We start from the raw sequence: 57,671 nt of genomic DNA, 5'->3' as shown, positions 1-57,671 counted from the left end.
AGATCGACGATCCGTTCGAGATTCACGTGATCTCGATGGACGCCTACACGGTCGATGGATGTAAGCGCTTGGAGGACAAGGGGATCACCGATGTGATCGTCGGGTTCCGCCTGCCCTACGTGATGGGTGAGGACACCGAACCGCTGCAGACCAAGATCGACCATCTGAACTGGTACGCCGACAACGTGATTGCGAAGGTCAACGACTGATTCGGTTGTGCAGCGGTCTCCGTGACAGTCCCCGACGTTGCGGCCGGCCCTCGACCAGCTGTCAGGCAGGCACCTTGTCGAGGAAGCCGCGAACGTCACGGATGCGCTGGTCCGCGTCGACCACCACCACGTCGAAACCGACGACGACCGGCTCCTCGCCGTCCGGGCCCAGACCCCATTGGAAACGAACCTGCTGATGGTGGGCATCGACCTCGCCCACGGAGGTGAACACGAAGCCCGGGAACTGGGCATGCACGGCCTGGATGGTCATTCCGACGGCTTCGCGGCCCTGCACCTCGGCAAGCGGGTCGACGTACGCGCAATCCTCGGACCAGTGATCGGCGAGAAGTTCGGCGCGTGCCGCCTCGTCGGTGGCGTTCCAGGTGTCGAGGTAACGGGTGACAATTTCTTTCATGGTGTCTTCCTTGTCTTTTCTCGAATGAGCTGCACCCGAAGTCTCACCGCTGGTCGACCGGCGGTCGATTACCCGCGAGGTCATGGTCGTCCTGATCCGGACTGCCTACGCTCGGGGCATGACTTCGACGGCGACAACTCCATCGGTCGGCAATGAATTGCGCCGCTGGCGCGAGCTGCGATCCCTCAGCCAGCTCGCCCTCGCCACGCAGGCGGAGGTGAGCACCCGGCATCTGAGCTTCGTCGAGAACGGACGGTCCCGGCCGACACCGGAGATGATTGTCCGTCTGGCAGAGGTGATGCGGGTACCCATGGGCGAGCAGAATCGACTTCTGCTCGCCGGAGGCTACGCTCCTCGCTATCCGCACCGTGCCACCGACGACGAGGCGCTCGCGCCGGTGATGGCCGGACTGCGGCGCTTGTTGGACGCCCACGCGCCGTACCCCGCTTTGCTCCTCGATGACCATTGGGACGTCGTCGATGCCAACGAGCCCGTCGATGCGCTGGTCACCGGTTGTGATCCCGGTCTGATCGAGCCGCCGCTGAACGTGATCCGGCTCTGCTTGCACCCGCGAGGACTCGCGCCGCGCATCCGCAACCTGCCCGCTTGGCGAACACACCTGATTCACCAACTCGAGCAGCGCATCGCCCACACCGGCGGTGACCCCGACCTGGTCTCACTCCTGGAGGACGTCACCGCCTACCCCTCCGACGGAACTCCACCCGCCCGATCGCTGGTCGACCCTGTCATCCCGATGGAGATCGAGGTAGGCGACGATGTACTCCGGCTCTTCAGCGTGACCAGCCAGATCGAGAGTGCATCAGACGTCACCCTCCGTGGGCTCCATCTCGAGACTTTCGTACCCGCGGACGACACCACGCGGCAGCTGCTGAGTCGGTGACAGGAAACTGAGCGGCCTCCGCACGCGCTGAGCACCCGGCCCAAGCCAGGCCGGCGAGTCTCGCCTCGCATCCGCGGAAAGACGGCGAGGCCCATGCTGTCCGACATCATGCGACTTCGCGATCACCTCCGAGGTCATGATTGTCCTTCTGAGAGTGCCGCTTTCGGATCAGGCGACTGGTGTCGCCCAGCAACTGCGCTTCGATGCTGCCACTGGGGGGCACCGGTCGGCGCTGTTGCACGGCACCTCCCCCTGGGGCAGACTGCAGACACGGACAATGCAGACCCCAGGTGTGAGCAATCACCGGGTGGGAGGACAGCGATGACCGATTCACCCGGTGGGTCGGCCTCGTGGTCGACGCAGGGTGCCGGTCGGGTGAACGGTTCGTCTCGCCTGAACAGGCGTACCTTCTTCAAGGCCGCGGGGGTCACCGGTACCGCGCTTCTCGGCGCCTCGGCACTCGCCGCATGCGGCGGGTCGTCCGTCTCGCCGAATACCTTGCGGGTCGCCATAGCAGGCGAACCCGATCAGCTCGATCCGCAGAAATCCAGCTCGTACTTCACCTTCGAGGTACTCGAGAACGTCTTCGACACCCTCGTCGAACCCGACGAGAACCTGCAGATGCAACCATCTCTCGCCGAGAGCTGGGAGGTGAGCCCCGACGCCAGGCAGTGGACTTTCCTCCTGCGCCCGGGGGTCACGTTCCACAACGGCGATCCGCTGACCGCAGCCGACGTCGAGTACTCCTTCCGCCGCATCCTCGACGAAGAACTCTCGAACGCCTGGAAACTCGAGGCCATCGAGACGATCACCGCACTCGACGACCGACGCGTGCAGTTCACGGTCCGGGAACCCACCCCGAACCTGCTGACCAACATCGGCGGCTTCAAAGGACTCGCGATCGTCAACCGCCGCAACGTCGAATCAGGCGCGATCGCGACGAAACCCGTGGGTACGGGCCCGTTCTCGTTCGTGTCCCGGTCCCCCGGCGCGTCGATCGTGCTGAAATCCAACCCCGACTACTGGGGTGGCCCACCCGCGATCGACGGCGTGAACTACAGCTTCATCTCGCAAGGTACGACGGCCGTCTCGGCACTCCGATCCGGTGAGATCGACTGGACGGACGCGATTCCCGCGCAGCAGCTGAGCATCCTGTCGCGCGACGACACGCTCGAGGTCGGCACGGTGGTCGCGAACGACTACTGGTACATCACGATGAACTTCGACGCCAAGCCGTTCGAGGACACCCGCGTCCGCCAGGCCGTCGCCTACGCCATCGACCGACCATCGATCGCGCAGGTCGTCGGATACGGCACCGCCACACCCAACGAACTCGCGATCCCCTCGACCAGCCCCTGGTTTGCCCCCTACGACCGCTACACCGCGGGCCTCGACCGCGCCCAAGCCGTCGACAAGGCGAAAGACCTGTTGCGCCAGGCCGGTATCCGGTCGATGGACATGCGGCTCATGGTGACCACCGAGTACCCCGAGACCGTGACCGCGGCGCAGGTCATCGCGTCGAACCTGTCCGACGTCGGCATCGCCGTCAAGATCGAGCAACTCGACTTCGGCGCGTGGCTCGACCGGCAGGCCGCCGGCGACTTCGACGCCCTGCTGCTCGGCTGGCTCGGCAACATCGACCCCGACGACTTCTACTACGCCCAGCATCATTCGGCGGGAACGTCGAACGCGCAGCAGTACTCGAACCCGCAGGTGGACGCCTTACTCGACCGGGGACGCACCGAACTCGACGTCGAAACCCGCAAGGGCATCTACGCCGACGCGGCCGGCCGGATCGCCGACGACGTGAGTTACCTGTACCTCTACAACCCGTCTGCCACGCAGGCGTTTTCGAAGGAGCTCCACGGATACACGGTCCGGTCCGACAAAGCCGTCCGGTTCCGGTCCGCCCGGCTGGAGAGGAGTTGATGTGACCGCGCTGCATTCCCCGCTGGTGCGATTCATCCTCATCCGGCTCGCCTACACCGTCGCCGTCTTGCTGGGGGTGATCGTCGCGGTGTTCTTCCTGATCCAGATCGTGCCCGGCGACCCGGTGCGCATCGCACTCGGCACGCGCTACACGCCGGAATCGTATGAGGCGCTTCGCAGTGCATCCGGCCTGGATCAGCCGCTCGCCAACCAACTGTTCGCCTACGTCGGCAATGCCTTCACCGGCGGTCTCGGGGTGAGCTTTCGCAACAGCGAACCCGTCACGACCATGCTGTTCGACCGGTTGCCCGCCACCATCACGCTCGCCCTCGCCGCCATCGTGGTGGCACTGCTCATCGCGATCCCGCTGGGGTCGTGGGCGGCTCTCCGCGAAGGCCGACTGGCCGACAACGTCATTCGCGTCATCAGCCAGTTCGGCATCTCGGTCCCGGACTTCTGGATGGGCATCCTGCTGATCGGTCTCTTCTCGACCGCGCTCGGCTGGCTGCCGTCGGCGGGATACCAGCCGTTCGCCGACGGGCCGCTCGGTTGGTTCGAGCATCTCGTCCTGCCCGCGGTGACGGTCGGGGTCGTGACGGGCGCGATCATGACGCGGTACGTCCGATCGTCGGTGCTCGAGGTCGTGAACACGCCGTTCGTCACCACCGCCGAGTCAAAGGGTCTGAGCAACAGACGGATCCTTCTCGACCACGTGGGTCGCAACGCGCTGGTGCCCGTCCTCACCATCTCCGGTATCCAGTTCGCCGGGCTCCTCGGTGGCGTCATCGTCGTCGAGGTCGTGTTCGCCTGGCCGGGCCTGGGACTGCTGGTCTACGACTCGGTCGCGGCCCGCGACTACCCGGTGCTGCAGGGAGCCATCCTGCTGATCGCGGTGATCTTCCTGCTCGTGAACCTCGTCGTGGACATCCTCTACGCCGTCATCGATCCGAGGATCCGGTTGTCATGACACCCACCGCACCCGACCCTCCCGCCGCCACAGATTCGGCCTGGCGCCTGCTGCTCCGCAATCGCGCATCGGTCGCGGGCCTGGTCATCATCGCGGTCGTCGTCGTCGCCGCGATCTTCGGTCCGCTGATCGCCCCGTACGGCGCCAACGCGATCGACGTGCCGAACGCGCTGCAGGCACCGAGTTGGTCGCATCTGTTCGGCACCGACGACCTCGGTCGCGACGTCTTTTCCCGGGTCGTGCTCGCGGCGTCGGTGAGCTTGCGGGTCGCGGTGATCGCCGTGGCGATCTCCCTCACGGTCGGCGTGATCCTCGGGATGGTCGCGGGTTTCGCCGGCGGGGTGCTCGACACGGCGCTCATGCGCATCGTCGACGTGGTGTTCTCGTTCCCCGTGCTCCTCCTGGCACTGGCGATCGTCGCGGTCCTGGGGCCCGGGGTCACATCGGCGATGATCGCCATCGGCGTCGTCTACATCCCGATCTTCGCTCGGGTCGCCCGCGCGGACACGTTGCGGGTGCGGCAGACCCAGTACGTGCAGTCGGCCCGGACGATGGGGGTGCGTACGTCCCGCATCCTGTTCAGCCATGTGCTGCCGAACATCTCGGGGCCGGTCATCGTGCAGACCTCGATCTCTCTCGCGTTCGCCATCCTGTCGGAGGCCGCACTGTCCTTCCTGGGCCTCGGTGTCCAGCCGCCCGATCCGTCATGGGGCCGCATGCTTTTCGATGCGCAGGGTTTCATCACCACCGCATGGTGGATGGGCGTCTTCCCCGGTCTCGCGATCCTGTTCACCGTGTTCGCGTTCAACCTGGTCGGCGACGGGGTGCGCGACGTGCTCGACCCACGGCAGCGCACGCTGCTGCGCAACCGGGGATACGACCGCACGTCCGTCACCGTCGCGACGGCGACGCCGAAGCCGGCACGCGCAGTCGCCGAGGATTCGGTGCTGGACGTGGAAGACCTCATCGTCGGGGTCGGACCGCGGGAGATCGTGCACGGCATCAGCTTCACGGTCGCACGCGGCGAGACTCTCGGCATCGTCGGCGAGAGCGGTTCGGGAAAGTCGTTGAGCGTGCTCGCCGCAACGGGTCTGTTCGACGCCCCGAGCGCCTACGTGCGCGGATCGGCTCGACTCGGCACCACCGAGATCGTCGGCGCCACCCCGTCGACGCTGCGTGCCCTTCACGGAATACGAGTGGGCTTCGTCTTCCAGGACCCGTCGTCGAGCCTCAATCCGCTTCTCACCGTCGAGCAGCAGCTCACCGAGGGACCACGCCGGCACCTCGGCCTCGGTCGCGCCGAGGCACATGACCGCGCACTCCAGTTGCTGCGCGACGTCAATCTGCCCGACCCCGAAAGCCGTTTGCGCGCATACCCGCACCAACTGTCGGGCGGCCAGCGCCAGCGCGTGATGATCGCGATCGCCCTTGCCTGCGACCCCGACCTGCTCATCGCCGACGAGGCGACCACGGCCCTCGACGTGACCACCCAGGCGCAGATCATCGATCTCGTCGCCGACCTCCAGCGCAAACGCGGCATGGCGGTGGTGTGGATCAGCCACGACCTCGGGGTGATCGGTCGGATCGCCGACCGTGTCATGGTCATGCGTTCGGGTCGCATCGTCCAAAGCCGCGACGTGGCAGCACTCTTCGACGACCCGCGGGACGAGTACAGCAAGAAGCTCCTCGACTCGCGGCCGTTGCTGAGCAAGGTCGAGGAACGCGACGCCGACCGGGGGCTGACGAAGGAAGTCGCCGAGAAACCCGTCCTGCAGGTGAGCGGGCTCGGCGTCGAGTACGTGGTGCGCGGACCGACGGGCCGGAGCATTGTGCACGCGATCGACGGGGTGGACCTCGAGGTGGCGCGCGGTCGGACTCTCGGCATCGTCGGCGAATCGGGTTCGGGGAAGTCCACGGTCGCAGGCGTTGTCACCGGCCTGATCGAGTCCGGTCAGGGGACGACGGTGACCGGAAGCGTGACGGTGTCGGTCGACGGACGCGAGGTCGAGGCGGTGGGCGTCCGGGGCGCGGACGAAGCACTTCTCCGGCGCCGGGTCGCAATGGTCTTCCAGGATCCGACCGCGCCGCTGGACCCGCGGATGACGGTCGCCGCGTCGATCGCCGAACCGCTCCGCGCCCACGGCCTGGCTTCGGGCCGCAACGAGATGCGGAGCCGTGCGGAGCAACTTCTGAACGACGTCAGCCTCGACTCCTCGTTCCTCGGCCGGTACCCGCACGAGATGTCCGGCGGCCAGCGTCAACGCGTCTGCATCGCGCGAGCTCTGGCGTCCGAGCCGGAGATCCTCATCCTCGACGAGTCGACCGCGTCGCTCGACGTCTCGGTGCAGGCGGGGGTTCTCGAACTGCTACGCGGCCTGCAGCGCGAGAAGGATCTGACCTTCCTGTTCATCGCGCACGACCTCGCCGTCGTGGAACAGATCAGCGACACCGTCGCGGTGATGCAGAAGGGCAAGGTCGTCGAGACCGGCCCGGCATCGCAGATCATGCACGACCCCGAAACCGACTACACACGAAGTCTTCTCGCCGCCGTCCCGCCGGAGGTTCCGCAGCGCGCGTGATCTACCCGCGCAACGCCGCCTCCGCGGCGCGGTATCCGCACATGCCGTGCACTCCCCCGCCCGGAGGAGTCGAGGACGAACACAGGTACACGCCGTCCACGCCGGTGGCGTACGGGTTGGGGGACAACCGGGGCCGGGCGACGAGGTGCCACAGATCATTCCGTCCGCCGCCGATGTCGCCGCCGACGTAGTTCGGGTTCTCGACCTCGAGCTCGGCTGGACCGATGCTCCGGGAGGCGCGGATGCGCGAGGAGAATCCCGGTGCGAAGCGCTCGATCTGCGCGGTGACCGCCTCGGTCGCGTCGCCGGTGTACCCGCGCGGCACATGGGCGTAGGCCCACAACGGTTTCCGATCACCCTTCGCCCGGGAGGGGTCGGCAAGCCACTGCTGGCCGATGAGGACGAACGGATCGTCGGGCATCCGGCCGTCGAGGACCGTGTTCTCCGCTCTCACCACCTGTTCCATGGTGCCGCCGAGATGGATGACGCCGGCACGGTCGCATCCCGGGGCGGTCCACCCGACCTCGCCCTCGACGACATAGTCCACCTTGAACGCCCCCGGTCCGCCCCGATGCCCACGATAGCTCCGGGCGGTACGCGACGGCTGTTCGGTGCCGAGGATGCGTTGCGCCGCTGTGGGGTCGGTGTCGAGCAGGACGATGTCGGCATCGAGGTCGGCGCGGCTGGTCACGGTGGTGCCGGTCTCGATCCGGCCGCCGAGATCGGCCAGCTTCGCGGCGAGCGCCCGGGTGATCGCGGCAGAGCCGCCCTCGGCCACCGGCCAGCCCTCGACGTGGCCGGCCGCGGTGAGCATCACGCCGCCCGCAGCGGTCCCGATCCGGTTCAGCCGCACGAACGGATGCGCGGCGATACCGATGAACAACGCGCGTGCCTGCGGGGTGGAGAAGGCTCGGGCCAGCAGGGTCGCCGGGAGTCCCGAACGGACTGCGAAGCCGGCGAAATCCAGCGGATGCCGCGGGATTCGCAGCATGGGACCGAGCGCGTCGTCGGCGATGGTGGAGAAGCGTTTCGCCACGGGCCCGAAGATCGCGCGCCACCGTCGACCGTCGGCGCCGAGCCCGGCGGCGGTCTTCTCGACCGACTGGTAGAACAGGCCGGCGGTGCCGTCGTCGAGGGGATGCGCGGCGTCGATCTCCGGCCGGAGGAAGCGCAAGCCGTACTGCTCGAGCCCGAGGGTTCGCAGATATGGAGACGCCGCACCGAGCGGGTGGAAGGCCGAACAGATGTCGTGCACGATGCCGGGCTCGAGCAGCTCCGCGCTGCGTGTGCCGCCACCGATCTCGTCGGCGGCCTCCAGCACGGTCACCTCCAGACCCGCCTGGGCGAGCCGGACCGCGCCCGCGAGTCCGTTGGGTCCTGCTCCGACTACGACGGCTCTTCGCATGCCGCCACGGTAGCCGCGATCAGCGGATCTTGAAGATGACCGCCCGCTGGACCACGAAGTTGATCACCGTCGCGGTGCCCTGCGCGATGACGAAGGCGATCGCCGAGTAGAGGGCCGTCTTGTCCCACAGCGACGACAACCAGCTGTACAGACCGACGTTGACCGCGAAGGTGACCAGGTAGAGGAGCACGACCGCGGTGAAGCGGGCGGCGCTCGGCTCGGCGCGGAACGTCCAGCGCCGGTTGATCAGGTACGCGACGGTGGTGCCGAGGATGAAGCCGAATGCCTTGGCGACCCAGTCCGGGGTCCCGACGATGTACTGCAGGAACAGCGTCAGCCCGAAGTCGAGAACCGCCGACCCGGCGCCGGTGACGACGAAGCGGATCAGCTGCGTCTTCAGGTCGACATCGGTCGACGCCTCTTCGTCGTCGAAGGGCAGTTCGATCGGCATCGGCGCATGCCGCGTCGTGAAGTCCTCGTGGTGATCGTGAGGGACGTCACCTGCGGGTTCGTCGTTGCCGGAGTCGGGTCGAGACACGCTGACACCCTAGCGGACGAGCTAGAACTCCTCGTCGACGTCCGAGTCCCGGGCGGCGCGTTCGCCGCGGTCCAGCGAGGCGAGGTCGGCGAGGTCCGCGTCGTCGAGGGCGAAATCGAAGAGGTCCGCGTTCTCGAGCTGACGGCCCGCGTGCGACGACTTCGGCACGACGCTGATGCCGTGCTGCACCGCCCACCGCAGCGCGATCTGAGTCGGCGACTTGCCGTACTTGCGGGCGATCCGCAGGATTGCCGGGTCGCCCAGGACACCTTCCTTACGGCCGGTCGGATGCCACGCCTGTGCGTGAATCCCCTTCTCCGCCATGAATTCACGGAGCTCGGTCCGTGGCAGTGCCGGTGAGCACTGGATCTGGTTGAGCACCGGCCAGCGCCCCGTCTCGTCGAACAGCGCCTGGAGCTGATGAGGTTTGAAGTTCGAGACACCGGGCGTGCGGACGTAACCCTCGTCGGCCAGGGTGAGCAGCGCCTTCCACGACTCGACCGTGCGTCCGAGACTCGGGCACGGCCAATGGATCAGATAGACGTCGATGTAGCCGACACCGAGCCGACGCGCGCTTTCCTTGGCGGCGTTGATCGCCTCGTCGAAACCCTGGTCACCGCCGCTGAGCTTGGTCTGGACGATGACCTCGTCACGAGCGATGCCCGAACCGTGCGCGCCCATGCCGACACTGAGCTCGTTGCTGTAGCGGGGAGCGGTGTCGAGGAGTCGGTATCCAGCCTTGAGTGCGGCGCTGACCGCGCCGATGCACGGCCGGCCGAGCATGTTGTAGGTGCCGAGTCCCACGAGAGGAATCGACCGACCGTTGCTGAGCTCGACCGAGGGGATGTCCACCCGACAAGGATAGGTCGGCCGCGACCCCCGTTCGCTCCGCCGAGACCAAACTGGAAACCGAGGGGGGCACGGAAACCGCTCCGGTACGGCACGAATACTCACCGTCCTGAGGTGTACGCGGCACATGAGTACCTTTACTGTTCTGAACATGTCTGCCCTCACGTCCAGATCACCGGTGTCGCGCACCACGCGAACACTCGTCTCCGTCATCACCGGCCTCGGCATGGTCCTGCTCGCGTTCGGATCGACCGCCCCGGCACACGCGGATGACGCGGTTTCCGTCGGCATCCCGAACTGGTCGGGCCTGGACGTCACCGAGTACTCGGGCCCCATCCCGGCCAAGGCGGGCACCCTCATCTCCCGGGTCCCGCTCGCCGCGGAGCTCAACCTCCCCGCGGCCGGTGACGCCTACCGCATCCAGTACTCGTCGCTGAACCAGCACGGCAAGATGGCGACGGGCACCGGCGCGGTCTTCCTGCCCAAGGGCAAGGCACCCGCCGGTGGCTGGCCGATCATCTCCTGGGCGCACGGCACCGTCGGCATGAACGACGACTGCACGCCGTCGGCGTTCCCGCGCAGCGAGCGCGACCAGAAGTACCTGGGCCACTGGCTCCAGCAGGGTTACGCCGTCGTCGCCGCCGACTATGTCGGTCTCGGCACCCCGGGCCTGATGGCCTACCTGAACGGCGTCACCGCGGCGCACGCGATCGTCGACATCGTCGTCGCGTCGCATCAGATGGATCTGCCGTTCGCCAAGCGCTGGGCCATCATCGGACAGTCACAGGGTGCGGCCGCCGCACTGAACGGCGCCCGCTACGCCACCGAGTTCAGCCGTGGCTCGGGTCTGGACTACCGCGGCGTCGTCGCCACCGGCATCCCGGCCAACCTCGAGTACCTGTACCAGAACCTGGGACCGGCCGTCCCGCCGGTGAACCTGCCCGGCGGCCTGAACGCCTACACCGCCTACATCCTGGCCGGGTTCAACGACACCCGTCCCGACATGAACATCACCAAGGTCATGACGCCCAAGGGCATCGCACGCCTGGCCGAGGGTCGCACCACCTGCTACCCGATCCTCAAGCAGGCACTCGCCGGTGACGACGTGCGGACCTGGTTCCGCGCACCGCTCATGTCGATCCCGGGTCTGAGCCCGGCACTGCACGAGTACATGGCGACTCCGTACAAGGGTTACGACCGCCCGATCTTCCTCGGACAGGGCCTGCGTGACGTCGATGTGCCGGCACCGTCGGCGCTGTCGCTCTACGCACAGATGAAGGCCAACAACCAGCCCGTCGAGCTGTTCGTCTACCCCGAGGACGACCACTCCAGCGCGGTTCTGGCCTCGATGAAGGACTCGACCCCGTTCGTGGCCCGCATCCTGCGCTGACCCGAAATCACCGCTGCGGTGTCCATCGATCTGAGACCCTTTGAACGATGGGCACAGGACCGATGGGCACCGCAGTTGCTTTCTATGACGACGTCATCATCGGCGCTGGGCACAACGGTCTGACCGCCGCCGCCTATCTCGCGCGCGCCGGTCGTCGGGTCCTCGTCCTGGACAAGGCCGATCATGTCGGCGGGGCGACCGTCTCGGCGATGCCCTTCCCCGGTCTCGCGGCCCAACTGTCGCGGTTCTCGTATCTGGTCTCGCTGATGCCGCGCGAGATCATCACCGACCTCGACCTCGACATCTCGCTGATCCGACGCCGCTACTCCTCGTACACGCCGCTCCCGTCGGACCCGACGCGCGGCATCCTCATCGACACCCAGGACGACGACGCGACCGCGGAATCGTTCCGGCGGGTGTTGCGCGCCGACCGCGTCGGCGCCGACGCCGTGGGATTCTCCAACGCCGGTTTCGTGGCGTGGCAGTCCTTCTACCGCCGTGTCGGGACCATCGCGCAGCGCGTCTTCCCCACCCTGATCGAACCGCTGCGCACCGCCGCCGACATGCACGAACTCGCCGTCGGCACCGACACCTCCGACGCCGAGCTGTGGGAGGCGCTCACCACCCTGCCGCTCGGCACCCTGCTCGGCCAGTACTTCGACGACGACCTGCTGCGCGGCATCGCCGCCACCGACGGCCTGATCGGCACGTTCGCCGATCTCGACGACCCGTCGCTGCGGCAGAACATCTGCTTCCTCTACCACGTGATCGGCGGTGGGACCGGCGACTGGGACGTCCCGGTCGGGGGCATGGGTGCGGTCTCGGGTGCGCTGTACCAGGCCGCGACGTCGGCGGGCGCCGAGATCCGCACCGGGGTCGCGGTGTCGGGCGTCGATCCGGCTGACGGGACCGTCGAGTTCACCGATTCGGGCGGCACGCCGCACAACGCACGCGGCTCGATGCTCTACGCCGCCTACGCACCGCAGGTCCTCAACACACTGCTCGACGATCCGATCGTCTGCGAGGCCCATCCCCGCGGCTCGCAGCTGAAGATCAACCTCCTCCTCGACCGTCTCCCCCGCCTCCGCGACGAGTCAGTGACACCCGAGGCCGCGTTCGCCGGCACCTTCCACATCAACGAGACCGCGAGTCAGCTCCACGACGCCTGGCGGCAGGCCACCCGGGGCGAGGTCCCTGAGCTGCCGCCTTGCGAGATCTACTGCCACACCCTCTCCGACCGGTCCATCCTCGGACCCGAACTCGACGGCAAGCACACGCTCACGCTGTTCGGTCTGCATATGCCACCGGACGTGTTCGACGAACCGGGCGCCGTCGAGCACGCGGTGGGCGCGACCTTCGCCTCGCTCAACATGCTGCTCGCCGAGCCGATCCAGAACGTCATCGCCCACGACCTCGACGGCCGCCCGTGCATCGAGACGAAGACCCCGCAGGACCTCGAGGACATGCTCGGGCTGCCCGGCGGCAATATCTTCCATCAGTCGCTGCGGTGGCCGTGGGCGGAAACGGCGTCGGAGGTCGGCACCTGGGGCGTCGAGACCCGCCATCCGCGGTTGCTGCTGTGCGGCGCCGGCGCACGACGCGGCGGGGGTGTGAGCGGCATCCCCGGCCGGAACGCGGCGGCCGCCGTGCTGGGACGGGCCGAACTCGGCGTGCTGCGGTAGCCCGACGCCACAGCCTCGCGAAAGTGCGACACCTGTCGCACGTCGTCTCTCATCGGCGGCCCACCGCGGCCGAGTACTCTCTTCAGCGATGTCTACTGAAGAGTTGCTGCCGATCACGACCCGCAAGCTGGTGGGTTGGTCTCGCACCACCCCGATCGAGGGCCACGTCCTGTCCACGCCGTATCCCGAGGTCATCGCCGAGGCGGTCGCCCGCGTCGCCGACGACAACGCGGACAAGCCGGACTACCTCAAGCGCGGTGTCATCGCCCGCGGGCTCGGCCGTTCCTACAACGAGTCGGGCCAGAACAGCGGCGGTCTCACGATCGACATGACCCCGCTGACCAGGATCTACGCCATCGATGAGGAGACCGCGACGGTCGACCTCGACGCCGGCGTCTCCCTCGACACCCTCATGCAGGCCGCGCTCCCGTACGGCCTCTGGGTGCCCGTGCTCCCGGGCACCCGTCAGGTCACCGTGGGTGGTGCGATCGCGCACGACATCCACGGCAAGAACCACCACAGCCAGGGCAGCTTCGGCAACCACGTCGTCGAGATGCAGCTCCTCGTGGCCGACGGTCGCATCCTGACGCTCACCCCGGACGGCTCCGGCGACGACCCGAGCGGCGAACTGTTCTGGGCGACGGTCGGCGGCATCGGCCTCACCGGCATCGTGCTGCGCGCGAAGATCCAGATGAAGCGCACCGAGAGTGCCTACTTCATCGCCGACACCGCGCGCACCGGGTCGCTGCAGGAGACTCTCGACCTGCACCTGCAGGACGGTTTCGAGGACGGGTACGAGTACGCCTCGGGCTGGTTCGACACCATCAGCGCACCCCCGAAGCTCGGCCGCGGCACCTTCTCGCGCGGCAACCTCGCGCGCGTCGACGAGCTGCCGGAAAAGTACCGCGACAACCCGTTGTCGTTCAACAACAAGCCGCTCGTGCGGTTCCCCGACGTCTTCCCCCGCGGGCTGGCGAACAAGCTCAGTTTCGCCGCGGTCGGCGAGGCGTATTACCGGATCGGCCCGCCCAGCGAGGGCAAGGTCAAGAATCTGGCGCAGTTCTATCACATGCTCGACGTGTTCGGTGACTGGAACAACGCCTACGGTCGCGGCGGCGGATTCTGCCAGTACCAGTTCATCGTGCCCACCGGCAACGAGGCCGAGTTCACCAACCTCATCGAACACATCCAGGCGTCGGGACACGTCAGCTTCCTCAACGTGATCAAGCTCTTCGGCGAGGGCAACAAGGCGCCGCTCAGCTTCCCGTTCAAGGGCTGGAACGTCTGCCTGGACTTCCCGGTCAAGGCCGGACTCGCCGAGTTCCTCAACGATCTCGATCGCCGCGTGATGAGCATGGGCGGACGCCTCTACACCGCGAAGGACTCGCGGACGTCGGCGGCGGCCTTCCACTCGATGTACCCGCGCATCGACGAGTGGATCGCCACGCGTCGGCGGATCGACCCCAACCGCGTGTTCATGTCCGACATGGGCCGCCGACTCGAACTCGCCTGACCCACAACCGGTTCCGACCTCCATACCACCTCTGCGGCCCGACCGGCCGCAGACCACCGAAAGCGAGAAGACCGAAGATGATGAACGCCGTCGGCGTCCCACAGTCCATCCTGGTCCTGGGCGGGAGCTCGGAGATCGGGCTCGCCATCACCGCCGAGTACCTGAGCAAGGGACCGGCGCGGGTCATCCTCGCCGCCCTGCCGGGCGATCCGGCCGTCGAGGCGGCAGTGGAGAAGGCCAAGGAGGCCGGCGCCACCGAGGTCAGCGTCATCGACTTCGACGCCCGCGCCACCGACACCCACCGCGACGTGATCGACAAGGCCTTCGCCGACGGTGACGTCGACGTCGCCATCGTCGCCTTCGGCATCCAGGGTGACGACGAGCAGGCGTGGCAGGACCACGGCCTCGCGGTCGCCGAAGCCCAGATCAACTACACCGCAGCGGTTTCCGTCGGCGTCCTGCTCGGCGAGAAGATGCGCGCCCAAGGCCACGGCCAGATCATCGCGATGAGCTCGGTCGCCGGTGAGCGCGTGCGTCGCAGCAACTTCGTCTACGGCTCCACCAAGGCCGGCCTCGACGGCTTCTACCTCGGACTCGGTGAGGCGTTGCGTCCCTACGGCCCTCGCGTCCTCGTGATCCGTCCGGGTCAGGTCCGCACGCGACTGTCGGCGCACGTCAAGGAGGCGCCGCTGACCGTCGAGAAGGAAGACGTGGGACGCCTCGCGGTGGCCGCGGCCACCAAGGGCAAGGAGATCGTCTGGGTCCCCGGACCTTTCCGCTACATCATGATGGTCCTGCGCCACATCCCGCGCCCGATCTTCCGCAAGCTGCCCGTCTAGCAGCCCCCGACTGCGATTGCGAGCGATGACGACTTCTGTGAGCGCTGACCGCCAGGACCCCACGACCGCGCCTCAGGAAACGGACTCCGGTCCCACCACGGCATCACGCCTGGGCCGGACGGCGCTGCTCCTGCTGACGGCTGTGGTGGTCGGTGCGGTGGTGTCGATCGTCGGCCTCAAGGCGATCGAGACCGTCAACTGGCCGGCCTTCAACTCGTCGAACGTGACCCGGTCGCTGACGACCGCCGGCCAGGTCCTCGCGATCGCGGTGCTCGTCGTCGTCGCATTGCTGTACCGCTACGGCAAGGGACGGGTGTTCATCCCGTTCCTGTCGGCGGCGGCCATGTCGGCGTTCGTGACGGTCACCATCGGGATGCCCTTGGGGGCGACGCGTCTCTACCTCTTCGGCCTGTCCGTCGACCAGGAGTTCCGCACCGAGTACCTGACGCGGATGACGTCGAGTCCGCACCTGGCGGACATGACCTATCCGGATCTGCCGCCGTATTACCCGGCCGGGTGGTTCTGGTGGGGCGGCCGGTTCGCGAATCTGCTCGGCCAGCCCGGGTGGGAGGCGTACAAGCCGTGGGCCATCGTGTCGATGGCAGTGGCCGCGGCGGTCGGCATCATCCTGTTCAACCGCATGTTCGGTGCGGATCGTGGTGTGGCACTGGGACTCGCGGTGACCACGATGGCCCTGCTGTACGCCTCACCCGAGCCGTACGCCGCGATCCTCGTGATCATCGGTGTACCGATGATGATCGTCCTCACCTACGCGCTGAGGGGTCGCACGCGTGCCGCCGATGGTCCGGCCGGACCACTGCGGGGTGCGACCAGTTGGCCTGCGGTGGTCGGTGCTGGTGTCTTCCTCGGCATCTCGGCCGCGACCTACACGCTCTACACCGGCCTGTTCGCACTCACCGCGATCCTGCTTGCCTGCTACTTCCTCGCCCAGGGCTGGATCGCGGCGACCAACAAGGCGACACCGACCCGGACCGTCAAGGCGCACCGCCGCGAGATCATGGTCGCCGTCGCCGGCCGACTCGTCTCGGTGGGCGTCATCGCCGGAGGAATCGCCCTGCTGGTCTGGGCGCCTTATCTGCTGAAGCGGCTGTCCAGCGCCCCGGCCAGCGGCGGAACCGCCGAGCACTACCTCCCGGAGCGCGGTGCGGTGTTCCCGCTGCCGATGTTCGGGGTCAACCTCGTCGGCGCGATCACCATGATCGGCCTGCTGTGGATTCTCCTGCGTTTCCGGACACGAACCGTCGCGGTTGCCATGGGCGCCACCGTGATCACGGTGTACCTCTTCTGTCTCCTGTCGATGCTCATGACCGCGATGGGCACCACCCTGCTGTCCTTCCGGCTCGAGCCGATCCTGGTGTGTGCGCTCGCCGCGGCCGGCGTCTTCGGTGTCGTCGACATCGGCCGCTGGGCCGTGGGCAGGTTCGGTGACGTACGCGTCGTCGTCGGCGCGGTGGCCGTGCTCGCCGCAATCGCAGCGGCACAGAGCATCCCCGGTCATCTCGGTACGGAGATCACCACCGCCTACACCGACACCGACGGTTACGGCAAGCGCGCCGATGCACGTCCGGCCGGCACCGAGTCGTACTTCGCCGAGATCGACAAACTGATCGGGGAGCAGACCGGCCGGCCGCCGACCGACAACGTCGTCCTCACCGCCGATTTCGGGTTCCTGTCGATCTATCCGTACTGGGGTTTCCAGGGACTGACCTCGCACTACGCCAACCCGCTGGCCGAGTTCGACAAGCGCGCCGCGGCCATCGCACGGTGGGCGAAGTCGGAGGACGCCGATCAGCTGGTCGGACATCTCGACGAGTCGCCGTGGAAGGCGCCGAACGTCTTCCTGTTCCGATACAGCTCGGACGGGTACTCGCTCCGCCTCGCCGAGGACGTCTACCCGAACGACCCGAACGTGAAGCGTTACACCGTCACCTTCGATCCTTCGGTCTTCGATGACCCGCGGTTCGAGGTCACCGAGGTGGGCCCGTTCGTCCTCGTCGTCCGGAAGTGAGCGATGCGTCCCTCCTTCCGCACCGCCCGGCCGATGGAGATCACGCGCCTCGACGCTGACTCGGCGACAACGTATTTCGTCCACACCGACGTCGTGAACTGGGTGCTGCTGGAGCAGAACGGCGAGCTCACCCTCATCGACGGCGGTTACCCCGGACAGGCCGGGCAGGTGATCGAATCGATCAATCGGATCGGTCGCCGCCCTGAGGACATCCGTGGCGCGCTGCTGACACACGCGCACGTCGACCATCTCGGCGGACTCGCGAAACTGCAGGCGCGGTACGGATTCCCGGTCTACATGGATCCCGTCGAGGTCGACCACGCCCTGCGGCACCATCTCCAGCAGGCGAACGCACTCGATCTCGCACCACTCGTCGGCACCCGACGCCTGTGGTCCTGGCTCGCGAAGACCACACCTCTCGGGGTGCTGAGTCGAGCCGGACTGTCTGCCGCAGAGTCTTTTCCGGGGAAACTCGACCTGCCGGGGTCACCGGTGCCGGTGGCCAGCCACGGCCACACCGACGGCCACAGCTCCTACCTGGTCGGCGACGGACGCGCCCTGGTCTCCGGCGATGCGCTGGTCAGCGGCCATGAGGTGTCGGCGATCGTCGGGCCACAGTGCATTCCGTCCCTCTTCCAGCACGACGAGGCCACGGCGCGTCGGAGCGTCGAACGGTTCACCGAACTCGACGCCGAGCTGCTGCTGGCCGGACACGGACCGCTGTATCGAGGCAGCGTCGCCGACGCGGCCCACCGAGCGCTGGCGCTCTGAACTAGTCTCCGAACCCCACGAACGTGGTGGCTTCCTCGACCGTCTTGCGTTCGGAGATCACGGCATTGGCGGGGAACGTCTCATCCGGCCAGCCCAGCGCGATGCTCTTCATGATCACCTGGTCATCCGGGATTCCGGCATGTTCCCGAACGACGGGTGACTGCATGATGCCCTGGCTGTTGATCACCGCACCGAGACCCCGGGACCAGGCGGCGTTCACCAACGCGGTGGAGACCGCACCGCAGTCGAAGGGTGTGTCGTCGCTGCCGTCGAGGATGCGGTCGTAAGTCACGATCACGCAGACCGGGGCGTCGAACTGGCGGAATCCCCGTAGGACCCAGTCCTGCCGCATCTCCATGTCCTCGCGAGCGATGCCCATCGCGGTGAACAGCTGCTTGGCCACGCCGACCTGGCGATCACGATGGACACCGGTGAACTTCTCCGCCCCGGTCCGGAACTCACGAGAGTGCGGTACACCGGCCAGGTTGCGCTCGGTGTTGCCCGCACGGATGCGATCGAGTGGTTCACCGGTGATCACGTAGAAGTTCCAGGGCTGGGTGTTCATCGAGGACGGAGCACGCATGGCGAGCGCGAGGATCTCCTCGATCAGTTCTCGGGGCACGGGCTCCGGTGTGAAACCGCGGATGCTGCGCCGGCCCAGGATCACGTCGTCGTACTGCATCGTTCCCTCTCGTCGGGCCATCGGGCCTACCGATCTGTCTTCACCCTACTGTTACCCGCGCCACGTTCTCGCCGTCCAACACTGCCGATGAGCCGAACAAAGGGTAGCTTTACCTGAGTAGTTTGCGGGGCCGGAGGAGGGGCCGCGTCCCGCACGGAACGGCGTCGTCCGGGTCGAGAGCCGCGGCCCGCCCGCAACCGTGGTCCCCCCGCCACCTGGGGAGTTCGAGGACATGACCGGCGCCAGATACCTGGATCACAGTCCGTTTGCCACGGCCGGATCATCCGAGTCCGCCGAGACGACCGTCGCGGCCCGATGGCGAGCCATCGCCCGCAGCGGTGGCGACTCGGCCGCGATCCGCACTCCGGAGCAGTCGATCACTTTCGCGCAGGCGGCCGCGCGCGTGGACAACCTCGCCCGCGCAATCCTCGACACGACCCCGACGGACAACCCGGTGGCCGTCGAGATCGAGTCCGACGTCGACTCGGTGCTCTCGATGCTCGCGGTCTGGTGCGCCGGACGTCCGCTCGTACTGGTCGATCCGTTCCTGCCCGAGGACCGCCGCGCGAACATCCTGGAACTGTCCGGGGCGCACCTCCTCACCCCGGCGGCCGTCGGACAGCTCGCGCCGCGCGACCAGGCCGCGACGCCCGACGCCGAACCCGCACCCGACGACCCAGCAGTTCTCCTGTTCACCTCCGGCTCCACCGGCACCCCCAAGGGGGTCGTACTCGCCCAGCGCACACCCGTCAACCACGCGCGTGACGGCCGACGGTTCATGGAGCTCGGTCCCGACGATCGCGCTGCGGTGCTGCTGCCGCTGAGCTTCGGCGGCGGGCTCGACGCGCTCGCGATGAGTCTCCTGAACGGCGCGACGATGCTGCTGTGGGATGTCCGGCGCCGCACGACCACCGGGCTACGCGACTGGCTGTCCGCCGAAAGTGCCACCACCGCGCACTGCACTCCGTCACTGCTCCGGTCGTGGCTGGGCGAGCTCGACGCCGAGGACGCCGTCGACTCCCTGCGCCTGCTCTCGACCTGCGGTGAGCCTGCGCATCGCGCAGATGTCGAACTCGCACGGAACACGATCCTCTCCCGCGGCGTGTTCTGTTGCTGGGCAGGCGCATCCGAGGTCGGCAACCTGGCCTTCAATCTCTTCCCACCGGAACGCGCGGTCACCGACGGCGCGATACCGGTCGGCCTCCCGGCATCGGACAAGGTCGTCCGCATCGTCGACGAGGACGGTCACGATCTGCCGCCGGGGACCACCGGTGAGGTCATCGTCGAATCCGCACACATCGCCTCCGGGTACCACGCGGATCCGGAGCTGACCGCGGCCCGCTTCACCTCGCTGCCCGACGGCCGCAGACGCTACCGCACCGGCGATCTCGGCCGTCTCGACGAGAACGGTGAACTAGCACTGCTCGGTCGTGGCGACGACGCGATCAAGATCCGCGGCTATCTCGTCGAACCCCTCGAGGTCGAGTCCGCGCTGCGGTCGCTGCCCTGGACCACCGACGCCGTCGTCACCGCCGATCGGGACGAGGGCCGGCTCACCGCGCACGTGGCCGTCGACCCGTTGAAGTGGTCGCCGTCGCCCGCGGAGATCCGGCACGAACTCGGAAAGACGCTGACCCCGTGGATGATCCCGCGCGACATCGTCGTGGTCTCGGAGATCCCGCGCAACGAGCGCGGCAAGGTCGACCGCGGAGCCCTGCCTCCTCCCCCACCGCGCCCGACGCCCGAGCGTCCGCGCGGGCTGACCGAGATGGCGCTGCACCGCTTCTGGAGCGAGATCCTCGGTCTCGAACCCCAGTCCTTCGGTCGTCACGACGACTTCGTGGAGCTCGGCGGTGACTCCCTCGCCGCAGCCAAGATGCTCTCCGAGGTCCAGCACCACCTCCAGTTGGAGGTGAACACCGCCATGCTCGCCGAGGCACCGACGATCGCGCAGTTCGCGCAGCGGATCGAGGCGGCCGCGAAGGAGCGCTCCAAGAACGCCACCGGTGCCACGCTGATCCCGTTGCGGAAGGGCGCCGGCGACCCGGTCTTCCTCATCGCCGGGGCGGGCAGTCTCGCGACGAGCCTGACGCCGGTCGTCCGTGCACTCTCCGGCGACCGTCCGGTGTACGCCATCCAGTCCCGTGGCGTCGAAAAGCGCGGCCGTGCAGATCATTCTGTGCGCGCCGCGGCACGTCGGGCGATCGCCGACATCCGGTCGGTGCAGCCCCACGGCCCGTATCAGATCGGCGGTTACTCGCTGGGCGGGTTCATCGCCGTCGAGGTCGCCGCGCGCCTCACCCGGGCCGGCGAGACCTGCCATCCGGTCGCCGTGCTCGATTCGGTCATCGACCCGATTCTGACACAACGCCTTTCCGGGAGCGGACCGAACGTCGTGCAGCGCATCGGCAACTCGCTGCGCTCGCTGACGATGACGAGCGAGACACTGCCGGACCGTACCGGAACCGACGAGAAGAAGCCCACCGGCTCACCGGTCCAGCGCGTCGTGCAGGAAATCGCCCTCAAGGCACTGGTTCTCACCGCGGGACTCGTCCCGTTGTCGACGCCGGTGCAGTGGGTCGTCTTCTTCCGCCTCGGCACCAAGATGATCCGACGGCACCGGCCCAGCCCCTACTCGGGTCCGATCACGGTCATCAGGGCACGCACCAACACCGACGATCCCGCCCTCTGGGGCCACTTCACGTCGGGGAAGATCGAGTTCCTCGACATCGACGGCGACCACATCTCGATGATCCGCGCTCCGCACGCCACCGAGACCGCAAGGGCGATAGAGGAGATCCTGGAGCGCGCGGCAGGTTAGAACTTGTCTGCCAGACTTCATTCCGATCAAACCGTCTGCCCCACAACGTTTCTATTTCCCGACCTTGTGGAGGAGGATCCGCGTTTGTCGGTGGGTTGATCTAGATTGGTTGGTAACAGATTCAGCCACCCAGGTTGGGCTGTAGACGTTGTGGGGGCAGCGTGAGCAAGTGGACCGATCTTCCGAGCGAGTTTCTCGCCGGGGTCGATGCTGTCCACCCCGAATTGTCTGACACCGCAACCCATATGGAACGGTTCGGTTCGATCCGCCATGGTGAGGCTTATCTGGCGTGGTGCCGGTATGAGTCGATCGTCACCGTCTACGACCAGCTCGTGGTCAACACTCAGGGCGGGTTCTTCATCGACCGCTACACCGAGATGGTGACCCGGGTCTGCCGCGAAGCCGCCATCACCCGCTACCAGGCTGATCAGTGGGTCGGTGAAGCGCTCGCCCTGCGGGACCGGTTACCGAAAGTGCTGACCACCCTGCGCGACGGCATCCTGTCGCGCCAGTTGATCCAGACGGTCATCTCCCGCACCGACCTCATCTCCGACGCCGCGGCCATCGCGGACCTCGATACCGAGATCGAAACCATCCTGCGCACCAGGAAGGGCGCCTGGACCACACCGAAGCTGCGTGACATGGTCGACCGCCTCGTCTTCCGTCACGATCCTGATGCAGTGCGGGAGCGGCGTCGTGAAGCGTTGGACAAGCGCGGTATGTGGACCGAGAACTTCACCGACGGCACCGGTGAGATCACCGGCGTGATGGCCGCGGAGAACATTCGCATCGCCGCGAAAGCGGTGAAAGCGTTGGCCGACACCGTGTGTGCGCACGACGGCCGCAACCGTAACCAGCGCAACTCCGATGCCATGTTCGCTCTGCTGACCGGCACCATCTTCGACTGCCAATGCCAGCGAGAGGACTGTGACGCCGAGATCCCCGACCCCGCCGAGGTCGTCCGGTCGGTGAGCACCGAGGTCGTCATCCACGTCGTCACCGACGCCGCCACTCTCGCCGGGGCACCAGGGATCGGTTGGGTCGACGGCCACGGGATCGTCTCCGACGAGCATGTGCGTGATCTCGCCGAACGGGTCGACGCGACCATCACACCCGTCACCCCGGTGCGCACACCCCCGGCCCGCATCGTCGTCGAGGACGTCCCGTCGAAAGACGTCGTGATCGTCTATCCCGGTGCGCAAGCCGCCGACCCGTACCGGCCCACCACCGCGTGTGCTGACTTCGTGCGGGTGCGTGATGGATATTGCACCGAACCCGGCTGCGCCCAGTCCGCTTTCGGTAGCGATCTGGACCACGTCGCCGAGTACGACCACACCAACCCCGCCCAGGGTGGGGCCACATCGAGTGAGAACTTGAACGCCAAGTGCCGGTTCGGGCATCTGCACAAGACGTTCGGCGACTGGATAGACGTCCAGTACCGCGACGACGACGGCCACCTGGTCACCGAATACCGCACGTCCGAAGGGTTCGTCATCCCTGGTGACGCCGAGAACCTCGAGGACTCCTTCCCCAACCTGCGTCGTATCCGCTACGAACAGCCACCCCAAGCCCCACCGTCCCCACGGGTCATCACCGGGGACGACACCCCGCCCACCAGCAACTGGCTCGCGCACAAGCACGCACGCCGGCGGGCCGAACGTGCCCGCAACCAGCGAGAACGTGAACGACGTGAACAGGCCGACGGTCCACCGCCGTTCTGAGAGGTCTCTCCACGAGCAACCTCTCGCGGATCAGTCGCGTTCGGCGGCCTTCTTGATACCGGCCAGACGGCGATCCCATCCGCGCGCGATCGTGTCCAGATGTCGTGCGAGGCGCGAGAGCTCCGAACCGGCTGCCTCGTAACGTATTTCGCGGCCGGCGCGGGACGCGGCGACCAGGCCCGCATCGGTCAGTATCTTGAGATGTTTGGCGATCGCCTGACGGCTGATCGGCAACTCGGTGGCGAGGGTCGACGCCGACGCCGGTTCGGTTCCCAATCTGACGAGGATCTGCCAGCGACTCTCGTCGGCGAGAGCGCCGAAGATCTCGACGGGAGCAACCTCAGGCATCGGATCTGCTCGTCAGGTGGGTGCGTGCCAGTTCGAGCTCGATCCTCCACCCTTCGGCGTTGCCGTCGAACCGGGCGCGTCGCTCCGCCTCCGAACCGGACAGCGAGGCGAATCCCGACTCGACGACCTTGAGGATCACCCCGGACTCGGAGTCGGCGATCCAGAACTCGACGAGCGTCGACTCCGAGTCGGGATCGGATGCGTCGGCGAGCCAACGGAAGGCGGCGTAGCGCGGCTCGTCGAGTTTCACGGTGCGAAAGACGAAGGCGCCGTGGACCGGATCGTGCACCGTCGACAGATCTCCGTCGCGGTCGATCCGGTGCTCGGTGATCACGCTGTCGTTGATGTACCAGCCGGGTTCGCTGACGAGCTGCCACACGCGCTCGGCGGTCGCCTCGATGAGGATCTCGCGTTCGATGCGATCGAGGTCGTCATAGATTGCCGTAGTTGTCGTTTCGGGATCGGTCGCACTCATGACGCCTCCTGGGTCACTTCGAATGATGCAACCCAATGGTTGCACCATTACCGGCAACTTGCAACCCCTGGGTTGCAGCAATCGGGCTCAGTCCACGATCTCCGCGAGTCGTCGGATCGCGAACTCGTAACCGCGGATGCCGTAACCCGCGATGACTCCGGCCGCGAGTGGTGAGACATAGGAGTGGTGCCGGAACGCCTCGCGCTTGTGCACATTGCTGATGTGCACCTCGAAGATCGGCACGCCGGGCACCACCAGGGCGTCGGCGAGGGCCACCGACGTGTGGGTCCACCCGCCGGGGTTGATGACGATGCCGCTGATCTTCCCGACCGACTCGTGAATCCAGTCGATCATCTGTCCCTCGTGATTGGTCTGCGCCGCACGCAGGCCGAAACCGAGTTCCGACGCGGTCCGCTCGGCGAGGTCGACGACATCGTCGAGCGTCTCGGAGCCGTAGATCGCCGGCTCACGGGTACCCAGGGTGTTCAGGTTCGGCCCGTTGAGCAGCAGGATCGGCAGCGGTTGCGCACCGGCCGTATCGGACGTGGAGTCGGACATGGGTTCACCATAGTCTCAGCCGCCTCGCCGACCGGGGCGAGACACCTCAGCGGCTACCATCTCTCTTTGTGCCAGCGCAGACCGTCCGACGAGCGAGGATCGTCGCCATCGTCACCGGCCTGCTCGGCTTTCTGCTCGCGCTCGCCACCCCGCTGATGCCGGTCGAGCAGAAGACCGCGGAGATCAACTGGCCCCAGAACGGACAGATCGGTTCCGTCGCCTCCCCGCTCATCGGCTACACCCCCGTCGACCTTGACGTCACCATCCCGTGCGCCGCGGTCGACGACCTGCCTCCCGGTGGTTCGGTGCTGCTGTCGACCACACCGAAGCAGGCGGAGAAGTCCGCCGAACGCGGCCTGTTCATCCGCAAGACGGGCGCCGCCGACGCCCCCGCCGACCGCCAGGGCGTCGAGGTGGTCATCCGCAACGTCCCGCTGATCTCCGCGAGCCTCCAGGACATGCGCACGCAGGACTGCCGCGAGATCGTCGTCCACGCCGATTCCGACGCGGTGACCGCCGAGTTCGTCGGCATGACCAACGACGCCGGCGACCCGCTCGAGGGCACCACCGAGGACAAAGAGGCCTTCAAGAACTCGCCTGACCAGCGACCGCAGGTCACCGGCCTCTTCACCGACCTGTCCGGACCCGCGGCCGCCATCGAGGGTCTCGACGCGCACGTCACGGTCGACTCCCGGTACAACACGGCCCCGACGATCTCGAAGTGGCTCGTCGTCATCGTCGGTGTCGCCTCGACGTTGCTCTCGCTGGCCGCACTCGCCGCTCTCGACGCGACCGACGGCCGCCGTCATCGACGCATCTTCCCGGCCCGCTGGTGGCGCCTCAACGCGCGCGACTATGTGGTGATCGGTGCGCTGATCCTCTGGCACATGATCGGCCCGAACACCTCCGACGACGGTTACCTGCTGACGATGTCGCGGGTCGCGCAGGACAGCGACTACACCGCCAACTACTTCCGCTGGTACGGCGCGCCGGAAGCGCCGTTCGGCTGGTACTACCAGGTCTTCGGACTGCTCAGCCATGTCTCGGTGGCCAGTCCGTGGATGCGGCTACCCGCGCTCGCCTGCGGGATCCTGGTGTGGCTCATCGTGAGTCACGAGGTGATCCCGCGGCTCGGCCGCGCCGCGATCGCCCGCCCGTATGTCGCGTGGACCGCGGCCTTCACCTTCCTCGCCTGCTGGTTCCCGTTCAACAACGGCCTGCGTCCCGAGCCGATCATCTGCCTCGGCGCCCTGCTCACCTGGTGTTCGGTGGAGCGCGCCATCGCGACCGGCCGACTGTTACCCGCCGCGGTGGCCTGCCTGGTCGGTGCCTTCAGCATCGCCGCCGGCCCCACCGGCCTGCTCGCAGTCGCGGCACTGATCGCCGGCGCACGTCCGATGATCATGGCGCTGATCAAACGTGCCCGGGTGATCACCGGTGACTCGACCTCGCCCCGCGCGCTGCGATGGTCGTTCGTCGCGCTGATCGCACCGATCCTGGCCGCCGGCAGCTTCGTCGTCTTCGTGGTGTTCTCGAACCTGACCCTGCGCTCGTTCTCCGAGGCGTCGAGCATGAAGACCGCGCTCGGACCGTCGATGAACTGGTACAACGAGCTCGGTCGCTATTCGGCGCTGTTCGCCTTCTCCGCCGACGGCTCGGTCGCTCGACGCTTCGCGGTCCTCGCGATGATCCTCGGTCTCGTGGTGTCCGCAGCGGTCCTGATCCGCAAGAACCGCATCCCCGGCACGGCCATCGGACCCACCCGGCGCATCGTCGCGATCACCTTCGCCTCGCTGGTGTTCCTCATGTTCACGCCGACCAAGTGGACCCACCACTTCGGCGTCTTCGCCGGTATCGCCGCCGCACTGGCAGCCATCGCCGCGATCGCCGCGAGCCAGCAGTCGATGCACTCACGACGCAACCGCACCCTGTTCTGCGCGCTCGTCCTGTTCATCGGCGGTCTGGCGTTCACCGCGCCGAACTCCTATTACTACTACTCCTCCTGGGGTATGCCCTGGGGCATCCAGCAGGTGACGATCGGCGGCGTGATGCTGGGCAGCGTCCTGCTGTACGCGTCGCTCGCGCTGCTGCTCGTCGCACTGTGGTTCCACTTCCGCGAACCGTTCACCGGCACCGATCCGCATCCCGCGGAACCCGTCGACACCTCCGACCAGCGGTGGTATCGGCGACTGTTCGCCTCGGTGGCGGCCGCCCCCCTCGCCTACCTCGCGATGGCGGTCGTCGTCTTCCAGCTCATCACCGCGATCTTCGCCGGCATCCACCAGAGCTCGTCCTTCTCGGTACCGCGGTCCAACCTGGCCGCGGTCGCCGGAAAGCCGTGCGCGATGGCCGACAAGGTGTGGGTCGAGGCGGACCCGAACCGCGACATGCTGCGCCCGGTCGACTCCTCGCTCACCAATCCGCTCGCCGGGCCGCCGCCCGCCCCCGGCGCGTCGGCCACCACGTCCGGCTTCTCACCGAACGGGGTTCCGCTGGACCTGGCGTCGACCGCCAGCGAGGGCTCGCTTGGCGTGCTGTCCGGCAACGTCTGGGCCGACCCCAAGATCCTGAACTCCAACCCCGGCGGCACCGGCGGCGGCGAACTGCCCGAACCCGGCGTCAACGGCAGCACCGCGGCCCTGCCGTTCTTCCTCGACCCCGCCACGACGCCGGTCATGGGCAGCTACTCCAAGCTCGACCAGGTTCCGGCGCGCCTGACCTCCGGCTGGTACGCGCTCCCGAAGGACTGGCGTGACCGTCCGCTGCTGACGATGTCGGTGGCCGGTGAGTACGACAACCCGAACGTGATGCTCGAATACACCGCCGACCCGATCGGACCGGACACCGAGGACGCCGACCTGACCGCCGCCGGTGAGACCGAACTCATCGACCCCGGACCGCGGCCGGCCTGGCGCAACCTGCGGTACAACACCGATGAGCTGCCCGCCGACACCACTGCGGTCCGCATCGTGGCCACCGACGACAATCTCAACGAGGACCGCTTCATCGTGCTGACCCCGCCACGGGTTCCGCAGATGGACACCCTGCAGGACGTCGTCGGCAGCACCGACCCGGTACACGTCGACTGGACGTCGGGGCTCGGCTTCCCGTGCCAGCGACCGTTCACCCACGACGCGGGTATCGCCGAAATCCCGAAGTGGCGCATCAAGCCGGGAGCCGACCTCGCCGCAGCGGTGTCGGCGTGGCAGAACAGCTTCGGCGGTGGACCGCTCGGCTGGATCGAGGTCTCCCAGCAGGCCACCGCGCTGCCGACATACCTGATGGCCGACATCGGTCGCGACTGGGGCGCGCTGGAGCGCTACGAGCCGTACGGCGGCGTGGACACCCTCGCCGACATCGACACCGGCACCCAGACCCGCAGCGGCCTGTGGAGCCCGGCGCCGATCCGACACTGAGGAGCGGCGCAGCTCAGGGTGGGCGCTAGGTGGGCGGGTGCCGGTCGCATACGATCAAGCACCGTGCCTGTGACAGCCCCGACGTCCCGTGTTTCCGCACGTACCGCCCGTCTGATCGCGATCGTCGCGGGTGTTCTCGGCGTCGTGCTGTGCGCTCTCACCCCGCTCCTGCCGGTGAAGGCCACCGACGCCGACATCACCTGGCCCGCAGGTCAGGAGCTCGCGGCGGAGACGTCATCGGTGATGGCGCCGCTCATCGCGCAGACCCCGCAGACGCTCGAGGCGCGCATCCCGTGTTCGATGCTGGCCGGCGCTCGCAACGGCGTCGTCCTCTCGACCATGCCGGTGAGCGCGCCGAAGTCGAAGGGCTCGTCGCTGTGGGTGACGAAGTCCGATCAGGCCGTCACCGTCACGTTCCGCAACAGCGTCGCGGCCACCGCGGCCCGCGCCGAACTCGACCGTTGCCGCGAGCTGCACATCTTCTCCGCCCCGAGCGGACCCGGCGCCCGGTTCGTCGGCCTCGGTGACTCGACGGTCCTGCCGCCGGAGAAGCGACCGCAGGTCGCCGGCATCTTCAGCGAACTGAGTGCCGAGCAGGCCCGCGCCGCGGCCGACGCCGGGATGTCGGTCTCGATCGACATCGACAACCGCTACGAGTCCTCGCCGACGGTCCTGAAGATCATCGTGATGGTCCTCGCCGTGATCTCGGTGATCGTGGCCCTGGTCGCGCTGGCCCTTCTCGACCGCATCCAGGGCTACCACCGGCGGATCGGGGTCCGCACCCGCGCCTGGTGGCACTCACTGAAGCCGCGCGCCGCCGACCTGGTCGTGACGGCGATCCTGCTGGTCTGGCTGTTCCTGGGTGCCGGGTCGCCCGACGACGGTTACATCCTCAACATGGGCCGCACCGCCGACGGGTTCGGTTACCTGGCCAACTACTACCGCTACTACGGCATCCCCGAGGCGCCGTTCGACTGGTACTACAGCTTCCTCTCGATGTGGTCGTCGATCTCGCCGTCGATCCTGTGGATGCACATCCCGGCACTCGTCGCCGGCCTCGTGTCGTGGTTCGTGCTCAGCCGGGTGCTGCTGCCGCGTCTCGGCCCGGCGGTGCGTCGCAGCTCGTGGGCGACCTGGGCTGCCGCCCTCACGTTCACGGCGTTCTGGCTGCCGTTCTGCAGCGGCCTGCGCAGCGAGGGCATCATCGTCCTCGGCTCCCTGTTGACCTGGTGGGCAGCCGAATACGCCATCTCCACCCGACGCCTGCTGCCGGCGGCGCTGGCCGCGGCGCTCGCCGGGTTCACCCTCGCGCTCGCCCCGCACGGCGTCGTGGGTGTCGCGATCCTGCTCGTCGCTGCCCGCGCGTTGCTGCACATCCTGCTCCGGCGACGCGACGAGCTAGGCGGCTCGAGATGGACCTCGACCGCGGCGCTGGTCGCGCCGATCGCCGCCGCCGGGATGGTCGTACTGGTCATCGTCTTCCGGGATCAGACGCTCGCGACGGTGCTCGAGGCCATCAAGCTCCGCTACACCGTCGGCCCGGTGATCTCCTGGCACCAGGAGTTCCTGCGCTACTACTTCATCTCGGTCGTCACCGACGACGGCTCGCTGACCCGTCGCGTGCCCCTGCTCCTTCTCCTCGCCGGCCTGTTCGTGGTGGTCGCGGTGATGCTGCGGCGCACCCGGATACGCGGCGTCGACCCCGGTCCGGTGTGGCGCCTTGTCGGCGCCGTCGGCGTGACCCTGCTGCTGTTCGTGTTCACCCCGACCAAGTGGACGATCCAGTTCGGCGTGCTCGCCGGTCTCGCTGCGGCGATCTCCGCGGCCGCGACCCTCGCCGTCGCCCAGTCGGCGGCACGATCGGCCCGCAACCTCACCGTCTTCGTGTCGGGTCTGCTCTTCGCGATGGCCGCGGCGATGGCCGGTTACAACTCGTGGCCGTTCGCCTACGAGTACGGCATCTCCTGGTTCGACCGGGCGCCCGTCATCGCCGGCTACGGGGCGTCGACGCTGTTCCTGATCCTCGCCGTCCTGGCCGCCGCCCTCGCGGTCTGGCAGCATCTTCGGCTCGACTACGTCACCAATCGCGGTCTCGCACACAGCGACACCGGCCCCGGTGAGACACGAGCCGACCGGCGCCGCCTGTTCCTCGCCTCCTCGCCCATCGCGGTGATCGCCGGTCTCCTCGTCGTGGTCGAGATGCTGTTGTTCGTCAAGGCGGCCGTGAGCCGGTATCCGGCGCCGACGGTGCTCACCGAGAACCTGAACACCCTGCGCGGCAACCCGTGTGGGCTGGCCGACGAGGTGCTCGTCGAGGTCGACCCGAACACCGGCATGCTCACCCCCGCGGGCGGGGCGTCGGCGACCGAGGCTCTACGCGGCGAGAACCCGGTCGGCTTCTCCCCCAACGGAATTCCCGGCGACCTGCAGCCCGAACCGGGCAGCCAGCGTCCGGGCCAGATGAACGTTTCGGCGAGCATGGCGCGTCCGTTCGCGATCACCGGCGGACTCGGCTCCGGGACCACCGGCGGCCGCGGCCCCGAGACCGTCAACGGATCGAACGCCAAGCTCCCCTTCGGACTCGACCCCGCCACCACGCCCGTACTCGGCAGCTACGGGTACAACGGCGAGGCGCGCCTGACGACGGGCTGGTACGACCTGCCGGCCGACCGTGCCGCGTCGCCGCTGCTCGTGTTCAGCACCGCCGGCGCCGTCTCGACCATCGACACCTTCGGGGTGCGGAACTTCGGACAGAAGATGGTCGTCCAGTTCGGGCGGCCCGGCCCGGGCGGTGAGTTCGAGCAGGTCGGCCCGGACATCCTGCCCATCGACCCCGGACCGGTCATCCTCAACCGGCCGTGGCGCAACATGCGGGTGCCGATGGCGGCCGCCCCGCCGGCTGCGACCGTGATGCGACTGTCGTTGCAGGACAACAACCTCGGCGACAAGCAGTTCATCGGGATCACCCCGCCGCGCGCGCCACAGCTGCAGACCCTGCAGGAGGTCGTCGGGACGAAGGCGCCGACCCTGATCGACTTCGGGGTGGCCTCGCACTTCCCGTGCCAGCAGCCGATGGGTGTCTCGCACGGCGTCGCGCAGGTGCCGCAGTGGCGGATCCTGGGTGACTACCCGCTGACCAACTCCCAGTCCAAGACCTGGCAGGCCGGGGTCGACGGCGGCCTGCTCGGCATCTCGGAGGCGACGACCTCGGCCCAGGCCGTGTCGACCTACCTCAAGGACGACTGGGTCCGTGAATGGGGCGCCCTGGAGAAACTGACGCCGCTGGTACCCGACGCACCGAACGCACAGATCGACACCGCACAGACGACGCAATGGGGCTGGTCACGCGCCGGCTCGATCAGGGTGGAGCCCGAATCCGATGAGTGAACCCAACCGCACCGCCAAGATCGTCGCCGTCGTCACGGGCCTGCTGGGCTTCCTGCTCGCGATCGTCACGCCGATCCTGCCGGTCAACCAGACCACCGCGGAACTCGAGTGGCCGCAGGGTGACTCGGTATCGGATGTGGCGGCACCGCTGGTGGCCTTCGTCCCGATCGACATGGACATGTCGGTGCCCTGTTCGCTGGCGTCCCGATTGCCTGCCCAGGGCGGAGTCCTGCTCTCCACGACGCCGGAAGGTGGTCAGGACGACTCCGCCCGCGGTCTCTTCGTCCGCGCCACCCCGGACGCCCTGACGATGACCGACCGCAACGTGGTGCTGCTCAACACCGATCGTGCCGCGGCACAGGCGAACCCGGACTGCCGCATCGTCATGCACGCCGACGGTGAGGGCGTCGCCGGTCGCTTCGAGGGTCTGCCCGCCCCGGACGCCGACACCGGCAGCCTGCACGAGTTCGCCATCCCCGACCACGAGATGCGTCCGCAGATCGTCGGAGTCTACAGCGATCTCCCGGCCGACGTGTCCCGCGACGGCCTGTCGTTGCACGCGACCATCGACACCCGCTACGTCTCCTCGCCGACGCCGCTCAAGCTCGCCGCGATCGTCTTCGGAATCGTGATGACGGTCCTGTCGCTGATCGCGCTCGGCGTTCTCGACCGTCGGGACGGCCGCGCGCACAAGCGTTTCCTGCCGACCGGCTGGTGGACCATCCGCCCGCCCGACGTCGCGGTTTTCGCGATCCTCGCCTTCTGGTGGTTCGCCGGCGCCAACACCTCCGACGACGGTTACAACTTCACCGTCGGCCGCATCACCAGCGAAGCCGGCTACGCCGACAACTACTTCCGCTACTTCGGCGTCCCGCAGGACCCGTTCGGCTGGCATTTCCAGGTCATCTCGTGGATGTCGCACATCAGCGTCGCCACGCCGTTCATGCGCCTGCCCGCCTTCCTCCTCGGACTTCTCGGCTGGTGGCTCATCAGCCGTGAGGTGATCCCGCGCCTGGGGCGCGCGGTCCGCAACAGCAGACCGGCGGTGTGGTCGGCCGCGTTCGTCTTCCTGGCGATCTGGTTGCCGTTCAACAACGGTTTGCGTCCGGAGCCGGCGGAAGCGGTGGGCGCGCTGCTCACGTGGTGCTGCGTGGAACGGGCGATCGCGACGCGGCGCCTGCTGCCGTACGCGATCGCGGTCGTGACCGCGGCGTTCACCCTCGCCCTCGCCCCCGGCGGGCTGATGGCCGTCGCGGCACTGCTCGCCGGTATCCGGCCGATCGTGAAGACCCTGGTGTCGCGCCGTTCCCGTGACGGACTCCTGCCGATGCTGGCGCCGATCCTGGCGGCCGGCACCGCGGTCCTCTTCCAGATCTTCTTCGACCAGCCGATCGGCGCGCTCATCGCCGGCAACAAGGTCGCATCCGACGTCGGCCCGACGCTCGAGTGGTGGCAGGAACCGATCCGGTACTACTACCTGATCCTGCCGACCGCCGACGGCACGCTCGCCCGTCGCTTCGGCGTCCTCGCGATGATCCTGTGCCTGTTCGTCGTACTCTTGCGCCTGCTGCGTCGTGAACATCCCAACGGCGTTGCGCGCGCACCGATCTGGCGATTGGTGGCGGTCACGCTGGGCACTATGTTCTTCATCGCCTTCACCCCGACCAAATGGACCCACCACTTCGGCGTCTACGCGGGTATCGCCGCCGGTCTCGCTGCCGCAGCGGGCGCGATGATGGCGCCGGCCGTCCTTCGGTCGCGGCGAAACCGCACGTTCTTCGCGGCCGCCGTGCTCGCGATCACTGGGATCTCCTTCGCCGGGACCAACGGCTGGTGGTTCGTCGGCAGCTACGGCGTGCCGTGGTGGGACCGCCCGCCGACCGTCGGCGGCGTCAACGTCGCGTGGTTCATCCTGCTCGCGGCGATCGTCACCGCACTGGCTGGTCTGTGGTTCCACTTCCGCGACGACTTCGTCGACGAACAGACCCGAACCCGCGGTGGTGACCGCTGGTACTCGAAGCTCAAGTTCTCACCGCTGCCGGTGATCTCGGGACTGATGGTGCTGTTCATGGTCGCGTCGTTCCTGAAGGGCGCCTACGAGCAGCGCGACTCCTGGTCCTGGATGAAGTCCAATGCGCGTGCCCTGACCGGCAATTCGTGCGGCCTGGCCAACGACGTCCTGGTCGAGGCCGATCCGACGGCGGGCCTGCTGGCTCCCGCAGCGGTGAACGGCCGCCCGGCACCCGGCGTCGCACAGGCATTGTCGGGCACGGATCCCACCGGCTTCACACCCAACGGGGTTCCCGACAAGCTGTCGGTGGACGCCACCGAGAGCGACACCCCGTCCACCACGAGCGCCCAGAACACCGCGCAGACCGGTGCCGGCGCGGACGAGTCCGGCGACTCGTCGTCGGCGCAGGGTGGCACCGAGGGCGGCCAGGGCGCACGCGGCATCAACGGGTCGACGGTCCGCCTGCCGTTCGGCCTGAACCCGGCTGCCACACCGGTTCTCGGCAGCTACGGATCGCCGTCGGGCACCGCCTCACTGACCACGGACTGGTACCAGTTGCCCGAACGTTCCGACGACGCCCCGCTGCTCACCATGGCGGTCGCCGGGTCGGTCGAGGCCGTCGACGGAATCGGCGTCGTCCACGCCGGCCAGAAGGTGATCGCGCAGTTCGGTCGTGTCGGCGCCGACGGCCGGGTGGTGCCGACGGGACAGATGTTCCCCATCGACATCGGTGAGGTCCCGACCTGGCGCAACCTGCGGTTCCCGCTGGCCGATTCGCCGGCACAGTCGACCGTGGTGCGCATCCTGGTCGAGGACACCGCAGCGGCGTCGTCGGAGTGGGTGGCCATCACCCCGCCGCGCGTCAGCAGGCTGGCGACCCTGGACGATGTCGTCGGCCGGACCGACCCGGTCTTCATCGACTGGCTGCCCGGTCTGGTCTTCCCGTGCCAGCAGCCGATGAAGGTCCGGCACGGTGTACTCGAGGTGCCGAAGTGGCGGATCATGCCCGACGCCGAGGCCACCCGGAAGAACAGCCAGACCTGGATGTCGGGCACCGCGGGCGGACCGTTGGGCATCACCGAGGCGATGCTGCGTCCGACGCTGCTACCGACGTACCTGCGCAACAACTGGGGCCGCGACTGGGGCGGCCTGCAGCGGTTCACCGAGATCATCCCGGCCCCGCCTGCCGAGATCGAACTCGGGGAGGCACGACGGTCGGGGCTGTACGACCCCGCCCCGATGCGTTCCAGCGGGTACTGAGGCTCTGACCTGGTCCGACGAGGGTGTCGCGGTGCTACCCGCAACACCCTCGTCGAAACCAGGCGACCTCCGTTCGTTACCGCACCGTGACCTCCAATCTCGGTCGCGTCACTCATCCCGCGCGACCCTCGATCCCGCCGTGACCGCGGCCTAGCGTCGTGTCATGAGTAAATTCACGGCACCAGGACTCAGCACGGAATCGGCCGATGAGGTGGCCGGGATCCTGCAGGAGCGCCTCAGCGCACTGAACGACCTGCATCTCACCCTCAAGCACATCCACTGGAACGTGGTCGGCGCGAACTTCATCGGGGTACACGAGATGATCGACCCGCAGGTCGAACTCGTCCGCGGCTACGCCGACACCGTCGCCGAGCGCATCGCGACCCTGGGTTCGTCGCCCAAGGGCACGGCCAAGGCGATCGAGACCGACCGCTCGTGGAGCGATTACTCCATCGGTCGCGACACCGCACAGGCACACCTCGGAGCCCTCGACCTCGTCTACGAGGGCTTCATCACCTCGCACCGAGACGCGATCGAGAAGATCGGTGAGATCGACCCGATCACCGAGGACGTCCTGATCGGGCAGACCGCTGAACTCGAGAAGTTCCAGTGGTTCGTCCGCGCCCATCTCGAGAGCTACACGGGCGAGCTGAGTCACGCCGGCGCCAGCAGCGAGAAGGAAGCCGCCGACGCCGCACGCTGACCGCTAGACCGGGTGCGGGGCCATCGCCCGGTCCCGCACTTAAACCGCGGTCGCGACCGCCCCCACCACCAGCTCGCGGCCGCGGTTTCCCCCCTCTTGACCCGAACACGTTGCGAGAGTTGATCTCTCGATGTGGTACGGGTGTTGTCGCACGTCCAACCGTCGACGCACTGTTACTCTGGGCACAGGCTTAGGCCGTGAACAGGATGTGAAGACAATTGCGTCCGCCGGATCGATCGGGGCGCCCTCGCTCTGACGGGGAGGTACGTGTGGCTGAAACACGATCATTCACGCTGTTCGACGATCTGGAGCTCCACATGCAGTTCGCGCCGGTGTGCCGGCTGTCGGACGGAGCGTTGGCTGCCGTCGAACTACAGCTCCGTGGACCCGCCGGAACCCGCCTCGCCACCGCCGCCGCCCTCAAGCGGGCCGCACGGCTCGTCGAAGAGCACCCGGTGCTGGACGAACGTAAGCGGAAGATGGCCGCCAGCCCGCGCGCGCAGTCGCTGGCCAAAATCCTTCCCCTCCTGGTCAACCTCGATCTGGAACTGATCGACAATCTCGACGAGGAGACCACTCACACGCTCGAGCGCCACGTCATGGTGATCCTGCCCGACTCCGTCGAACGCAGTCCCCAGCGCACGCTGGCCCGGGTCGCGCGGGCCCGCGCCGCGGGCAAGATCATCTGTGTCGACGGCCTGGTCCGCAGCGAACACGCCGCCACCCTGCTGTCGCTCGTCGAACCGGACATCATCGTGACCGGTGCCGAGCTCCTCGCCAAGCAGGCCACCGCCGATGCCGCACAGCTCGTCCACGCCCTTGCCGCGCACACCGAACGCAGTCATGCCGTGGTGATCGCCGAGGGCGTCGACGACGAGTCGTCCCGGGTGACCGCCCAGACGATGGGCGCGGCCTTCGGTATCGGCGATCTGTACCCGCCGGTGTCCGACCCGTCGACTCTGGCGACGCGGACCATCGTCCCCCTGCCCGACATGCCGGTGTGGACGACCCCGGACTCGGAGAAGTCGACCCCGTATCGCATCGCATCGACCTCCATCGAGCCGCGCATGGGCAACAAGCGCCTGCTCATCGAGATGAGCAAGGCCTTGGAACACCAGGCCGCGATCGGGGGCGCCGCCATCGTGCTGGGCACCTTCCAGTTCGCCGAGCACTTCACTCCCCGCACCGCCAAGCGGTGGCGGGAGATGTCGACCCAGACCGGCCTGGCCGGCGTCTACGGCGTCGGGCTCCCCGATGTGCGGGACGGCAACGTGCACCGAGCGCCCCTCGATCCCGAGGACGACCTGATCAACGAGTGGAACGTCGCGGTCCTCGGCCCGCACTTCGCCGCACTGCTCTCCGCGCGCGACCAGCACGACGCCGGCCCCGACCTGGAGCGCACCTTCGAGTTCGTCCAGACCTATGACCGGATGACCGTCACGCAGGCCGTTCACTCGATCCTGGCCAGGTTCGCCTGAGTTCCCGACGGGAGCTCGATTTGGGATTGTCACAGCATCGCTGACTACGATGCGCCTGTGCCGAAGTCGCCTGGAGTGTCCGAATCAGACGAGCCCACCGTCGGCGCCGACACCCCCGTAGCGCAGTCTTCCGATCGTTCCTCGCGGCCCGTGGCGATCGTGGCCGCGGTGGCCGGACTGGTCGCCCTCGCCGCCGGTGTGCTGACCCCGTTCCTGCCGGTCACCACCTCGACGGCGTCGATCACGTGGCCGCAGAGCCAAGAGCTGGGCGCGGAGTCGGCGTCGGTCACCGCACCGCTGGTCGCACAGACCGCACGCGATGTGCAGATCACCATCCCGTGCCGGGTGCTGGCGGCCACGCCGGGCGATGCGACCACGACGGTGCTGTCGACCATGCCGGCGAGCGCCACGAAGGCGCGTGAGAACGGTCTCTTCGTGGTGGCCGACGCCGCGAATGTGACGGTGTCGGTCCGCAACAAGACCCTGGCCTCGGTACCGCGTTCCGCTCTGGCGGGATGCGACGACCTACGCATCTTCTCCGACGCCACCACGACCGGCGCCCAGTTCGTCGGCCTGCCCCCGGGTGCGGCGAGCGCCGGTGGCGGCGATGTGGGCCTGGCCGAGCCGTCGTCGAATCCGCAGATCGCGGGTGTGTTCACCGGCCTGACCACCGAGCAGGTCCGGGCGTCGGGCATCGACGTGCGGATCGAGATCGACGACCGCTTCGACTCCTCGCCGTCGGTGATCAAGTGGCTGGTCATGATCATCGGCGTCGTCGCGGCGATCGTCGCGCTGATCGCGGTGGGCCGACTCGACCGCATCCACGGCTACCACCGCCGGGTGGGCGGCAGGCTCCGCTGGGGAAAGGTGCTGCGGCCGACGCCGACCGACATCGGCGTCACCCTGACGCTCGTCGTGTGGCACTTCCTGGGTGCCGGGTCGCCGGATGACGGCTACATCCTCAACATGGGCCGCAACGCCGCGGACGCGGGCTACCTGGCCGACTACTACCGCTTCTACGGCATCCCCGAGGCGCCGTTCGACTGGTACTACAACTTCCTCGCCTACTGGTCGACGATCTCGACCACCGGCCTGTGGATGCGTCTGCCCTCGTTGATCGCCGGCCTTGCCGCCTGGTTCATCCTCAGCCGGGTGCTGCTGCCGCGTCTCGGCGGCGCCGTCCGCCGGTCCCAGTGGGCGATGCTGACCGGTGCAGCGGTGTTCCTGGCGTTCTGGCTGCCGATGTGTTCGGGTCTGCGCAGTGAGGGCATCATCGTGCTCGGCACGCTCCTCACCTGGTGGGCGGTCGAGGTCACGGTCTCGACGCGCCGGATGCTCCCCGCAGCACTCGCCGCGCTCACCGCGCTGCTGACGCTCGCACTGGCCCCGCACGGCCTGGTCGCGCTGGCTCTGCTGATCGCCAGCGCCCGGCCGTTGCTGCGCATCCTTGTCCGCCGCCGTCGTGAAGACGGTCTGCTGCCGCTCCTCGCACCTGTCCTCGGTGCGGGTGCGCTCGTCGTCATCGTCGTCTTCCGCGACCAGACGCTGGCGACGGTCTTCGAGGCGATCCGCATCCGCTACTCGGTCGGACCGACGCTGGCCTGGTACCAGGAGCTGCTGCGCTACTACTTCCTGGCCGTGAACCACACCGACGGTGCACTCGCACGACGCATCCCGGTGCTGCTGTTCGCCGTGTCGATGTTCCTCGTACTCGCGATCATGTTGCGTCGCAAGCGGATCGACGGAGTCGACCCCGGGGCCGTGTGGCGCGTCCTGGGCGCATCGTTGCTGACGATCCTGCTGCTGTCGTTCACGCCGACCAAGTGGACGATCCAGTTCGGCATCTTCGCCGGCCTCGGCGCGGCGCTGGCCGCCGTCGCCTGTGTCGCGATCGGCCAGGCGGCGAGCCGAACGCTGCGCAACCTGTCGATCCTGATCGCCGGCCTGCTCGTGGCGTGTGCCGCCGCCGCGGCCGGCAAGAACGCGTGGCCGTGGCCGTACAACTTCGGCATCGCCTGGTTCGACAAGGCACCGGTCATCGCCGGGATGCAGGTGTCCACGGTGCTGCTCGCGCTGGCCGTCGTCGCGCTAGTGTTCGCCGTCTGGCAGCACCTGCGCATGGACTACGTCGACGAGACCGGCCTGTCCCACGACCAGGGCGCCGCTCCGGCCGGTTGGCGCATCGGCGTCGCCTCGGCACCGATCGCGGTGATCGCCGTCCTCATCGTCGTCTGCGAGCTCGCGGTCTTCGCCAAGGCCGCGGTCAGCCGGTCCGACACGTTCACCGTGCTGTCGGCCAACCTCGACTCCCTGCGCGGCAACACGTGCGCCATGGCCGACGCGGTGCTCGTCGAGCCGGACCCCAACAAGGGCACACTCGCCCCCGCTGACGGCGGATCGGCGTCGAAGACCCTGGAGGGCGACTCGCACGGCTTCAGCCCCAACGGCGTGAAGCCCGACCTGACACCGCAGGCCGGTGCCCAGAAGCCCGGCGCGATGAACACCTCCGCGGACCTCTCCAAGACCTTCATCGTCTACGGTTCCAACCCCGGCACCGCGGGCGGCGTGGGCCCGCGCGGGGTCAACGGCAGCACCGCCGCGCTCCCGTACGGCCTCGACCCGGCCACCACGCCGGTCATGGGCAGCCACGAGACCAGTGACGGACAGGCCACGCTGACCACCGGGTGGTATCGCCTCCCGGATCGCGACGCCTCGCCGCTGATCGCCGTCACCGCCGCGGGTGCCGTGTTCACCTACGACCGCGACGGTGTCCCGATCTTCGGGCAGACGCTGCAGGTCGAGTTCGGCCGCGAGGTCGACGGCGAGTTCGTCGAGGTCGGCGCACCCGCGGTCCCGATCGACGCCGAGCGGTCGAACCGGCCGTGGCGCAATCTCCGCATCCCGATGGACCGCGTGCCCGCCGATGCCACGGTGATGCGCCTCGTCGCCAAGGACAACAACCTCGACGCCGACCAGTGGCTCGCGATCACGCCGCCGCGTGCTCCGGTCCTGGAGACCCTGCAGCAGGTGGTCGGTTCGACCGATCCGGTTCTCATCGACTTCGCCGCCGGCGCCTGGTTCCCGTGCCAGCGGCCGATGACCGCCCACGAGGGCGTCTTCGACGTCCCCGACTGGCGAATCCTGCCGGAATCCTGGATCGCCAACTCGCAATCCAAGACCTGGATGGCCGCCGAGGACGGCGGCCTGCTGACGACCGTCGAGGCACTGACCCGGCCGTCGACGGTGGCGACGTATCTCGACAACGACTGGTATCGCGAGTGGGGCAACCTGCAGCGACTCAACCCGCTGGTGCCGCAGGCGCGGCCGGCGGACGTGACAACCGGGTCGGCGACCACATGGGGATGGTCACGACCCGGCCCGATCAGGGTGGTGCCCGAAGATGACTGACCGCGTTGACGCTCCCATCGAAGCGGAGCACGACGACTCGCCGCCGGCGAAACGGGAGCAGAGTTTCTCCGAACGCCATGCGGGCAAGGCGCGCATCGTCGCCATGGCGGCGGGCGCGCTCGGCATCCTGCTGGCGCTGCTGAGCCCGTTCCTGCCGGTCGACTACACGAAGTCCGAACTCGTCTGGCCGCAGCAGGGTTCGGTCGCCAACGTCGCCGCACCGAACGTGTCGTTCGTGCCGGTGTCGATGGAGGTCTCCGTCCCGTGTGCGCTGGGTGCGTCGCTCCCGCGCACCGGCGGCGTCCTGCTGTCCACGGTGCCCGAGGGCGGTGCGGAGGCTGGGAAGGTCGGCCTGTTCATCCGGGCCACCGCCGACTCCCTGCAGGTCGTCCAGCGAAACGTGGTGCTGCTCAACACTCCTCGCACGGCCGCCCAGAACGCCCCGGACTGCCGCATCGTCGTCGACGCGGACACCGACGGCAGCCGCGGCTCGATCCAGGGCGTGCCCGAGACCGCGAGTGCGATCCACGAGTTCGATCTCCAGGACCCGAACGCGCGTCCGCAGATCATCGGCGTCTACTCGGGACTGCCGTCGACCGTGTCCACCGAGGGACTGTCCTTCCGGTCGACCATCGACACCCGATTCGTCTCCACCCCCACGAGTCTCAAGTTCTGGCTGCTGGTGCTGGGCGTGGCGGCGACCATTCTGTCGCTGGCCGCCCTGGCGGTTCTCGACGCCCGTGACGCCCGCGGGCACCACAAGATCTTCCCGGCCGGCTGGTGGCGGGTCCGCCCGGTCGACGGATTCGTCGCACTCATCTTGGGAATCTGGCTGTTCGTCGGCGGCAACACCGCCGACGACGGATATCAGGTGACGGTGGGCCGGATCGCCCGCGAGGCCGGCTATCTCGACAACTACTACCGCTACTTCGGCGTGCCGCAGGATCCGTTCGGCTGGCACTACCAGTACCTGTCGGTGTGGATGGACGTCAGCACGGCCACCCCGTGGCTCCGCCTGCTGCCGTTCATCTTCGCGATGACGTCGTGGTGGCTGATCTCCCGTGCCGCGATCCCCCGCCTGGGTCGTGCGGTCCGCGAGTCGACGCCCGCGATCTGGGCCGCCGCCCTGGTCTTCCTCGCCGTGTGGATGCCGTACAACAACGGTCTGCGCGTCGAACCGCTGATCGCACTCGGAACCCTGTTCACGTGGGTCTGCGTCGAACGGGCCATCGCCACCGGGCGGTTCTTCCCGCTGACGGTCGCCATCATCTCGGCGGCGTTCACGCTGACCATCCACCCCACCGGGGTCATCGCGGCGATCGCGCTCATCGCCGGTATCCGGCCGCTGCTCAAGCGGTTCATGGTGCGCCGCAAGCGCGATGGCGCCCTTCCGCTGCTGCTGCCGATCCTGGCCGCGGGTCTGGCGGTGATGTTCGAGATCTTCGCCGACCAGCCGCTCGCCCCGATCCTGGAAGCGGTGTCGGTCAACGGTCAGGTCGGTCCCACCAACAAGTGGTGGGAAGAACCGATGCGCTACTACATGCTGATGAACCCGACCGCGGACGGCGGCATCGCCCGACGCTTCGGTGTCCTGATCGTGTTCACGTGCTTCGTCCTCGTGGTGATCATGCTGCTCAACCGGCGGCATCTGCCCGGCATCGCGACGGCACCGACGTGGCGTCTGCTGGCCATGGTCGCGGGTTCGGTTGTGCTGATGGCGTTCCTGCCCACCAAGTGGACCCACCAGATGGGTGTGTACGCGGCGATCGGCGGTGCGCTCGCCGCGGTGGCGACCGCGTGTGCGGACCGGACGATCATGCGGCGCCGCCGGAATCGCACGCTGTTCGCGGCCGCCTGCGCCTACGTCCTCGCCCTGGCGTTCTCCGGACGCAACCAGTGGTGGTACGTCGGCAGCTACGGAATCCCTTGGCGCGACGCCGTTCCCGATGTCAAGGGCATCCCGCTGTGGACCGGCATCCTCGCCGTTGCGGTCGCACTGACACTGCTGGGCCTCTGGCAGCACTTCCGCGACGACTACGTCGACGAGGCGGTCCGTGCGGGCTCGTCGACGTCGCTGTTCTCACGCCTGCGGAGTCCGTCGATCATCATCGTGTCGGCGATCATGCTGGTGTTCACCCTGGTCTCGTTCGCGAAAGCAGACTGGACGCAGCGCAATTCGTGGTCGTGGCTCAGCTCGAACGTGAACGCGCTCAAGGGCGAACCGTGTGCGCTCGCCGACGCCGTGCTCGTGGAGAGCGACCCGACCGCCGGACTCCTCGCCCCGGCACGCGTTGCCGGACAGAACAATCCGTCGCCGGGTGCGGCCCTCGCGGGCGCGGGCATGGCGGGCTTCGATCCCAACGGCGTCGCGTCGGATCTCTCCGAGGACACCGAGGAGGAGTCCGACGACTCCGCGGGCACCTCGACCGCCGAGGTCGATCGCACGCAGACCGATCCGACCGAGGACGGCAGCAGCTCCGACGACACCACCACGTCGTCGACCGACACCAGCGGCGGTCGTACCGCGCAGGCGGGCGTCAACGGCTCGACGGTGAAGCTGCCGTTCGGACTGTCACCGTCCAAGACCCCGGTGCTGGGCACCTACAACTCCCCCACCGGGACCGGGAACCTCACCTCCGACTGGTACCAGCTGCCCCAAGGGCGTTCCGACGCCCAGCCGCTGATCACCATGTCCGTGGCCGGCTACGTCGAGTACATCGATGATCTCGCGGTCGTCCGGCCGGGCCAGAATGTGCGGTTGCAGTTCGGCCGCGTCGCACCGGACGGCACGGTGGCCCCCGCCGGTCAGATGATCCCGCTCGACATCGGCGGCGCACCCGAGTGGCGCAACCTGCGTTTCCCGCTCGATCAGGCACCTCCGGGCGCCTCCGTGGTCCGCGTGCTCGCCGAGGACACCTCTCCGCTGCGCGATCAGTGGCTCGCCGTCACCCCGCCGCGGGTGTCGTCGATGGAGACGCTCAACAAGCTCGTGGGCAGCGAGGATCCCGTCCTCATCGACTGGGAGGCCGGACTCGCGTTCCCGTGCCAGCGACCCGCTCAGGTCAAATACGGCGTCCTCGAGACGCCGGTCTGGCGGATCTCCCCCGACCGCGAGGGCGAGCGGGTGAACTCGCAGCGCTGGATGGCCGGCGACGCCGGTGGTCCGTTGGGCATCATCGAGAACGAGGTGCGCGGCCGCGTCTACCCGTCGTACCTGGGCAACGACTGGGCGAAGGACTGGGGCTCGCTCCAGGGCCTCACCCCGATCCTGCCGCAGAAGGACGCGGAGCTGATCATCACCACCGAGACCCACAACGGCCTCTGGACACCGGGGCCGATGCGGGCGATCGGCAACTGACACCCTCCGCAAACCCTCCCTTTTTCCGTAAACCCGCCACCTCGTGAAGGGGAGGGTTTACGGAAAAGGGGTGGGGGTGCGCTAGATGGGCATCAGGAAGTGCTTGCGCGGGGTCTTGAGGACCTGCTTGTCGCGCAACTGCGCCAACGCCTTCCGGAGCTGCAGGCGGGTCTCGGCGGGCTCGATGACCGCGTCGACGTAGCCGCGTTCGGCCGCGAGGTAGGGCGTGGCCATCATCGTGTTGTAGAAGTCGATGAAGTCACGACGAACCTTGTCGGCCTCGGCAGCCGAGAGCCCTTCGGTCTGACGACGAGTCAGCACGGCGGCGGCCGATTCGGCACCCATGACGGCAATCTTGGCTGTTGGCCAGGCGAAGTTGATGTCGGCACCGAGGTGCTTGGAACCCATCACCGCATAGGCGCCGCCGTAGGCCTTGCGCAGCACCACGGTGACCTTGGGGACGTCGGCCTCCACGTAGGCGTAGAGGAAGCGACCCGACCGGCGGATGGTGCCCTTCTGCTCCTCGGCGAGGCCGGGGAGGATGCCCGGCGTGTCCACGAGGAACACCAGCGGGATGTTGTAGGCGTTGCAGATCCGGACGAAACGCGTCGCCTTCTCCGACGAATCTGTGTCCAGCACACCGGACATGACGCTCGGCTGGTTCGCGACGACGCCCACCGACCGGCCGTCCACACGTGCGTAACCCGTGATGATGTTGGGCGCGAACAGTTCTCCCACCTCGTGGAAGGCACCGTCGTCGAACAGCCGGATGATGATGTCCTTCATGTCGTAGCCGGCGTTGTCGTTGTCCGGCATGAAGTCGTTGAGCGACAGATCCGACTCGGTGATCTCGGGTTCGAGTCCCGGGTTGATCACCGGCGGTTCCTCGTACGCGCTCGACGGCATGTACTGCAGGTACTCGCGGACCCAGTCGAACGCGGCCTTCTCGTCGGGCGCGATGTGGTGGATGTTGCCCCAGCGCGCCTGGTTGTGGGCGCTGCCCAGATCCTCGGCGGAGATCTCCTCGCCGTTGACCTGCTTGAGCACGTCCGGGCCGGTGACGAACATGTACGACTTGTCCTCGACGGCGACGAGGATGTCGGTGTTGGCCGGCGTGTAGACGGCACCGCCCGCACACTTGCCGAGGATGACCGAGATCTGCGGTGCGAGACCGGAGAGCAGATCGTTGCGTCGGCCCATTTCTGCGTACCAGGCCAGCGAGGTGACGGCGTCCTGGATGCGGGCGCCCGCCGAGTCGTTGATGCCGACCATCGGGCAGCCGATCTTGCCCGCCCACTCCATCAGCGATGCGACCTTGCGGCCGAACATCTCGCCGACGGTGCCGCCGAAGACGGTCTGGTCGTGCGAGAACGCGGCGACGGGGCGTCCGTGGACGAGGCCGTGGCCGGTGACCACACCGTCGCCGTACCCGCTCTCCGCGGCGCCCGGCATCTTGGCGAGCGCGCCGCTCTCGACGAACGTCCCGGGGTCGAACAGCATGGCCAGGCGTTCGCGAGGGGAGCAGATCCCCTTCGCCGCACGCTTGGCGACTGCCTTCTCCCCTCCGGGTTCGCGAGCGGCCTCCAGCTTTTGCCGGAGGTCGGCGAGCTTGCCTGCGGTGGTGTCAGTCACGGTCCTTCACTTTCTACGCGACCACGATGTCTCGTGAGGCTACTTCTTACCAAGCCGTCCGAGACGCGTGGCCAGATCGGCGCCGATCTTGGCGATGTAGGGCTCGTCGACGATCGACAGGTGGTCGCCACCGATGTGGATGATCTCCAGGTCGTCGACGACCTCGCCCCACCGGCCGTCCTCGTCGATCTCGGCCCACTGCGGTTCGAGCTCGATCGCCCCGGCATGCATCTTGTCCGCGCGGTACAGCACGACCTTGCCGTCGTACGGTTCCGGCGCGATGTTGCTGAGCACGCGGTTCTCGATGAACGAGGTCCGCTGGTGTTCGATGATGCCGCCCGGGATCTTGGTGCCCGACATCGACATCATCTCCATGATGATCGCGAACTGACCCTCGTCGTCGGCCTCGACGAGCCTCTCCATCGGGATCGGCACCTCGGGGTCGAGGTCGTAGTTGCGGATCGCGAAGTCCTTCCACCGTTCCAGGCGGGCGCGCTTGGTCTCGGGGGTCTCGGTCATGTCCTCGCGAGGACGCACGACGTCGATCAGGCCGACGAAGGCGACCTCCTCGCCGGCTTCGCGGAGAACCTGGGCGACGCCGTAGGCGAGGGCACCGCCGAACGACCAGCCCACCAGCACGTACGGCCCGTTCGGCTGCAGTTCGCGCAGACGCGGGATGTACTCGCGGACACGGTCTTCGATCGTTCCCTCGACGCCGCGGTCGAAACCGATGACCGGCTGGTCGTCGGGCAGCCGCTTGAGCAGCGCCTCGTAGGCCGAGGTGTTGCCGCCGGCCGGGTGGAACAGCAGGATCGGGGTCGGGTCGCCCGCAGCGGGGTCGTAGACCTTCTTGCCCTCGGGAACCAGACGCAGGTAGCGCAGGAATCCGTCGGTCGACGCCCCGGCATCGAGGTGCTCGCGAACGTAGTTCGACATCTCCTCGATGGTCTCCGAGTCGAGGATGTCCTCGACGTCGATGTCGCCACCGGTGCGCTCGTTGAGGCGGTCGGTGAGCTGCTGGGCCGTCTCCTCCGACAGGACCGGCAGCTTGTTGAAGATGCCGCCCGCGGACTTCTTGGTCACGACCGCGTAGGTGCCGAAGGTCAGGCGCTCGGCCGCATCACGCGGCGGGACATCCGAACCCGCGGCCTCGGCGACCGCCTTCTGCGAGGTGATGTCGGTGGCCGGCTTGGCGGCCGCGACCGGTTCCGGATCGGTGCCCGGGGAGGTCGCGACGGCGTCCTCCACGTCCACGACATCCCGGGCCACCTCTTGCTTGGGCTCCGGGGACTCCTCGACGGCCGGCACGCCCGGGGTCGCGCCCTGGGCGTTCTGCTCGTCGATGTAGGCGTTGAGCGCTGCCGTGTCGAGTTCGCCTCCGCTGGCTGCGTTCTCGGCGAGATCGTCGAGCTGGTCGCGGTGGGTGACCGCGAACTCGACGAACTTCTGAACGTCGGCCAGGTTCGCCTGGCGCATCGCCTGCAGCTGTAGCTGCGGGATGTCGAACTCGTACTCGACGCGGTTCTTGATCCGCACGGCCATCAGCGAATCCAGGCCCAGCTCGATGAGCGGGATCTCGCGCGGCAGGTCCTCGGGGTCGTAACCCATCGACTCGCCGACGATGATCGCGAGGCGATCACCCACGGTCTCACCGGATTCCGGATTCCACTTGTTGCCGATGTCGTCGACGATCTCGTCCTCGACGACGACCTTGTCGTCGGCGAACGCCGCGGCACCGGACTCGGGGGCCGCAGCGGGCGCGGACGCCGTCCCGGCGGTCTCGTCGAGGTCGCCGGTCACGGCGGCCTCGAAGAGCAGGCGGAAATTCTTGTCCGCCTTGACGTGCAGGCTCACCGACGCGCCACCCGGATGCGGGCTCAACGTGGTGGTGATGGTGCCGGTCGCCGGGACCTCACCGTGCGACACCGCCGCACCCACCGAGGCATTCTTCAGCACCTGAGCGGCGGCGGCGTGCACCAGCGCACGCGGGTCGGCGACGGCTGCGGCATTGACCTCCCAGGCGTGACGGCCGTCGGGCAGCGCGACATGCGATCCGGGGACCGAACCGGCCGAGCCGCCCGAGGACAGCTTCGCCTTGAGCCAGAACTCCTTGCGCTCGAAGCGGGTTCGCGGAACGGCCGCATAGCCACCCGCGCCGAACAGCGACGCGACGTCGACCGGGTGGCCGTGCACGTACAGCTTCATCAGCGCGTTGACCAGACCGAAGCTCTCGTCTTCCTTGCGACGCAGCGTCTCGATGAACTCGGCGTCGTGCAGGCCGGCCGAGAAGGTGACGGCCGCAACGGAGATCAGGACCGCCGGGTTGGGCGAAAGCTCCAGGAAGGTGCGGTGACCGTTCTCCACGGACTTCGAGATGGCCTGGCTGAACCACACACTGTGGCGCAGACCCTTCAGGAAGTAGTCGATGGTGTGGACCGGCTCGTGGCCCGCGCGGTAGAACACCTCGCGGTCGACCGAGCTGTAGAACCCAGTGGTGAGCCGCCGCGGCTCGATGCCGGTAAGCTCGTAGGCGAGTTCGCCGAGGATCGGGTCCATCTGCGAGGTGTGACTCGCCCCCTTGGTCGCCAGCTTGCGGCCGAGTTTGCCCTCGGCCTCGGCCCGCTCGACGATCGCGTCGACCTGCGACTCCGGACCGCCGATGACGGTGTGGGTCGGTGCCGCGTAGACACAGATCTCGAGGTCGGGGTAGTCGACGAGGACGTCGTTGATGTCCTCGGCGCTGTACTCGACCAGCGCCATCAGACGGATGTCGTCGCCCTGCAGCATCGACTCGCCTTCGCCCATCAGCCGCGAACGCTGGCAGATGACGCGGGTCGCGTCCTCCAGCGACAGGCCGCCGCTGATGTAGGAGGCCGACGCCTCGCCCATCGAATGCGGCACCAGCACACCGGGTTCCGCACCGTGGTGGCGCAGCGTGTCGGCGAGCGCGACCTGGATGGTGTAGATGCCGACCTGGCTGGTCTCGATGCCGTAGGTCTGCTCGTCGTCGAGGAACATGTCGGCGATCGAGTAACCCAGCTCGTTCTGGATGTGCGCGTCCACGCGGTCGACGTACTTCGCGAATATCGGGTTCTCGGTGTAGAGCTGCTTGGCCATCTTGCGGTGCTGCGAACCGAAGCCCGACAGCAGCCACACGGCCGACGCCGCATCCGGCGAATCCGAGGAGTACACCAGGGGATTGCCCTTGCCGTCGGCGATCGCCCGGACACCGGTGATGGCGTCGTCATGGGTGCGGGCCATCACGACGGCACGTGAACGGCCGTGGTTGCGGTGCGCGAGCGCGCGGCCGATGTCGGCGAGCGGGGTGGCCCGGCCCTCGTCGGACTCGAGCCACTCGAGCAGGTCGGCGGCGGTCTTGCGGCGACGCGACGGCAGGAAGCCGGAGATCACCAGCGGGACGACCGAACCCTCGACGGCACACGGCGCGAAACCCTCGGCCGGGTCGGCCGCGGTCTCGGCGAGCGCCGGCTCGACATTCGCGGCCTGCGCGGCCAGAACGGCCCGCTCGGCCTCGGTCAGGTACTCGTCCTCGTCATCGTCGAGATCCGGCTCGCCCGGAAGGGATTCCGTGGCCGGGAGCTCTGCTGCCGAGGCATCGACCGGAACCGTCTCCGGCTTCAGGTCGCTCGGCAGGACCTCGCGGACCACGACGTGCGCGTTGGTGCCGCCGAAGCCGAAGCCGGAGATACCGGCGACGGCGTGACCCGAGTAGCGGGGCCACTCGGTGGCCTCCGGGATCACCTTGAGGTTGGTCGCGTCGAACTGGATGTACGGGTTGGGACCGCTGTAGTTGCGCGACGCCGGGATGATCCCGTTCTTCAGCGCGAGGACGACCTTGGCGATCGCACCCGCACCGGCAGCGGACTCCATGTGTCCATAGTTGGTCTTCACCGAACCGAGCAGCATCGGCTTGTCGGCGGTGCGGCCGCGACCGACGACGCGGCCGAGGGCGTCGGCCTCGATCGGGTCGCCGAGGATGGTGCCGGTGCCGTGGGCCTCGACGTAGTCGACGGTGCGCGGGTCGATCGCCGCGTCGGTGTACGCCGAACGCAGCACCTCGACCTGGGCCTCGGGGTTCGGGGCCGGCAGGCCGTTCGAACGTCCGTCGGAGTTGACGGCCGAGCCGGCGATGACCGCGAGGACCTCGTCGCCGTCGCGGCGGGCGTCGGCCATGCGCTTCAGCACCACGAGACCGCCGCCCTCGGCGCGGATCATGCCGTCGGCGTCGGCGGAGAAGGCCTTGATGTGGCCGTCCTTGGCCTGCGCGCCGATGCGGTCGAAACCGAGGGTCGCGGCGGGCGTGATCAGCATGTTGACGCCGCCGGCGAGGGCGACGTCGGATTCGCCGGTGCGCAGGCTGCGAACCGCCTGGTGAATCGCCACCAGCGACGACGAACACGCGGTGTCGATGGCGATCGACGGTCCGCGGAAGTCGTAGAAGTAGGAGACGCGGTTGGCGACGATGGCCGTCGAGGTACCGGTCAGCGCGTAGGCCGCGGTGTCCTCGGCGCCCTCGCCGAGTCCGAGGGTGGCGAGCAGCTGGTAGTCGTTGGTCGACGTACCGATGAACACACCGACCGGTGCGCCCTTGAGGTCGCTCGGCGGGATGTGGGCGTGCTCGAGCGCTTCCCAGGTGAGTTCCAGGGCGAGCCGCTGCTGCGGGTCGACCATCTCGACCTCGCGCGGGCTCATCTGGAAGAAGTCGGCGTCGAACGAGCGCACGTCGTCGAGGTAGCCGCCCTTGATGTTCGAGGACTCCAGGATCTCGGCGAACCGCGGATCGGAGGTGAACTCGGTCCATCGGCCCTCGGGCAGATCGGAGATGCCGTCGACGCCGCCGACGAGCGCCTCCCACGTCGACTCCGGGGTGGTGCCGGACTTGGGGAAGCGGGTCGACAGGCCGACGATCGCGATGTCGTCGTCCGTGCTGCGCTCACGCCGCCAGAAGGTGTCGGCGGTGTCGTCGAGACCTTCGTCGGGGTCGCCGTCGATGATGCGCTGTGCCAGGGACGAGATCGTCGGGTGGTTGTAGACCACGGTCGCGGTCAGGATGACCCCGGTCTTGTCCTCGACGTCGGCGGCGAGCGCCACCGCGTCGCGCGAGGAGAGTCCGAGTTCTTCCATCGGGCGGTCGACGTCGATCTGGGCGACCGGCACGGCCGTCGCCTGCGACACCCATTCGCGCAGCCAGTCCCGCAGCTCGTCGACGGTGAGGTCACCGGCGGTCTCGCCTGGTGTGGCCTCACCGTTCGACGTCGCGTTGGTCGCGTCGGCGGTTGCTCCGTCTACCGAACCGGGGGTCTCGAGGGACGAGTCGTCGGGCAGATCGGTGCCGCGTGACTCGTCGGTATTCAGTTCAGACATCGCTTCCAGACTACTGCTCTCGTCGGCACCCGAAACCGGGTGCCGGGTGACTGTTGTGGACGCGCTATTCCGCCGCGTCCGGGAACGCCGTCTGCTTGTAGCCGCCGCGCAGGCTGCCGTCGATGTAGGCGGTACGAGTCGCCCGGCGCGCGATCTTGCCCGACGAGGTGCGCGGGATCGAACCGGCGGGAACCAGCAGGACGTCGCGGGCCATGACGCCGTGGCGCTGCGCGACGGCGGCACGCACGGTGTCGGCGACCTCCTGCGGGTCGGCCTTGCGGCCCGGGCCGCGCTCGGCCACGATGACCAGCTGCTCGGAAGCGTCGTCGGGATCGGGGGTCAGACCGCTGCCGGCGAACTCGAAGACCACGGCGGGCAGCTGGTTCGCCGGCACCGAGAAGGCCGCGACGAAGCCCGGACGCAGCGCGGTGCTGGCCTCCTGGGCGCTGTACTCGAGGTCCTGCGGGTAGTGGTTGCGTCCGTCGACGATCACCAGGTCCTTGACGCGACCGGTGATGTAGAGCTCACCGTCGAGCCAGACGCCGTAGTCGCCGGTCCGCATCCACAGGCCGTCGGCCGGGGCGCCCTCGGAGTGGCTGCCCTCCGACAGCGGGGTGACGAGCTTGTTGTGGAAGGTCTCCTCGGTCTCGGCCGGCTTGTTCCAGTAGCCGGCGCCGATGTTGAGGCCGTGCAGCCAGATCTCGCCGACGTGGCCGTCGGGACGCTCGGATGCCGTCTCCGGGTCGACGATGACCGCCCACTGGCTCACCGCGACCTGGCCGCAGGACACCTGCGCGACCGAGTTCGGCGTGCCCTCCTCCACAACGGTCAGCTTGCCCGCGTTCAGGTCGTCGCGGTCGACGTAGATGACCTTGGCCTCGTTCTCACGCTGGGTCGCGGAGACGAAGAGGGTGGCCTCGGCCATGCCGTAGCAGGGCTTGATGGCGGTTTTCGGCAGGCCGTAGGGCGCGAAGGCCTCGTTGAACTTCTTCATCGAGCTGACCGTGACCGGCTCCGAGCCGTTGATCAGGCCGATGACGTTCGACAGGTCGAGTTCCTCGCCCTCCTTCGGCAGACCGCGTGCGGCGGCGTGCTCGAAGGCGAAGTTCGGGGCCGCGGCGTAGGTTTCCGCGCCGTCGGCGGCCGCGGCGAGTTCCTTGATCCAGCGGCCGGGCCGGCGGACGAACGCCTGCGGACTCATGATCGTGATGTACCGGCCGCCGAGCGCCGGAAGGATCACCGTCAGCAGGCCCATGTCGTGGAACATCGGCAGCCAGGTGACGCCGCGGGCGTTGCGGTCGATCTGGATGGTGTCGGAGATCTGCAGGACGTTCGCGGCGACCGCCTGGTAGGTGATCTCCACGCCCGCGGGGACGCGGGTCGAACCGGACGTGTACTGCAGGTAAGCGACGGTGTCCTTGTTGTGGTCCTTGCCCGCGATCGGGGCGACCCAGCTCGAACCCACCGAGTCGGGCACCGCGTCGACGGCGATGACGCGCGGGCGCTCCTTGGCCGGCAGCGGCGCGAAGAAGTCGCGGACCGCCTCGGCGGACTTGGTGGAGGTGAGGATCGCCGTCGGCTTGCAGTCGTCGAGGACGGCGTGCAGTCGATCGGTGTGGCCGGGCTCGTCGGGCGAGAACAGCGGCACCGCGACGTTGCTGGCGTACAGCGCGGAGAAGAAACCGATCACGTACTCGAGCGACTGCGGCGCGAGAATCGCAACACGATCACCGGGCTTGGTCACCTGCTGCAGGCGTGCGGCGACAGCGCGCAGGCGCTTGCCGAACTGCGCCCAGGTCAGGTCCTGGGCTTCGCCGTCGCGCTCGCGGCTGTAGTCGATGAACCGGTAAGCCAGCGTGTCGGCCTGCTCACGCACGTTCTGTTCGACGTAGTCGACAAGCGTCGCTTCCTCGGTGAAGGAGATGTTTCCCGTCTCATCGAGAAAGTCTTCGAGTTCAGTCTTCAGCATTCATTACTCCTGTGGCCCCCTCGTGGACTCCCCCACGCGAGTGCAGTTCCCGGTGACGTCCTTCGGCGACAACACCCGGCGCTTCTGCCATCCACGTCCTGTGCCGACCGCGGGATACGGTAGCGCACGTCCAGTTACACAACGAAAAACTTGTGATCGTCAAGTTCAGCTTCGAAAGAGCGTACGTCGGTTCATCGACGTACACCCTCGGGTCAACACCCACCACCTCGTCGTTCACACGCGAGACAGACGGTCATCCTACTCCCCCTTCAACTGGGCCAGAACGGGCGCAAAGGCGTCCATCTGGGTCGGGAAGACCCCGACGTAGGACATGGTCGTCCGGCGACGGACCTCGCGGATCTGATCCGCGATCTCCTCGAAACTGCCGATCGCGATGTACGGCGAGGACAACACGTCGTCGACGGTGAACTCGGTGTCGTGCGCGATGTTCGGCGGGTAGCCCTGCTCGAGGGCCTTCAGCGCCATCTCGGCGGTTGCCACACGATCGTCGGTGATCACGATGACGGCGATCGTCCAGTTCAGCTCGATGTCGTCGAACCGGTCACCCGCGGCCTGGCGGATGCGGTCGACACGTTCGGCCGTCTTCTCGATGGTCATGTCCGACAGCTTCATCTTGCCGTCGGGCGTGGTGCCCGGGGCGACGGAGATGATGTCGGCGTGCTTGGCGGCGAGCGCCAGCATCTTCGGTCCGCCACCGCCGACCGCGATCGGCGGTCGCGGTCCCTGGCGGGGTCGCGGGCTGCCCTCGAGGCCGTTGATCTTGTAGAACTCGCCGTCGAAGTCGACGGTCTCGCCGCGCATGAGTCCGTCGAGGATGGTCAGCGCCTCGTCGAGACGGCGGATACGGACGCCCGGGGACTCGAACTCGATCCCCGCCTTGTCGAACTCTTCCTTCATCCAGCCTGCGCCGATGCCGAGCTCGAGTCGTCCCTTGCTCAGCACGTCGATCGTGGTGGCCTCCTTGGCCAGGAGAGCCGGGTGGCGCCAGCCGTTGGCCAGCACCGACGTCGCGAGGCGGATCGTGCTGGTGGCCTGGGTCAGCGCACCGAGCGCGGCCAGCGGACCGACCTGGTTGCCCAGGTGATCGGGCACCGCGAAGGTGTCGTAGCCGTATTCCTCGGCGGTCTGGGCCAGCTTGACGAACTTGCGGGCACCACCCTCGTCCTTGTTGCCCTCACCACCCGCGCCGAAGCGGAACTTGCGCAGACCGGAGGAGCTGCCACCCGCATCATTCGGGGGTTGCGTCATCGCTGTCCTCTCCTCGTGTCCGGCCGTCGGGGACGCCGTGCGGCATCCCGTGTGTTCGTTCGCCCGGGTGAACCCCGGGCCAGCCCAACACGTTAATGCAGCGTGACGGCCCCGCAAAACGAATCGGTGGTGTTGGCGACAGGGTTACCGCAAGTTGACCGACCGCGGGACGCCGATGGGTCAGCTGTGCTTCGGACGCGGGGCCTCGTCGATGAGGCGCTCGGCCCACGAGTACATCCACTGCGTCGCGGTCTGCCCGTCTTTCTCCCAGTACCGCGGCGTGCCGTACATCGCGTGGATCGGGTTGCTCGCCGCATTGGCCAACTTCGACACGGCGGCGAGCGGATTGACGACCGTCGGCGAATCGCAGATGAGATCGCCTGGCGCACAGATGGACTGCACGCGGTCCTCGAGATCGCCGAATCCACCGTTGCGCGGGCCGGTCATGGTGATGCCGGGGACGATCTTGCCCATGCCGCCCAGCGCGATCTCGGCACCGACGCCGTCGGGGCTGGGGTCCACGTCGTTCTGCTTGCCGGGCTGGCGTCGTCCGTCGGCGATGAGCCCGACCCCGAGAACGAGATCCTGGTCACCGTCGGCGAGCACGCCCCGGCCGTTGCCGATGTTGCTGGCGAGATCGCCCGCGATCACCGCCCCCTGGCTGAAGCCCATGAGCACGTAGCCGGTGAGCGGGCAGCGCTTGTTGGTGCTGATGATCTTTCCGGCCGCGCGTTTGTACCCCTGCGTGCGCGAGACGTTGTAGTCGGCCTGCCGGTCGGCGAGGTTCGTCGGATTCCGGAACTGAGCGGTGTAGGGCACCGTGTAGATCTCGGTCCGCGACGAGTCGAACTGCTTGCCCAGTGCGCTCGAGACACGCAACATCAACGAGTTCGGGTTGGCCGTGGGCGTATACGGATCGTCGGTCGCACTCGACTCCCAGGTGCCGGGGATCACCACGGTGAGCACGTCGGGACAATCCGCGGGTTGCGCCTCAGGCCGCTCCTTCGACGGCGTCGACGGCACCCCGGGCCCGATCGGCGGGGTCGGCCCGGGCCTCAGCCACACCAGGATGAGCAGCACGATGAGGACGATCGCGATGATCGCGAGCGCGAGGAGGAACAGGGAGAACTTCCCCAGCCGCCGGGCGGGGCTCTTCCGAGCGCGGCCCGCGGCACGTCTGGCCATCACGTCAGCAGTAGTGCCGTTCTGCCGCGCGGATCACCTTGTCGGCCTTGGTGTTCGCCTCTTCGACGGTCTTGGTGCCCGGTCCGACCGACGCGGTGACGAAGGCCTTCACCATGCCCGGGTCGGTGCCCTTCTGCTTGGCGCCGCACACGTACTTCGCCATGGTGAGCGAGACGGAGTTGTCGCTGTCGCCCATGAAGGTGACGTTGTCCGCCTTCAGCGCCGCGAGGTAGGCCTTGGCCTTGGCGTCGAGCGGAGCGCCGCTGGGGCCCGGGAAGTTGTCCGGGACCCTGGTGCTCGGGTTCGGCTCGGTCTCGGGCAGTTTCGAGGTATTGCCCGACGGCGCGGCCGAGACCTCGGTGGTCGGCTCGGCCGACGCCGAACCCGACGCGGGTGTGGACGATCCCGCGGCCGAGTACAGCGACGTGGTGGTGACCGGGTTGTTGGTGATCGGTGCACTGGCCGTCGAGTCGTCGGAGCACGCCGAGACCGAACCGAGCGCGAGTGCGAGCCCCGCCAAGGGCAACACCAGCCGAGCACACTTCGTTGTCATCGCCACTTCCTGTCGAACCTCTATCCCGCCGGACGCGGCACAGTCGGACACTGCACCGCACGCTCCGTCAGGCTACCGTCCCCACGCACCTCGACGATCCCGCCCACCGGCGCGACCTGCACGAACGCCTCGATTCCTCAGCGAAGTCTCAGCGCCCGCACACGTGCGGTCGAGGTTGGGCAGTCACTTCAGAACCTTGGTGCCGTCCTTGGCCGTCCAGGTGATGCGGCCGTGTTCGAAGTAGTTGACCCGGCCCTTGCCGTCGCGGGTCGGCTCCTCGTTGCTCAGCGGCTTGCCGAGACGCCCGCCCGGACCGCCGGCGGCCACGTAGGCACCGCCGATGGCACCGGTCACGATCTTCGGGCCCTTCGGGCCGGTGAAGATGCGGCCGTTGGCGAAGTCCTGGGCCTTGCCACCGGGGACGCCGTACGACGGGGTCAGGCAACCGCCCAGATCGCCCTTGTTGGCGTCCCAGAGCTTGCGGAAGGCGCCGTCGACACGGCAGGCCACCGCGTCGCGCGAGAGACCGAGTGCGGCCGCGGCCTGCGGCCACGCCTGCATCATCTCGAACTCCCAGTACGGCCAGGTGTGCGTGCCGGACGGACGGTAGACCGCCTGTCCCGGAATCCCCTTGCGGTTCAACTGAACCGCGAACTGCTGGGACGTGACGCGGCTGAGCATCTCCAGACCCACGCCGGAGTAGTTCGTCGCGAGCAGCGGGATGTCGGACGGCTTGTCGTGCGCGCCGACCATGCCGTTGCCGGAGGAGATGTAGAGACTCGTGCCCTGCAGCTTGTCGGCCAGGACGTACGGATCGTGTTCCTTCCAGGCCGGGTCGGAGGGCGGGCCGAACATCTTCATCGAGTCGTAGCCGCCGCCGTCACGGACGGCGAACTGGATGGCCTGCGGCATACCGAAGGAGCTGAACTGCAGGATGCCGGAGAACGACGCAGCGAACTTGTAGAAGCCGGGGTTGCGCGCGGCCAGCATCATCGCGGCCGAACCACCCATCGACAGACCCTCGATGCCACGGACGTCCGTCGAACGCCAGTCGTTCTCGAGGATGGGCGGCAGTTCCCGCATGAGGAACGTCTCCCACTTGTAGTTCTTGCCGCGGTCGGGTTCCTTCCAGTCGGTGTAGAAGCTCGACTCGCCACCGATCGGCAGGATGACGTTGACGTTCTTGTCCTTGTAGAAGTCGACGATCTTGGTGTTGAGAACCCAACCGCTCTGATCGTCCTGCGCACGCAGGCCGTCGAGCATCGTCAGCTGCGGGAACTTCTCCTTGGGCTTGGCGTGCCAGTCGCGCGCCAGGAGGATCTGCACCTGGATGTTGGTGTTCATCGACGGCGAGTACACCCAGAGGGCGACCCGGCGATCGGTGTACCAGTACGTGTTGGTCACCTTGCCCGGCGGAACCGGGGCCGGTGCGGCTGCCGGCGCCGCCGATGACGGGGGCGCAGCCGGAGATGCCGGTGCCGGGGCAGCCGGCGAGGCCGGGGCAGGTGCCGGCGCGGGTTCGGCGCCCGCAAGGCCCTGACCCACGACAAGTGTCATCACGGCCATCATCGCCACCACGGCGGCCATCACCGTTCGCCAGGCCACTCGGGCACCGAACGGTCGTGTACCACTGTTTCGCCGCATCACTCTCCAGAACTCCTTCGACCCAGTACAACGGCGTCCGCACGTCCTGACCGATTCCCCGTCAGTCACAACTGCATCATCATTACCAAACGCCTCAGGAGTTTCTTACACGGAATCCGGCCCCGGTGTCCGAACGCCACGCTGTGACTCGTGGGATTTGTGTGACAGTTGATACCAAGAGGGGCCGGTGGCAGTTCGTCCCGGGAACACGACGACGCCCCGCCCGGGAATCCCGGACGGGGCGCCGTGAAGGCCGTGTCAGGCCGGTCTGTTGCCGATCAGCGGAAGAATCCGCGGTTCTTGGCGTTCCAGACCATGTCCTGCCAGTAGCCCCAAGCGTGCGTGCCATTGGCGTAGTACGTCATGAGCGGCACGCCCTGGACGAACGCGGC

General features: G+C 67.9%; 36 protein-coding genes (2 of these 36 running past the window's edge). 20 read left to right on the top strand and 16 right to left on the bottom strand.

Translation table 11 applies throughout. The features are described from left to right. Positions 1-209, top strand: partial view of a TIGR03619 family F420-dependent LLM class oxidoreductase gene (locus PWF70_RS01455; protein WP_035754460.1) — the 3' portion only. It extends 670 nt beyond the left edge of the window; 209 of the gene's 879 nt are visible here — the last part of the coding sequence; its start codon lies beyond the left edge, outside the window; the stop codon is at positions 207-209. 61 nt (positions 210-270) lie between these two features. Here PWF70_RS01455 and PWF70_RS01450 read toward each other — a convergent pair whose 3' ends face one another. Then, a complete protein-coding gene (locus PWF70_RS01450) occupies positions 271-624 on the bottom strand; it encodes a nuclear transport factor 2 family protein (protein WP_006358752.1) in 354 nt (117 codons plus the stop codon). A 118-nt stretch (positions 625-742) separates the two neighbouring features. Here PWF70_RS01450 and PWF70_RS01445 point away from each other — a divergent pair, with 118 nt between their 5' ends. The 4 genes from PWF70_RS01445 to PWF70_RS01430 all read left to right on the top strand — a co-directional run bounded on the left by PWF70_RS01445 (position 743) and on the right by PWF70_RS01430 (position 7,000). Beyond that, the gene (locus tag PWF70_RS01445) at positions 743-1,525 is read left to right on the top strand and encodes a helix-turn-helix domain-containing protein (protein ID WP_035754458.1); all 783 of its coding nucleotides are present in this window, start codon (positions 743-745) and stop codon (positions 1,523-1,525) included. Positions 1,526-1,846: 321 nt separating this feature from the next. Then, positions 1,847-3,454: an ABC transporter substrate-binding protein gene (locus PWF70_RS01440; RefSeq protein WP_230461880.1), complete on the top strand. Its 1,608-nt coding sequence runs from the start codon at positions 1,847-1,849 to the stop codon at positions 3,452-3,454. Between the two features lies 1 nt (position 3,455). Beyond that, positions 3,456-4,421 carry an ABC transporter permease gene (locus PWF70_RS01435; protein ID WP_035754296.1) on the top strand — a complete coding sequence of 322 codons (966 nt, stop codon included), beginning with the start codon at positions 3,456-3,458 and terminating at the stop codon, positions 4,419-4,421. Next, entirely contained in the window at positions 4,418-7,000 is a 2,583-nt protein-coding gene (locus tag PWF70_RS01430; RefSeq protein ID WP_035754294.1) for an ABC transporter ATP-binding protein/permease, read from the top strand. Before PWF70_RS01435 ends, PWF70_RS01430 begins: the two co-directional genes overlap by 4 nt. A gap of 1 nt (position 7,001) precedes the next feature. On the opposite strand, the gene PWF70_RS01425 is transcribed toward PWF70_RS01430, so the two are convergent. From PWF70_RS01425 to PWF70_RS01415, 3 genes are read right to left on the bottom strand one after another with little or no spacing between them, the layout of a single operon-like run. After that, a complete protein-coding gene (locus PWF70_RS01425; RefSeq protein ID WP_035754291.1) occupies positions 7,002-8,405 on the bottom strand; it encodes a phytoene desaturase family protein in 1,404 nt (467 codons plus the stop codon). Between the two features lie 19 nt (positions 8,406-8,424). Then, positions 8,425-8,943: a GtrA family protein gene (locus PWF70_RS01420; protein WP_081474330.1), complete on the bottom strand. Its 519-nt coding sequence runs from the start codon at positions 8,941-8,943 to the stop codon at positions 8,425-8,427. Positions 8,944-8,964: 21 nt separating this feature from the next. Continuing rightward, on the bottom strand, positions 8,965-9,795 hold the full coding sequence (locus PWF70_RS01415) for an aldo/keto reductase (RefSeq protein WP_035754289.1): 831 nt from the start codon (positions 9,793-9,795) through the stop codon (positions 8,965-8,967). A gap of 148 nt (positions 9,796-9,943) precedes the next feature. Between PWF70_RS01415 and PWF70_RS01410 the strand changes: the two genes are divergently transcribed. From PWF70_RS01410 to PWF70_RS01385, 6 genes are all read left to right on the top strand, one after another. Continuing rightward, the gene (locus PWF70_RS01410; RefSeq protein ID WP_230461879.1) at positions 9,944-11,182 is read left to right on the top strand and encodes an alpha/beta hydrolase family protein; all 1,239 of its coding nucleotides are present in this window, start codon (positions 9,944-9,946) and stop codon (positions 11,180-11,182) included. Between the two features lie 62 nt (positions 11,183-11,244). Next, positions 11,245-12,864 (top strand): phytoene desaturase family protein, encoded by a 1,620-nt coding sequence (locus tag PWF70_RS01405; protein WP_035754286.1) that lies wholly within the window; start codon positions 11,245-11,247, stop codon positions 12,862-12,864. Positions 12,865-12,952: 88 nt separating this feature from the next. Beyond that, positions 12,953-14,377, top strand: a complete 1,425-nt coding sequence (dprE1, locus tag PWF70_RS01400; RefSeq protein ID WP_035754284.1) for a decaprenylphosphoryl-beta-D-ribose oxidase — start codon at positions 12,953-12,955, stop codon at positions 14,375-14,377. Positions 14,378-14,454: 77 nt separating this feature from the next. Then, positions 14,455-15,216, top strand: a complete 762-nt coding sequence (dprE2, locus tag PWF70_RS01395) for a decaprenylphospho-beta-D-erythro-pentofuranosid-2-ulose 2-reductase (RefSeq protein WP_035754282.1) — start codon at positions 14,455-14,457, stop codon at positions 15,214-15,216. A gap of 25 nt (positions 15,217-15,241) precedes the next feature. Further along, on the top strand, positions 15,242-17,245 hold the full coding sequence (locus PWF70_RS01390; RefSeq protein WP_231498941.1) for a galactan 5-O-arabinofuranosyltransferase: 2,004 nt from the start codon (positions 15,242-15,244) through the stop codon (positions 17,243-17,245). Positions 17,246-17,248: 3 nt separating this feature from the next. Continuing rightward, positions 17,249-18,016, top strand: coding sequence for an MBL fold metallo-hydrolase (locus PWF70_RS01385; protein ID WP_035754277.1), 768 nt, complete (start codon positions 17,249-17,251; stop codon positions 18,014-18,016). A 1-nt stretch (position 18,017) separates the two neighbouring features. Here PWF70_RS01385 and PWF70_RS01380 read toward each other — a convergent pair whose 3' ends face one another. Continuing rightward, a complete protein-coding gene (locus PWF70_RS01380; protein WP_075863522.1) occupies positions 18,018-18,698 on the bottom strand; it encodes a nitroreductase in 681 nt (226 codons plus the stop codon). 232 nt (positions 18,699-18,930) lie between these two features. Between PWF70_RS01380 and PWF70_RS01375 the strand changes: the two genes are divergently transcribed. Both PWF70_RS01375 and PWF70_RS01370 read left to right on the top strand, forming a co-directional pair. Then, entirely contained in the window at positions 18,931-21,519 is a 2,589-nt protein-coding gene (locus tag PWF70_RS01375; RefSeq protein ID WP_286352814.1) for an alpha/beta fold hydrolase, read from the top strand. A gap of 161 nt (positions 21,520-21,680) precedes the next feature. After that, complete coding sequence (locus tag PWF70_RS01370) at positions 21,681-23,240, top strand: HNH endonuclease signature motif containing protein (RefSeq protein ID WP_286352813.1); 1,560 nt, start codon at positions 21,681-21,683, stop codon at positions 23,238-23,240. Between the two features lie 30 nt (positions 23,241-23,270). Here PWF70_RS01370 and PWF70_RS01365 read toward each other — a convergent pair whose 3' ends face one another. The 3 genes from PWF70_RS01365 to aroQ all read right to left on the bottom strand — a co-directional run bounded on the left by PWF70_RS01365 (position 23,271) and on the right by aroQ (position 24,621). Further along, entirely contained in the window at positions 23,271-23,588 is a 318-nt protein-coding gene (locus PWF70_RS01365; protein WP_075862639.1) for an ArsR/SmtB family transcription factor, read from the bottom strand. Next, positions 23,581-24,063 carry an SRPBCC family protein gene (locus PWF70_RS01360; protein ID WP_286352812.1) on the bottom strand — a complete coding sequence of 161 codons (483 nt, stop codon included), beginning with the start codon at positions 24,061-24,063 and terminating at the stop codon, positions 23,581-23,583. Before PWF70_RS01360 ends, PWF70_RS01365 begins: the two co-directional genes overlap by 8 nt. A gap of 87 nt (positions 24,064-24,150) precedes the next feature. Further along, a complete protein-coding gene (gene aroQ, locus PWF70_RS01355) occupies positions 24,151-24,621 on the bottom strand; it encodes a type II 3-dehydroquinate dehydratase (protein ID WP_006358789.1) in 471 nt (156 codons plus the stop codon). 68 nt (positions 24,622-24,689) lie between these two features. Here aroQ and PWF70_RS01350 point away from each other — a divergent pair, with 68 nt between their 5' ends. The 7 genes from PWF70_RS01350 to PWF70_RS01320 all read left to right on the top strand — a co-directional run bounded on the left by PWF70_RS01350 (position 24,690) and on the right by PWF70_RS01320 (position 43,642). Continuing rightward, complete coding sequence (locus tag PWF70_RS01350) at positions 24,690-28,037, top strand: arabinosyltransferase domain-containing protein (RefSeq protein ID WP_035754269.1); 3,348 nt, start codon at positions 24,690-24,692, stop codon at positions 28,035-28,037. Positions 28,038-28,100: 63 nt separating this feature from the next. Continuing rightward, positions 28,101-31,424 (top strand): arabinosyltransferase domain-containing protein, encoded by a 3,324-nt coding sequence (locus PWF70_RS01345; RefSeq protein ID WP_414538999.1) that lies wholly within the window; start codon positions 28,101-28,103, stop codon positions 31,422-31,424. Then, positions 31,417-34,695, top strand: a complete 3,279-nt coding sequence (locus PWF70_RS01340; RefSeq protein ID WP_035754266.1) for an arabinosyltransferase domain-containing protein — start codon at positions 31,417-31,419, stop codon at positions 34,693-34,695. Before PWF70_RS01345 ends, PWF70_RS01340 begins: the two co-directional genes overlap by 8 nt. A 163-nt stretch (positions 34,696-34,858) precedes the next feature. Continuing rightward, positions 34,859-35,398, top strand: a complete 540-nt coding sequence (locus tag PWF70_RS01335) for a Dps family protein (protein WP_006358793.1) — start codon at positions 34,859-34,861, stop codon at positions 35,396-35,398. A 269-nt stretch (positions 35,399-35,667) separates the two neighbouring features. Next, the gene (locus PWF70_RS01330; protein ID WP_035754264.1) at positions 35,668-36,876 is read left to right on the top strand and encodes a DICT sensory domain-containing protein; all 1,209 of its coding nucleotides are present in this window, start codon (positions 35,668-35,670) and stop codon (positions 36,874-36,876) included. A 150-nt stretch (positions 36,877-37,026) separates the two neighbouring features. Further along, positions 37,027-40,284, top strand: coding sequence for an arabinosyltransferase domain-containing protein (locus PWF70_RS01325; RefSeq protein WP_081474336.1), 3,258 nt, complete (start codon positions 37,027-37,029; stop codon positions 40,282-40,284). Next, complete coding sequence (locus PWF70_RS01320; RefSeq protein ID WP_042377981.1) at positions 40,277-43,642, top strand: arabinosyltransferase domain-containing protein; 3,366 nt, start codon at positions 40,277-40,279, stop codon at positions 43,640-43,642. The genes PWF70_RS01325 and PWF70_RS01320 overlap by 8 nt, the downstream gene beginning before the upstream one ends. An 81-nt stretch (positions 43,643-43,723) precedes the next feature. On the opposite strand, the gene PWF70_RS01315 is transcribed toward PWF70_RS01320, so the two are convergent. From PWF70_RS01315 to PWF70_RS01280, 8 genes are all read right to left on the bottom strand, one after another. After that, on the bottom strand, positions 43,724-45,274 hold the full coding sequence (locus PWF70_RS01315) for an acyl-CoA carboxylase subunit beta (protein WP_035754258.1): 1,551 nt from the start codon (positions 45,272-45,274) through the stop codon (positions 43,724-43,726). 39 nt (positions 45,275-45,313) lie between these two features. Further along, positions 45,314-50,659, bottom strand: coding sequence for a polyketide synthase Pks13 (pks13, locus tag PWF70_RS01310; protein WP_035754254.1), 5,346 nt, complete (start codon positions 50,657-50,659; stop codon positions 45,314-45,316). A gap of 64 nt (positions 50,660-50,723) precedes the next feature. Then, the gene (gene fadD32, locus PWF70_RS01305; protein ID WP_006358799.1) at positions 50,724-52,628 is read right to left on the bottom strand and encodes a long-chain-fatty-acid--AMP ligase FadD32; all 1,905 of its coding nucleotides are present in this window, start codon (positions 52,626-52,628) and stop codon (positions 50,724-50,726) included. A 258-nt stretch (positions 52,629-52,886) separates the two neighbouring features. Then, the gene (locus PWF70_RS01300; RefSeq protein WP_006358800.1) at positions 52,887-53,897 is read right to left on the bottom strand and encodes an LLM class F420-dependent oxidoreductase; all 1,011 of its coding nucleotides are present in this window, start codon (positions 53,895-53,897) and stop codon (positions 52,887-52,889) included. 180 nt (positions 53,898-54,077) lie between these two features. Next, positions 54,078-55,085, bottom strand: coding sequence for a cutinase family protein (locus PWF70_RS01295; RefSeq protein WP_035754252.1), 1,008 nt, complete (start codon positions 55,083-55,085; stop codon positions 54,078-54,080). A gap of 1 nt (position 55,086) precedes the next feature. Then, positions 55,087-55,635 carry a DUF732 domain-containing protein gene (locus PWF70_RS01290; RefSeq protein ID WP_035754250.1) on the bottom strand — a complete coding sequence of 183 codons (549 nt, stop codon included), beginning with the start codon at positions 55,633-55,635 and terminating at the stop codon, positions 55,087-55,089. Between the two features lie 183 nt (positions 55,636-55,818). Next, positions 55,819-57,279: an alpha/beta hydrolase-fold protein gene (locus PWF70_RS01285; RefSeq protein WP_081724853.1), complete on the bottom strand. Its 1,461-nt coding sequence runs from the start codon at positions 57,277-57,279 to the stop codon at positions 55,819-55,821. A gap of 278 nt (positions 57,280-57,557) precedes the next feature. Further along, positions 57,558-57,671: the end of an alpha/beta hydrolase gene (locus tag PWF70_RS01280; RefSeq protein WP_035754246.1), read on the bottom strand. Its footprint extends 876 nt past the window's final position; only the last 114 of its 990 coding nucleotides appear in the window; the start codon falls outside the window, past its right edge; the stop codon is at positions 57,558-57,560.

Origin of the sequence: Gordonia sp. Swx-4, assembly GCF_030316175.1 — a bacterium.
GTDB classification, from domain to species: Bacteria; Actinomycetota; Actinomycetes; order Mycobacteriales; family Mycobacteriaceae; genus Gordonia; species Gordonia alkanivorans.
Note: the sequence above shows the minus strand (reverse complement) of the source record. Positions and strands in the feature narration are given on the sequence as shown.

Excerpts from the sequence above, each read along its gene's own strand:
- pks13 (WP_035754254.1), bottom strand. The coding sequence starts at position 50,659 with ATGTCTGAACTGAATACCGACGAGTCACGCGGCACCGATCTGCCCGAC.
- PWF70_RS01360 (WP_286352812.1), bottom strand. The coding sequence starts at position 24,063 with ATGAGTGCGACCGATCCCGAAACGACAACTACGGCAATCTATGACGAC.
- PWF70_RS01410 (WP_230461879.1), top strand. The coding sequence starts at position 9,944 with ATGTCTGCCCTCACGTCCAGATCACCGGTGTCGCGCACCACGCGAACA.
- PWF70_RS01340 (WP_035754266.1), top strand. The coding sequence starts at position 31,417 with ATGAGTGAACCCAACCGCACCGCCAAGATCGTCGCCGTCGTCACGGGC.
- PWF70_RS01290 (WP_035754250.1), bottom strand. The coding sequence starts at position 55,635 with ATGACAACGAAGTGTGCTCGGCTGGTGTTGCCCTTGGCGGGGCTCGCA.
- PWF70_RS01385 (WP_035754277.1), top strand. The coding sequence starts at position 17,249 with ATGCGTCCCTCCTTCCGCACCGCCCGGCCGATGGAGATCACGCGCCTC.
- PWF70_RS01380 (WP_075863522.1), bottom strand. The coding sequence starts at position 18,698 with ATGCAGTACGACGACGTGATCCTGGGCCGGCGCAGCATCCGCGGTTTC.
- PWF70_RS01405 (WP_035754286.1), top strand. The coding sequence starts at position 11,245 with ATGGGCACCGCAGTTGCTTTCTATGACGACGTCATCATCGGCGCTGGG.
- PWF70_RS01430 (WP_035754294.1), top strand. The coding sequence starts at position 4,418 with ATGACACCCACCGCACCCGACCCTCCCGCCGCCACAGATTCGGCCTGG.
- aroQ (WP_006358789.1), bottom strand. The coding sequence starts at position 24,621 with ATGTCCGACTCCACGTCCGATACGGCCGGTGCGCAACCGCTGCCGATC.
- PWF70_RS01365 (WP_075862639.1), bottom strand. The coding sequence starts at position 23,588 with ATGCCTGAGGTTGCTCCCGTCGAGATCTTCGGCGCTCTCGCCGACGAG.
- dprE1 (WP_035754284.1), top strand. The coding sequence starts at position 12,953 with ATGTCTACTGAAGAGTTGCTGCCGATCACGACCCGCAAGCTGGTGGGT.
- PWF70_RS01335 (WP_006358793.1), top strand. The coding sequence starts at position 34,859 with ATGAGTAAATTCACGGCACCAGGACTCAGCACGGAATCGGCCGATGAG.
- fadD32 (WP_006358799.1), bottom strand. The coding sequence starts at position 52,628 with ATGCTGAAGACTGAACTCGAAGACTTTCTCGATGAGACGGGAAACATC.
- PWF70_RS01445 (WP_035754458.1), top strand. The coding sequence starts at position 743 with ATGACTTCGACGGCGACAACTCCATCGGTCGGCAATGAATTGCGCCGC.
- PWF70_RS01390 (WP_231498941.1), top strand. The coding sequence starts at position 15,242 with ATGACGACTTCTGTGAGCGCTGACCGCCAGGACCCCACGACCGCGCCT.
- PWF70_RS01440 (WP_230461880.1), top strand. The coding sequence starts at position 1,847 with ATGACCGATTCACCCGGTGGGTCGGCCTCGTGGTCGACGCAGGGTGCC.
- PWF70_RS01375 (WP_286352814.1), top strand. The coding sequence starts at position 18,931 with ATGACCGGCGCCAGATACCTGGATCACAGTCCGTTTGCCACGGCCGGA.
- PWF70_RS01320 (WP_042377981.1), top strand. The coding sequence starts at position 40,277 with ATGACTGACCGCGTTGACGCTCCCATCGAAGCGGAGCACGACGACTCG.
- dprE2 (WP_035754282.1), top strand. The coding sequence starts at position 14,455 with ATGATGAACGCCGTCGGCGTCCCACAGTCCATCCTGGTCCTGGGCGGG.
- PWF70_RS01300 (WP_006358800.1), bottom strand. The coding sequence starts at position 53,897 with ATGACGCAACCCCCGAATGATGCGGGTGGCAGCTCCTCCGGTCTGCGC.
- PWF70_RS01450 (WP_006358752.1), bottom strand. The coding sequence starts at position 624 with ATGAAAGAAATTGTCACCCGTTACCTCGACACCTGGAACGCCACCGAC.
- PWF70_RS01425 (WP_035754291.1), bottom strand. The coding sequence starts at position 8,405 with ATGCGAAGAGCCGTCGTAGTCGGAGCAGGACCCAACGGACTCGCGGGC.
- PWF70_RS01285 (WP_081724853.1), bottom strand. The coding sequence starts at position 57,279 with ATGCGGCGAAACAGTGGTACACGACCGTTCGGTGCCCGAGTGGCCTGG.